We start from the raw sequence: 57,671 nt of genomic DNA, 5'->3' as shown, positions 1-57,671 counted from the left end.
GCTGGGAGTTAAATGATTTTATTATTTCTAGTTTTAATTGGGATGAATTAATCCTAATGCGAGAAGTAAATAATGATATTGCTGTTGCAGTTTTAATTGAAGATGAGAACCCGTTAGAAGCTATTCCATTGGCCAAAAAATTACATGCGGTTGCAATTAACCCTGATGCCGATAAATTGACTTTAGAAATTGCAAACAAAATTAGAGAAGCAGGATTTAAAATCTATCCTTGGACAGTAAATGATCCGCAAAAAATAATAGAAATGAAAAGAATTGGTGTAGATGGAATGTTTACCAATTACCCTGAAAGAGTAAAATAATGTTTGATGTATTAATTGTTGGTGGTGGTGCGGCTGGTTATTTTACAGCAATTACGATTGCAGAAAAAAATCCTGAATTAAAAGTGGCTATTCTCGAGCGAGGAAAAGAAGTTTTAACTAAAGTAAAAGTTTCTGGTGGTGGTCGGTGTAATGTGACTCATGCAGAGTTTGACCCTAATGAGTTAGTAAAATACTATCCAAGAGGAGAAAAAGAACTTAAAGGGCCATTTCATACATTTTGTAGTGGTGACACCATTGCTTTTTTTGAAGAGAGAGGTATTGCTTTAAAAATTGAAGAAGATGGCAGAATGTTCCCGGAAAGCAACACATCACAAACTATTATAGATTGTTTTGTTAACGAAGGAGAACGTTTAGGGGTAAAAGTCTTAAAAAATAGTTCTGTTGTTGGAATAGAACCTATTGAAAAATCTGATAAAAATCCGCTTGGTGGTTATTCGGTGGAATCTATTCAGAAAAAATATCATGCTAAAAAAATAGTAGTGGCTACAGGTAGTAATCCTAAAATATGGAAACTACTTGAAAAACTAGGACACAAGATTGTACCACCAGTTCCGTCATTATTTACATTCAATATTAAAGATGAAAGAATAGAAGGTATTCCTGGTGTGAGTGCCAATGTAACTGTGGATGTTCTTGCTAAAAAAACAGGTCAAAAAGTAACTATTGATTTAAAAAGCAAAGTAGCTTCAAAAACAATTTTAGAATCTGAAGGACCATTATTAATAACGCATTGGGGCATGAGTGGGCCTGCAATTTTAAAGCTATCAGCTTGGGGTGCTCGAGTTTTAAATGAAGCAAATTATAAATTTACAATTCGTGTAAATTGGTTGCCAGAATATCATCAAGAAGCAGTATTGAAGTTGTTAATACAAGTGAAAGATGTAGAAGCTAAAAAAACGGTTCTACGTACACACGCCGTAGATTTACCCAAACGATTATGGGTTAAATTGGTAAAAGCTTCCGGTATTGCTAGTGATACAAAATGGGCTGATTGTACCAAAATACAACTTCAAAATTTAGCTAGAGAACTTACAGCAGGCGAATATGCGGTTGATGGTAAAAGTACATTTAAAGAAGAATTTGTCACTGCTGGTGGTGTAGCTTTAAAAGAAGTAAATTTTAAAACTTATGAAAGTAAATTAATACCAAACTTATATTTTGCAGGTGAGGTTATTAATGTTGATGCTATAACTGGCGGATTTAACTTTCAAAATGCATGGACAGGTGCTTTTATTGCAGGCACAGCAATTGCAAATAAATCAGAATAGATGAAAACATATATCTTACTTTTAAGAGGTGTTAATGTTGCGGGTAAAAACAAAATGCCAATGGCAAGTTTAAAACTGCTATTGGAAGGCTTAAATATATCTGAAATTCAAACGTATATACAGAGTGGAAACGTAGTTTTCAAATCAACAGAATCATTAAACACGTTGGAAGTTAAAATTAGTAAAGCTATAGGCGATATATTTAATTTTAAAGTGCCAATACTACTTATTGAAGCTTCAAAATTTAAAAGTATTATTGAAAAGGCCATTTTTTCTGAGGTTGAAAATACAAATTCATATTTTGTGTTATTAAAAAATAAAGCAGCTAAAAAACATGTAAGTGTTTTAAATTCAGAAAACTATGAAAACGAAAGTTTTATAATAACTGATAATTGTGTTTACTTGTCTTGCAAAAAAGGTTATGGGAGAGCAAAGTGCAATAATAATTTTTTCGAGAAAAAATTAAAAGTTCAAGCAACTACTCGTAATTTTAAGACTATGTACAAATTATTAGAAATGTCTAATTAATTTAATTGCCAAATGCTGAAGTTTAATACAGTTGCAAAACAAACCCAGAGTAAATAAGGGATCAGTAAATATGCAGCGGTTTTATCTACAACTTTAAACCATTTTATAGTAAGTATAATTAAAATTAGAAGAGTAATAATTACTAATAGTGCCATAAAGGGCATTTTGAGTCCAAAGAAAATTGTACTCCATAAAGCATTAAATAATAGCTGAAAAATAAAATGATATAATGCTGTTTTTACCCAAACATGATGGAACCCTTTAGCCCATACAATTCCAGCAGAAATACCCATCATTGTATATAAAACAAGCCATACCGGAGCAAAAATTCCATTTGGCGGATTAAAGGAAGGTTTATTTAATGTAGGATACCAATCAATTATTGAAGCTTTTGTTGCAAAACCAGATAAAAATCCTAAAACCAAACAAATAGCAATAGAAATAGCGATGTAATATAATTTTTTATTCAAAATAGTTGTTGTATTGCTACTAAATTAATGATTTAATTTAATTGACAATACACTAAAAACTATCTTTGTAAAAAATATTTTTTTATGACCGAAACTGACTTTTTACCTTCTGACTATATAAATGATGTTAAAGAAGGTTCTGTAAGCTACAAATCACCTAGTAACATTGCTTTAGTCAAATATTGGGGAAAAAAAGAAAATCAGTTACCGCAAAACCCATCAATAAGTTTTACACTTGATGCTTGTGCTACCACTACTAAAGTTACTTTTAATAAACTTGAAAAATTAGACGAAAACTTTTCATTTGATTTATGGTTTGAAGGTAAAGAGAAAGAAGATTTTAAGCCTAAAATAAATACATTTTTGTCAAGAATAGAAATATATATTCCATTTTTAAAGTCATACCATTTTAAAATTGAAACCTCAAACTCTTTTCCGCATAGTAGTGGTATAGCTTCGTCAGCTAGTGGTATGTCTGCGCTAGCACTTTGTTTTATGGATATTGAGAAACAATTAAACCCAGAAATAACTGCAGATTTTTTCAATAAAAAAGCATCTTTTTTAGCGCGTTTAGGTTCAGGTAGTGCTTGCAGAAGTATTGAAGGTGATTTAATACAATGGGGTGCTCACGAACAAACGGAAGGTAGTTCAGATTTATTCGGAATAAAATATCCTTACGAAGTACACGAGAATTTTAAGAACTTTCAAGATACAATTTTACTTGTTGATAAAGGTCAAAAGCAGGTGAGTAGTACGGTTGGTCATAATTTAATGCATAACCATCCTTTTGCTGCAGAACGATTTAATCAAGCTCATACAAACCTAAACAAGTTAAAATCCGTATTTAAAAGTGGAGACTTAATTGAGTTTATCAAAATTGTAGAAAGTGAGGCATTAACCTTGCATGCAATGATGATGACAAGTATGCCATATTTTATTTTAATGAAACCAAATACATTAGAAATTATTAATAAAATATGGGAATTTAGAGAAAAATCAAACTCACATATATGCTTTACTTTAGATGCAGGTGCTAATGTTCATGTATTATATTCTGAAAATGAGAAAGCTATTGTAAATCAGTTTATTAAAGATGAGTTAGTTGTTTTTTGTGAAAACCAGCAGTATATTTGTGATCAAATAGGTTTCGGGGCAAAAAAACTTTAGATAACAATCATATTATTGATTTTTTTGCGTTTAATTAGCATTAAAATTCTAGTTTAGAAATTATTAACCAACAATTTTAGAACAGTGAAAGGACCATTATTTTACTCAAAAATTCTACTTTTCGGAGAATATGGAATTATAAAAGATTCTAAGGGGCTTTCTATACCTTATAATTTTTTTAAAGGAGCATTAAAACCAAATGCAACTTCTTTAGAAGCAAAAAAATCCAATGAGAGCCTTAAAAACTATGCGCTTTATTTAGAAGAACTTTCTAATGAACAACCTGAGCTCGTTACTTTTGATATTAAAACATTGAAAATGGATGTGGCTTCGGGGATGTATTTTGACAGTTCTATTCCACAAGGTTATGGTGTTGGTAGTAGTGGTGCATTAGTAGCCGCTATTTATGATAAATATGCTTTTGATAAAATTACTGTTTTAGAGAATTTGACTAGAGAGAAATTATTAAACCTTAAATCTGTTTTTGGTGCTATGGAATCTTTTTTTCATGGTAAATCTTCTGGTTTAGATCCATTAAATAGTTATTTAAGTTTGCCAATTCTTATAAATTCGAAAGATAATATAGAATCAACTAGTATACCTTCTCAAAATCCAGCAGGTAAAGGCGCTGTTTTTTTATTAGATAGTGGTATTATCGGCGAAACAGCACCGATGGTTCAAATTTTTATGGAACAAATGAAAAACAACGGCTTCCGTAAAATGTTAAAAGATCAATTTATAAAACATACTGATGCCTGTGTTGAAGATTTTGTTAGTGGTGATGTAAAATCATTATTTAGCAATATAAAACAATTGTCACACGTTGTTTTAGATAATTTCAAACCTATGATTCCAGCACAATTTCACAAATTATGGAAACATGGGATTGATACGAATGATTATTATTTAAAATTATGTGGCTCAGGTGGTGGTGGTTACATTTTAGGTTTTACTGAAGACCTTGAAAAAGCAAAAAATTCATTAAAAGGTCATAAATTAGAAGTGGTTTATAACTTCTAAACTTCATTATCATATGATTAATAGGAAAAACAAGCTCTTGCTATTGAAGTTATTGAGTCTTTTTTCTGTTGTTCGAGGTTATAATATTTTGATTATTATAATTGCCCAATATTTGGCATCAATATATATATTAGCACCAGAACTTCCTTTGCGTAAAGTAGTTTTTGATGTTAATTTATTTTTAATAGTACTTTCTTCAGCAATGGTAATTGCCGCAGGCTATATAATTAATAATTTTTATGATGCAGAGAAAGACATAATTAATAAACCTAATAAAACAAAATTAGATAGGTATGTAAGCCAGCCATTTAAGTTAACAACCTATTTTATTTTAAACTTTTTAGCGGTATTTGTTGCGAGTTCTGTATCATTCAAAGCGGTATTATTCTTTTCATCATATATATTCGGAATATGGATTTATTCTCATAAACTAAAAAAAATACCTTTTGTTGGTAATTTTGTTTCAGCAACTTTAGCAATAGCACCTTTCTTTATTGTTTTCGTTTATTATAAAAACTTCGAACGGGTAATTTTCGTTCACGCGCTTTTTTTATTTTTACTAATTCTCGCTCGTGAGATGATTAAAGATTTAGAGAATATAGCTGGTGATATTGCCCAGAATTATAAAACGATTCCTGTTTTATACGGTGAAAAAACTTCAAAATTCTTAATTGGGTTTTTAATTTTACTAACCCTAGTTCCGTCATTATTATTAATTGCAAAATTTGATGTTGGTTATATGCATTATTATTTTGTAATGTGTGTATTTCTATTCATTTCGTTCTTATTTATTCTGGTTAAATCAGGTTCTAAAAAACATTATATACTATTACACAACATATTAAAGTTTATAATAATACTAGGTGTTTTTAGTATCTTGTTGATTAATATAGATTTAGTATTAAATAGAATTTTATAAATGGATAATTTATTAAAAGTAGCACTGGCTCAAATTTCACCTGTATGGTTAAATAAAGGGGCAACCTTAGTTAAAATTAAAACTTCAATTGAAAACGCGGCAAGTGAGAAAGCAGAATTAATTGTTTTTGGAGAAGCACTTTTGCCAGGTTATCCTTTTTGGTTAGCACTAACTAATGGAGCTGCTTGGGATCTTAAAGTTAATAAAGAAATTCATGCGCATTATGTTCGTAACTCAATTCAAGTTGAAGCAGGTGAACTAGATAGTGTTTGCGCTTTAGCAAAAAAACATAATATTGCTATATATTTAGGTATTATGGAACGAGCTAAAGACAGAGGAGGTCATAGTATTTATTGTTCTTTAGTCTATATTAATGAGTTAGGAGAAATAAAATCTGTACATAGGAAATTACAACCAACTTATGATGAACGTTTGACCTGGGCACCTGGTGATGGCAATGGTTTAAAAGTTCATCCGCTTAAAGAATTTACTGTCGGAGGGTTAAATTGCTGGGAAAATTGGATGCCTTTACCTAGAACAGCTTTATATGGTTTGGGTGAAAATTTACACATTGCAGTATGGCCCGGAAATGAAAATAACACAAAAGATATTACACGTTTTATAGCTAGAGAGTCACGTAGCTATGTGATTTCTGTTTCTTCATTAATGAGTAAGAAAGATTTTCCTGAAGGAACACCTCATCTTGATAAAATATTAGAAAAATCTCCAGAGGTTTTAGGTAATGGAGGCTCTTGTATAGCTGGGCCAGATGGTGAATGGTTGGTAGAACCAGTTTTATATGCAGAAGGTTTAATTTATCATACGTTAGATTTTAATCTTGTTTATGAAGAACGACAAAATTTTGATCCAGTGGGTCATTACTCAAGACCAGATGTTACAAAGTTAACCGTTAATAGAGAACGACAATCAACTGTTGAATTCAATGATTAACAATTGAATTTAAGCTTTTATAAATTAGATACTTAAATCAACACTTAGTTTGGTTATACATCCAAAATCCTTTACTACCTTTGTGCAAATTATTTTTTTATGAGTAGGTCAGATTCCAACAATGATAATAAGGCTTCAGGGAGACAGGGAGGAACATTTAGAAAGAAAAGTTATGCTAGAGGTAATTCTCCAGTAAAGAAAAACGTCGCTCCAAAGAAACCTTCTAACCCTAATATTTTACGATTAAATCGTTATGTAGCAAACTCTGGAGTTTGTTCACGTAGAGAAGCAGATATTTTTATTGCAGCAGGTAGTGTTACTGTAAACGGAAAAGCTGTTACTGAAATGGGATACAAAGTTAATTTAACTGACGAGGTTAAATTTGACGGTCGTTTATTAAACCCAATTAAAAAAGAATATATTATACTTAATAAACCTAAAGATTTTGTTACCGTATCAAAAGATGGTAGAGGTAACCGAAGCGCAATGGGTTTAATATCAAATGCTACAAGAGCTAAACTTTTACCAGTTGGTAAAATGGATAAATCTTCAATGGGTTTAATGCTTTTTACAAACGATGGAGAGTTATCTACACGATTAAATAGCCCAAAAAACGGTTTACGTAAAATTTATCACGTTGAGCTTACAAAACCTTTTAAAAGTGCAGATCTTAAAAGAGTTCAAGATGGTTTGATGGTAGAAGAAAAGATAGTTCGTGTTCAAGATATTAGCTATATTGATAATGCCCCAAAAAATCAAGTAGGTATTGAAATATACAGTACTAGAAATAATATTGTACGTCGTCTTTTTGAAGAGTTAGACTATGAGCTTGTGAAATTAGATTTAGTTGTCTATGCAGGAATTACCAAAAAAGATTTACCAAGAGGACACTGGAGACCACTTACTGAGCAAGAGGTTATAAATTTAGGTATGATAAAATAATATTTTAGTCAATTTACTTAACTGTGCATGGATGAAACTTTTTCAATGTAATAATTGCAATAATATTGTTTTCTTCGAAAATAATTTTTGTCGTAAATGCGGTTGTAAATTAGGCTTTCTTGAAAAAGAAATGGCGCTCATTTCGTTAGACTCAAAATTAACGGAATGGGTATTGCCTAACCAGAATAATTCTGTTTATCGTTATTGTGAAAACTATAAGCATGGTGTTTGCAATTGGTTGGTTGAAGCTAATGGCTCCAAACTTTGCAAAGCATGTAGTTTAAATACTATTATCCCAAACCTACAAACGAACCAGAATAAAGAGAAGTGGAAAAAATTAGAGGTTGCAAAACATCGCTTAATTTTTCAATTACTACAATTAAAATTACCCATACAAAGTAAGATAGTTGATAAAGAATCAGGACTCAGTTTTAATTTTTTATCGAAGCAAGAAGCTACAGGTGAGAATAAAAACTTGATGACTGGCCATGCAAATGGTGTAATAACCATTTTACTTTCTGAGGCAGATTCTGTATTGCTTGAAAAAATGAAAAAGGATCTAGATGAGAAATATAGAACCTTAATTGGGCATTTTAGGCATGAAGTTGGTCATTATTATTGGGAACGTTTAATTAGAGATAATAATCAAGTATTAGAACAGTATAGAACTTATTTTGGAGATGAAAGAGTTTCTTATGCTGATGCCTTGGATAAACACTATAAGCAAGGTCCTGTGCAGAATTGGCAAAACAGTTTTATCAGTGAATATGCTTCATCACATTCTTGGGAAGATTGGGCCGAAACCTGGGCGCATTATTTACATTTAATGGATACCTTGGAAACCGCTTATTACTTCGGTTTAACTGTAGATACGAGAATTGATAATGAAAATCCTATTCAAATGGAAGCATTGTTTGATCCTTACCAAAACAATAATTTTGATAAGATTGTAGATTCTTGTATTCCTCTATATTCTGCAATTAACAGTATGAATAGATCTATGGGCATAGCTGATGTTTACCCATTCGTAATTTCAGAACCCGTAATTGAAAAAATGAAATTTATACACCAGACCCTAAAAAAATGGGCTTGTTAAGTGTTTAAAAATAGATTTGAATTACTCAAACAACAGCCAATAATTTGGGTCTAAGATCATTGAATCTGGTTTTGATTTTAAATTAATCTCAAAAGTTTCAGATTGTTTATCTACTTCTATAGTTTCAATTTTTATTTTATCACCTTGTACAATTCCAATTTCTAATGGGAAATTGTAAACATGATGCGTTTGTAATTGATTAATAGTTATTTGAAGCTTTTTCTTTTTGTAATTCCATTCATGTTTTAACTTTGGGTGTCCTTTAATAAATAACCATTGTTTAAAAAATGCTTCTAAGTTTTCACCAGATGCTTTTTCCATACATTTAATAAAATCATCAGTTAAAACATTTGAATTTCGGTAAGTTTTATAATAGTCTCGTATCCCTTTCCAAAATACTTCATCTCCCAATTTATGACGTAACATATTTAGTACCCAACCCCCTTTTTGGTAACTGTTTACACTCAACACTTTCATTGGGTCTGTTATTGTAAGATCTACAATTGGTGCCGGATTTTTTTTGTAGTACTCGATTACTTCTTTTCGGTCAATAGCTAACTCTTTTTTTCGCGCTTTATCACCGTGGGCATGTTCTAAATATAAGATTGAAAAATAGGTGGCAAAACTTTCACTCAGCCAAACGTGATTCCAAGTTTTTTCTGTTGCAGAATTACCAAACCATTGGTGTGCAATTTCATGAGCTATTAAATCTTCAACATTATTTTTACCATTCACTGAATTTTCAAAATAAGAAATAGTTCCAGCATTTTCTAGTCCGCCCCATTGTGTTTTAGCTTGCATGTTAGCTAATTTAGCATAAGAATAAGGACCAATATTGTCAATAAAATATTCGAGTACATTTGATGCTACTTTGTAATCAGAAAAGCCATCAAGTCTGTTTTCAGGATATACCCAAGCAGTCACAGGAATATTATGAATTATGTCTAATAATTTACTGGCAAATTTAGTAACACCAATAGTGACAACTTTCATTGCAACAGGTGAAGGTTCTTTGTAAGTAGTAAGTTTAAAACCATTATCTAAACTGCTCTCTTCAATCTTTTTTCCTGTGGCAACTACATCATAATATTCAGGTGCAGTAACTCTAAACTCAATCGTAGCTTTGTCATATGGGTGATCAACAGATGGCAACCAATGTCTCGCTAAATTAGGCCAGTTATCTCCAAAAAAAGAACGCTCCCCAAACTTAGTAGTTGAAATTACTAAACCTCTTTCAGGTATTCCGTTATAAATGATCTTAAAAGTTTTTAACCCTTTTGTAGCTTCAGTTGGTGTAATACTAATTTTATTATTCTTATGAATAAAATTTACAGGTGTATCACCTTCAAAAACATTGGTGACTTCCATACCAAAGGTTTCTGACTTTCCAATTAGGTCTAAATCAAAAGAACCTTCAATATTTTTAAACAACACATTAATTATTGCCTCACCTTTAATTTGATTGTTCTCATCATTAAGAGTAAGACTAAAAATATAGTCTTGAATATCAATATTTTCATTTTTTTGATAGGTGTCTTGAGCAAAAACACTAGGAACACTTATTAGGAATAAAACAATACTGATACTTTTTTTAAGACTAGATAATGTCAATTTCATTTATGTTTTTTAAAAGGGTTATAATGATGAAATTAAAATATTTTTTTCATTTTCTCGCGAATATCATTTAAGCATAAGTTACCCAAACTACCTTCGTGTGTGTGTTTAATATCTCTTTTTGGTGAAAATGTACCTTCGTTAATTTCTTTACCCATTTTCTTGTATGCATCTCTAAACGGAATACCGCTAAGTACCAATTCGTTTAATGTATCAACACTAAATAAATAATCATATTTAGTATCCCCAAGGATGTTTTCATTAACTCTGACTTCTTTTAAGCTAAAAGTCAAAATCTCAATACAAGCTCTCAAATCTTGTATGGCAGGTACTATCACTTCTTTCACCAATTGTAAGTCTCTGTGGTATCCACTTGGTAAATTATTCAAAATCATAGTTAACTGTGTAGGTACTGCTTGCAAACGGTTACATTTACCTCTAATAAGTTCAAAAACATCAGGGTTTTTCTTGTGTGGCATAATACTAGAACCAGTTGTTAATTCATCAGGGAAAGAGATGAAATTAAAATTCTGACTCATATACAAACAAATATCCATTCCCATTTTTGATAGGGTAGCGGCAACGCTACTGATACCAAAAGCAGTAGCTTTTTCAACTTTACCACGGCCCATTTGAGCGGCAACAACATTATATTTTAAACTAGCAAACCCCATTTCTTTAGTGGTGAAAATACGGTCAATAGGAAAAGAGCTTCCGTAACCAGCAGCACTACCTAATGGGTTTTGATCAGCAACTTTGTAGGCAGCATCAATAAAATATAGATCATCAATTAAACTCTCTGCATATGCAGAAAACCACAAACCAAATGATGATGGCATTGCAATTTGTAAATGTGTATAACCAGGTATTAAAACCGATTTATATTTATCAGCAAGGTTTAATAAAAGATCAAAAAGAACTTTAGTTTCTGATTTGATTTCAGTCAATTCATTTTTTAAATACAAATGCATGGCAACCAAAACTTGATCGTTTCTTGAACGTGCAGTGTGTATTTTTTTACCAGTATCTCCTAGTTTTTCAATTAAAAGAAACTCAATTTTAGAGTGCATATCCTCAAATGAATCTTCAATAGTAAAAGTTCCATTTTCTATAGTAGCACCAATATTATCAAGCTCTTTTACTAAGTTTTCAGTTTCTTCTGCAGTTAATAAGCCAATTTCACCTAACATTTTAGCATGTGCTTTTGATGCTATTACGTCATATTTAGCTAATTGTAAATCTAATTCTCTATCGTTACCAACCGTAAAATGGTCTATTTTTTTATCAGTACTAAATCCTTTATCCCAAAGTTTCATAATCCTAATTATTAAGTAGTTTGTATTAAGTATTTAGTACTTAATTCTGTTTAATAAATCCGTTTAATATTTTAATGTATAAATCGATACCCTCTTCAATTTCGTTTACGTAAATAAACTCATCAGCAGAATGCGATCTTGTACTATCACCAGGTCCTAATTTTAAAGACTGACACGTAAGTGCTGCTTGATCAGACAGGGTAGGAGAGCCGTAAGTTTCTCTTCCTAGTGCTATGCCTGATTGTACTAACGGATGATCTTTATCAATTTTTGATGAATTAAGTTTTAATCCGCGTTCTTTAATTTCACAAGGCGCTTTAGCTTTTAGCAAATTGGCTATTTCTAAATTAGAGTAGCTGTCATTAACACGAACATCAATGACTAAATCTACTTGTGAAGGAACTACATTATGTTGTGTTCCTGCATTTATTTGCGTTACCGTAAGTTTTACATCGCCTAAAGCTTCGGATGACTTCTCAAATTTATAATTTTTAAACCAATCAAGTACTTCTATTGTATTGTAAATTGAATTGTCGTTATTTGGATGAGCTGCATGTGAAGGAGTCCCTTTTACAACAGCATCAAATACCACCAAACCTTTTTCTGCAATAGCTAAATTCATTAGTGTAGGTTCACCAACAATAGCAACATCAATATGTGGTAATGAAGGAAGCAAACCTCTTAAACTATTAACTCCTGCATTTTCTTCTTCTGCGGAAGCAACCATTAATATGTTGTGGTTTAAATCTTCTGCGATATAAAAATAAGAAAAGGTCGCGAGCAATGAAACCAAACAGCCACCTGCATCATTACTTCCTAAACCGTATAATTTACCATCTTCAATATGAGGTAAAAAAGGATCTTTTGTGTATGCTTGATTAGGTTTTACTGTATCGTGGTGAGAGTTTAACAAAAGCGTTGGTTTTGTATCATCCCAATGCTTGTTTTTAGCATACACATTATTATTATCTCTCGTAAACGGAATTTCAAAAAAGTTGAACCAATCTTGAATTGCTTCAGCAGTTTTATCCTCTTCTTTTGAGAATGATTGAATACTAATCAACTGTTTTAATAGCGCAATAGCTTTTTCTGTAAGTTGTTTTTGATTCATAATTATATTGTAATTGTTGTAAATAAAGTAGCATCAGTTTTTATCATTTCGATATCACCTAAACAAACTTTAGTTACTTTATGATGTAAAGCATGATAGCAATTCTCTAATTTAGGAAGCATACCATCTGCAATAATTTTTTGATCTAGTAATTCTTGGTATTTATTTGAATTGATATGTTTTACTACAGATTCTTCATTTTTAATATCTAATAAAACACCTTTTTTTTCAAAGCAATAATATAAGGTGGTGTCAAAATTTTTACTCATGCCTATAGCTATTTCTGAAGCTATTGTATCGGCATTGGTATTTAAAATTTGTCCGTTACCATCATGTGAAAGTGCACAAAAAACAGGTGTTAAGTCTGCATTTAATAACGTAGTTATTAAATTGGTGTTTACACCATCAATATCACCTACAAAACCATAATCGATATTTTTTACAGGTCTTTTGTGAGCTTGAATAGCATCGCCATCTGCTCCACTTAAACCTATAGCGTTACAATTATTGGCTTGTAATTTACCTACAATCTTCTTGTTGGTTAACCCACCGTAAACCATTGTGATTATGTCAATACTATCAGCATCAGTAATACGGCGGCCATTTACTAATTTAGATGCAATGCCTAATTTACTTGCTAATTGTGTAGCTAATTTTCCGCCACCATGCACTAATATTTTAGGACCTTCAATTTTGGAAAATAGCGTTAAGAATTTATCTAATTCAGTAGTGTTTTCAATTACATTGCCGCCAATTTTAACTACTGATAATTTTTTCTTATCCATAAGAATTATTTTAATCTGCCTTTTTGTTTAAGACAGATTTTCTAATATTTTTTTTAATACGATTTGTGCTGCATATGTTCTGTTGTTGGCTTGTTCAATAACAATACTTTGATTGCTGTCTAAAACAGCATCTTCAACCACAACGTTTCTTCTAACAGGTAAACAATGCATAAATTTAGCAGCGCCTAATTTTTCTTTAGTCATCATCCAGTTTTTGTCATTGTTCAGTACTTGACCGTAATTTTTATAATTACTCCAGTTTTTTACGTAAACAAAATCAGCATTCTCTAAAGCTTTTTCTTGATCATGCTCAATCATAGCATCTTTTGTAATGTTAGGGTCTAGCTCATACCCTTCAGGGTGTGTAATTATAAAATCTGCATTTTGCTTTAACATCATTTCAGTAAATGAATTGGCTACAGCGTGTGGTAATGCTTTTGGGTGTGGAGCCCAAGAAAGTACAATTTTCGGCTTGTCTTTCGTATTATTTTCAGCAATAGTAATTGCATCAGCTAAAGCTTGTAATGGGTGGCCAACAGAACTTTCCATATTTACTACAGGAATTGTTGTGTGCTTTTTAAAACCATTTAAAACAACTTCTGCTTCGTCTTTTTCTTTGTCTGTTAATGAAGCAAAAGCTCTAATAGCAACTATATCACAGAATTGAGAAACCACTTGAGCGGCTTCTTTAATGTGCTCAGAAGTACCTTGATCCATAACTGTTCCGTCTCCATATTCTAAAGCCCAACCTTCACTGCCAAAGTTCATTACCATAACTTCAAGACCTAAATTCATTGCTGCTTTTTGAGTGCTTAAGCGTGTTCTAAGACTGTTGTTAAAAAATAATAAACAGATAGTTTTGTTCTCTCCTAAGTTTTTAAAAGCTTTAGAATTTGCCTTTAACTCTTTTGCATCAGCTACCCATTTTGGTAGTGAATCTATATCTTGTATGCTTGTGTAATGTTTCATTTGTAATTTGTTTCTAGTAAAGCAACTAGTTGTTTTACTATCTTATTTTTGTAAAGTTACTTTTACCGTTTATAGCATCAGTAATAAAATTTTCTCTTAATCCGTTTACAATCCAAGTTTCTATATTAGATGCATGTGCAATTGTTGCGGCTTCAACCTTAGATTGCATACCACCTGTTCCATGTGTTGATTTACTGTTGCCAACCTCATTTAGTAATTCGTTTAAGTTAATTACTTCTTCAATAGTTTCAGGCATATCAACTTCAAATGATTTTTTAGTGTAAACACCATCAGTATTAGTAGCAATTATCAGCAAATCTACTTTTAATAAAGAAGCCGTAAGTGCGGCTAATTTATCATTGTCACCAAATTTAATTTCGTCCGTAGCAACAGTATCGTTCTCATTTATAATAGGAATAAAATTATTTGCAACCAGAACATCAATGGTGTTTTTAATATTTGATTTAGCTTTTTGGTTCTCAAAATCTGAATAGGATAACAAACATTGTGATGTAAATAAACCAAGTTCTCTAAAATTTTCTTGAAAAATACGCATCAAGTGAGGTTGTCCTATTGAGGCTAAAGCCTGTTTTATGTTAATATCTTCACCATTATGTTCTAATTTAACAAATTGCTTTGCCGCTGCTATTGCACCAGAACTAACGATGATAAATTCATACTCATCTTTAAGACTTTCTATTTGGCGACCAATATCTTCTATTTTTCCACGAGAAATATGATTCGTTTCTTTTGTTAAGGTATTGGAACCTACTTTTAATAAGATGCGTTTCTTTTTCATTTTCAATTTCGTGTTTTAAAACATTTATGGTCTTATTTGCCCTTCACCTAATACATACCATTTATTGGTAACCAAGTGTTGCAATCCAATAGGGCCTCTTTGGTGTAATTTATCAGTACTAATTGCTAATTCGCCACCCAGACCAAATTGAAACCCATCAGTAAAACGTGTTGATGCATTATGATATACTGCTGCAGCATCAACAGATTGTAAAAATGTTTCTGCTTTTTCAGTATTTGAAGTAATGATAACAGCCGAATGTCCGCCACCATAGGTGTTTATTTTTTCAATAGCATCTTCAACATTGGCTACTTGACCAATTACTATTTTATAATCTAAAAACTCTTTATACCAAACATCGTCGTTTTCAATTTCTTTAACACCTTCAATTTCTGAAAATATAGTATCTGTTAAAATTTCAACATCACTCTTTTTAAGTTCGTTGATTAAGTGTTGTAAAAACTCATGCTTACGAGGCATATCGGCAGCAATTAAAACTTTATCTAAAGCATTACATGCAGATATTTTTGTTGTTTTAGCATTGATAATGATATCAATAGCCATTTGTAAATCTGCTTCTGAAGAAACGTATGCAAAATTATTACCACGACCACTAATTATTACTGGGCAATTAGCGTGTTTTTTTACAAAAGAAATTAGTTTTTCACCTCCACGAGGAACAATTAAATCCATCTTTTGAGTAGGATTTTCTAAAAATGCTTGTGTTTGTTCTCGGTTAAATTGTAAATAAGTAACCCAGTCAGTATTACAGTCATTTTCTTCTAAAGCTTTATGCCATAAATCAACCAAAGCTAAATTACTATTTAGTGATTCTTTACCACCCTTTAATAATATTTTATTTCCAGATTTAAATGCAATTCCTGCTGCTTCAATTGTAACATCAGGTCTAGATTCATAAATGATACAAACGGTGCCAAATGGTGCTGTTTTATTACTTACTTTAATACCGTTGTCATGTTCAAAAGCAAAACGTTCAACACCTAAAGGATCTGTTTGACTAGCTAGTTGCTGTAATGATAAAATCATTCCTTTAATTTTATCATCATCAACTTTTAATCGATCGGCCATGGCTAAATCATCACCAGAATACGCTTCTAAATCTATTTTATTAGCGGCTAAAATGGTTGATTTTTTTGATGCTACTAAGGCAGCCATAGTATTTAAAACCTTATTACGTTGTTCTATGTTTAATATTAAGCTCACTTTAGTTCCTCTTTAAGTGCGTTGAAAAATGTATCTATATCTTGTTTTGTAATATTTAAAGCAGGTAAAATTCTCAATAAGTTTTTGTTCATTGCACCACCTGTAAACATGTGTTGAGTATGAATAAGTTTTTTGCGTAAGGCAGCTACTTCAAAATCAAATTCTAAACCAAGCATTAGACCTCTACCTTTTACTTTTTTAACTTCAGGAATTTCTGTGGCACAAGTTTTGAAATACTCACCTAATGTAGCGGCATTTTCAATCAAATTATCTTTTTCAATAACCTCTAAAACTGCCATTGATGCAGCACATGCTAAATGATTACCACCAAAAGTTGTACCTAACATTCCGTATTTAGCTTCAATACTTTCATGAATAAGTACACCACCTACAGGAAAACCATTCCCCATACCTTTAGCGATACTTACAATGTCAGGTTGTATGTTGTGATGTTGAAAACCGAAAAATTTTCCACTTCTACCAAAACCACACTGTACTTCGTCAGCAATAAGTTTTACATTGTTAGCTTTACAAAGTTTTGCAACGCTTTGATAAAAATCAGTTGAAGGCTCATCTAAACCACCAACACCTTGTATTGCTTCTAAAATTACTGCACAAACATCACCTTTTTCAATTTCAGTAGTGAATGAAGCTAGATCATTAAAAGCTAAAAAAGTAACCTTTTGTTGCTTATTAATTGGCGCATTTATCTTTTGGTTATCAGTAGCAGCTACTGCTGCAGACGTTCTACCGTGAAAACCATTATTAAATGCTAATACTCTAGATTTTCCTGTTTCAAATGAAGCTAATTTTAGCGCATTTTCATTTGCCTCAGCACCAGAACTACATAAAAACAAATTGTAATTATTGCAATTTGATAATGTACCTAATTTTGTAGAAAGCTCAACCTGTAATGGGTTTTGTACAGCATTGCTATAAAAACCTATTTTGTGTAATTGATCTTCTAATCTTTTTACATAGTGTGGGTGAGAATGCCCGATTGAAATTACAGCATGTCCACCATAAAAATCTAAATATTCTTGTCCTTTGTCATCTGTAACAACTATTCCTTTTGCACTTACAGGTGTTACATCATAAAGTGGATAAACATCAAATAGTTTCATAATTCCCCTTTTTTTATTTCACTTATTTTTTCATAAGATGCTACAATACCTTGTATTAATGACGAACTTAAACCTTGATGTTCCATTTCGTTTAAACCCTGTATTGTACACCCTTTTGGAGTCGTAACTCTATCAATTTCTGCCTCCGGATGATTGCCAGATTCTATTAACAAGTTTGCAGCACCATCGCAAGTGTGCATTGCTAATTCTTGAGCTTCTTTAGCATCAAAACCAAGTTGAATAGCACCTTGAGTTGTAGCGCGTATTAATCGCATCCAAAAGGCAACACCACTAGCACAAATTACTGTAGCTGCTTGCATCTGACTTTCAGGAATTTCCATAGAATGGCCCATCCGGTTGAAAATAGCTTTAGCAAGCTCAATTCGTTTTTTACCTTGTTCATTACTACAAATGCAAGTCATAGATTTACCTACAGATATTGCTGTATTTGGCATACTACGGATGATGTTATGATCAGTACCAATAATTGCTTCAATTTGAGAAATAACCACACCTGTAATGGTTGAAATTACCACGTGTTTTTCATTTAACAAATCTTTTACATCAGTAAGAATTTGCTCAAATTGTGCTGGTTGAACAGCAAATATTAAAATATCAGACTTTTCAACTGCTTCTCTATTATCAGAAGTAACAGTTACGTTTCCGTATTTTTCATATTTAGAAATTTCTTCTGTATTTCGTTTCGTTAAATACATACTAGTAGCACCATTAGAATTTAATATTCCTTTGGCGATAGCTAATCCTAAATTTCCTGCTCCTATTATGGCTACTTTCATTTTTTTAATTTTACTGCTTTTTAATTTAGATTACGCTCAATCAATATTTGTTCGCTGAGTGAAATCGATGCTAAAAAACTCCTGCTTTTAAATTCAGTCCTATATTTTCCTCAAAACCAAACATTAAATTCATGTTTTGTACTGCCTGACCAGATGCTCCTTTTAATAAATTATCTATAGCTGAAGTAATTAGAAGACGATCATTAAACTTATGTAAATGAATATGACAGTGATTAGTATTTACTACTTGCTTTAAATTTATTTCTTGTTCTGAAATATGTGTAAACAAAGCATCTTTATAAAAATCTTTATAGAGAGCTATTGCATCTTCTATACTACCTTCAAACTTAGTATAAGCTGTAGCTAAAATTCCTCTTGTAAAATTCCCTCTGTTAGGTAAGAAAAATAATTCTCCTACTTCATTGTTATAAGAAGCTAAACTTTCACCTATTTCGCCTAAATGTTGGTGAGTAAAAGGTTTATACCACGATACATTGTTATTTCTCCAACTAAAATGTGAAGTAGCTGATGGACTAACGCCTGCACCAGTACTACCTGTCACAGCATTTATATGAATTTCGTTATTTAAAAGTCCTGCTTTTGCTAATGGTAATAAACCAAGTTGAATAGCTGTCGCAAAACAACCAGGATTAGCAATATAATTTGCTTTTTTAATTGCAGGCTTATTTGTTTCGGGTAAACCGTAAACAAATTTTTTGCCATTTAAAATAGCATCAGCATCTAACCTAAAATCATTACTCAAATCAATGATTTTTGTGTTAGCAGAAAAATCATTTGCATTTAAAAATGTTGTTGAATTTCCGTGACCTAAGCATAAGAAAACAACATCTACATTTAAGTTTACATCACCTGTAAAAGCAATATCAGTAACCCCTAATAAATCAGGGTGTGCTGTTGTAATTTTTTTTCCAGCTCTTGTGGTACTGTACACAAAATCTATAGTTACTTCTGGGTGGTTTAAAAGTATTCTGATAAGTTCACCTCCAGTATATCCAGAACCACCTATTATTCCAGCTTTAATCATATATTATTACTTAATTCGATTAATTTCGTAACAAATGTTCCTACTTTAACTATATTATCAGTTAGTTCAAAAAATTTTGAAATTTTTGGAGATAAATTTTCGTTTAATTTTTGTTGATCCTCTTTACTTAAGTTTTCAAATTCTTTTATCCAATTTTCAAAATATGCTCTACCTTTAACTGTTAGCCCCATAAATGAATTCTCTACCAAATTTTCTGAAATTAAATATTGAGTAGCTGTTAGATAGTCTTGATAGCTATAATCACCATCAAATATTTCTTTAATCTCATTTTTTAAATCACTTTCATTTATTGGAATTTTTGTTCTTCCACTTGTTTGAAGATAGATTTTAAACAATATCAGATGGATATAAAGATCTCTTGTTTCAAGTAATTTTAAAATACTATTCATTACTATTGTTTACGTAGTTGTATATTCTACCTGAGTTTGAGAGCATTTTAATAAAGCCTTTAGCATCAGTTGCAGACCAACCCTTATTAACTTCACCGTAACTTCCAAAAGCATCCGTCATTAAATCATGTTCAGATGAAATTCCGTTTAATCTAAATTGGAAAGGGTATAAGCTTAAGAAAACATCTCCAGAAACAGTCTTTTGTGTATCTGTCAAGAAAGTTTCAATATTTCTCATTACAGCATCTAAATAATTGCCTTCATGTAATAACATTCCGTAAAAATTACCTTGTTGCTCTTTTTGGTATTGTTGCCATTTAGTTAGTGTATGTTTCTCTAATAAATGGTGTGCTTTTATGATAATTAAAGCGGCAGCTGCTTCAAAACCAACTCTACCTTTTGTACCTATAATAGTATCACCAACATGAATATCTCTGCCAATTGCATATTTAGAAGCCATAGTTTCTAATTTTTCAATATTTGCAACAGGATTATCTTTAGTGCCATTAACTGCAATTAACTCACCTTTTTCGAAAGTTAGTTTTACATCACTAGGTTCTTTATCTTGTAATTGACTTGGGTATGCACTATCTGGTAAAGCATTTTGAGATGTCAATGTTTCTTCACCACCAACTGATGTCCCCCAAAGCCCTCTGTTGATTGAGTATTTTGCTTTTTCCCAAGGGTAATCAATGCCATTCTCTTGTAAATAAGCAATCTCAGCCTCTCTTGAAAGTTTATTATCTCTTATTGGTGTAATGATTTCTATTTCAGGAGCTATAATTTGAAAAATCATATCAAAACGAACCTGATCGTTACCAGCACCAGTACTACCATGAGCAATATGTGAAGCCCCCACTTTTTTAGCGTAGTTTACAATTTCAATAGCCTGTACAATACGCTCAGCACTTACTGAAAGTGGGTAAGTATTGTTTTTAAGCACGTTCCCGAAAATTAAAAACTTAACTACTTTATCGTAAAAAGTTTGAACAGCATCAATTGATTTATATGATGTTGCACCTAATTCAATAGCTTTTTTTTCTATTTCACTGATTTCTTCTTTTGAAAAACCACCTGTGTTTACACTTACAGCATGAACTTCAAATCCTTCATCTTTTGATAAATGTTTTGCACAGTATGATGTGTCCAAACCACCGCTATAGGCTAATACTAATTTTTTCATTATTCTTTCTTTTTTATGAAAAGGGATTCTTTTATACTTTTTAATTTTTTGAAAGCTTTAGGGTTTGCTTTTTCATGGCCCTTAGTTACTTCGTTTTCTGCTTTCTTTTTATTGTCAGTTGCAGGGTCATACAACATGCCGGTGCACAAACACATTTTTCGTTCTGTACGTGTAAGAATGTCAAAGTTTTTACAAGTTTGACAACCTTTCCAGAATTCAGGATCATCCGTAAGTTCTGAGAATGTTGTTGGTTTGTAGCCTAATTCGTAATTAATTTTCATTACTGCTAAACCAGTAGTGATTCCAAAAATTTTAGCATCAGGAAATTTTTCCTTTGATAGCTCAAAAGTTTTTTCTTTTATTTTTTTAGCAAGTCCTTGTGACCTGTAATCAGGGTGAACGATAAGGCCAGAATTGGCAACAAATTTCTCATGCCCCCAGACTTCTATATAACAAAAACCTGCAAACTTACCGTTGTCTAATGCAATAATAGCATTACCATTACCTAGCCTTTTACAAATATATTCCGGAGTTCTTTTTGCGATTCCTGTTCCTCTGACTTTGGCAGATTCCGCTATTGTATCGCAAATAGCTTCAGCGTATTTAAAATGTGACTCGTTAGCAATTTGTATTTCCATTGCCAATTAGGATTAAGAGTAAAAAATTAATTGAAATATTGTTTTGTCTTTCTGCGGAAATGGACTCACCTATTTCCATAATATATCACACCCTTACGGGCGACGGCGTGTAGGTGTAAATGAACGCACAGGAGCTATTGCCCTGTCTGTAGAAACTAATATGTGTGCGTTTTTATTCATTATCGAGTCAAATGTACAAATTAAATTGACTTTTCAATACTTGTTGTCTAATTTTTACAAAAATTTCACTTTTTGTTACGAACGATACTTAATTCGTAAACCATGTACCCTATTACTAAAATATATTCAAGAGCTAAAATGCCTAAATGTTCTATGTAGTTGGCATTGGCATAAGCGTAATAACTTAAAATGATTACTCCTGACCAAATTAGTGCAAACCTATACTTTGTAAAGACAGTTAAGAACACTAGGAATACTACATACCAAGGATGTACAGTGGTTGATATAAAATAATAAATGCTGAGCACCCAAAGCATTGAGGTAATTAAGACCGGTAATTTCTCATTTTTTCTCAAAAAAGTAAATAGGAGAACAATTCCGATTGTCAATAACGGAGTTACTTTACCATATACTTTTACGATTTCCCAAGGTTTGCCATCAAAATAAGTTATTGAGATGGTTTTTATAATGTTGTACACACTTGCATTAAATTCAAAATTTGAAAACCATAAGCCAACAGTATCAGAATAATTACTAATGAATTCTGATGTGTAAAATGGAGCTAGTAATAGGATTGAGGTAACACCAACAATACTATAAAATTGAATACTTTTTTTAAAACTAAAATATTTAAAGAATAGTGGTAGAAAAAGTAATGGCACTAATTTTATTGAAATAGCACATGCATAGATTATACCTGCTAATTGCCATTTATTTTTCGATAGCAAGTATAATGACCAGGCAAAGAAAAAAAGCATGACACCTTCAAAATGAAGATTGCCTGTAAGTTCTACAATAATTAATGGATTTAAGAAATACCAAAATATTAAATGTGGTGATAAATTGAGATTTTTTAATAGTTTCTGACCGAAATAAACGATACCTATATCTGCAAGAATAATTATAATTCGCATTACAATTACAGAACCTAAAATTGATTTACAACCTAAAACCGAAGCAATAGAGAATATAATCTGATTTAACGGTGGATAATTACTATGAAATTTAGGGCTCAAGTCTCCCATTCCTGTTAATAATTCTTGGGCATTATCAATAACTAAGTTTGGCTGCTTAATTAGTTCATTTGGGACTTGTAAATATGGGTTTTGTAAGTTGCTCACCAACTCCCCATCCCATATAAAACGATAAAAATCTTGAGAAAAATTAGGCAGAATACAGATGAATATGATTCTGAAAATTATACCTGAAGCGAGTAAGAATTTTAAATTCCATTTTTCAAACTGAATGAGTTTAAAACAAAAAACTAATAACGCAAAAAATAGCGTTATTAGTTTTATAAATTCTGTTCGTTCAAAATGGTATGCGAATGTATAATACAAGATGCTACTAAAAAGCACCAATAAGATTGGAAGTTTATGAAGTTTCCAATACGAATACATACTTATGCTCTTGAAGTAAGAGATTTAAAGAATACAAATCCAAAACCTAAAAATAGCATGAAATGAAAAGGGAATAATCCGAAATCATTTAAAGGTATAGCACTATACATTCCAAAAAGGAAATAAATCATAAGCGCCGCTTCTAATATCATGTTTGGTGATAATTTTTTAGCTAAATATTTGTTGCCTTTCCAGCTGTCTTTAATATTGTTTAAGTTGAATTTTGGTGTACGTACAAATTCACTTCTTTTGCCCATATGACCTTCTAATACCGCAATTGAATTGTGTAAAGAGAAACCAAGTGCAACAGAGAAAAATGTAAAGAATATTTTTATGTAATCAACAAAGTTATTGATACTGCTACCTTGTATGCTTTTGTAAGTAAACCAATAACAGACAAATAGAATTATAGTACTAACTATGAAGAAACTAGTTACTTCAAATATCCAACCTAAATGTCCGTAGCTGTTTTTAATATATAACATAGGTATGCTTAAAAGAGCAACTATAAAAACACATAAGAACATTGAGCTGTTTAGTAAGTGCATTACCCCATGAAATTTTGTTTTAAAAGGGATGTTTTTAGCTGTTACAACACTAGTAACGGTTTTTCTGAAATTTTCAGCACCACCTTTATTCCATCTAAATTGTTGTGAACGCGCAGCGCTAATAACTACAGGTAATTCAGCAGGTGTTTCAACATCTTCTAAATATTTAAACTTCCAATTTTTAAGTTGTGCTCTGTAGCTCAAATCTAAATCTTCAGTAAGAGTATCACCTTCCCAGTTACCAGCGTCAAGAATACAATCTTTACGCCAAATACCAGCAGTACCATTAAAGTTGATAAAATGCCCTTTTGAGTTACGGCCAACTTGTTCTAAAGTAAAATGCGCATCTAAAGCAAAAGCTTGTATTTTAGTTAATGTTGAGTAGTCACGGTTAATGTGTCCCCAACGTGTTTGTACAACACCTATTTCAGTATCTTTAAAGTAGATAACAGTTTTCTTTAACCAATCAGATGATGGTAAAAAGTCAGCATCAAAAATGGCAATAAAATCACCTTTGGCAATTTCTAAACCTTCTTTTAATGCTCCGGCTTTAAAACCTTGTCTGTTAGTTCTACAAATATGCTTAATATCTAAACCAGTCTCTTGTAATTTTTTTACGTGAGCTGCAGTGTCAATTACTGTATCATCAGTTGAGTCATCCAATACTTGAATTTCTAACTTATTGGTTGGATATTCTATTTTAGCTATATTTTCAAGCAATCTATCCATTACATATTCCTCATTATAAACAGGAAGTTGAATGGTCACAAAAGGAATTTCTTTTGGGTCTAAAAGATTGAATTTTGGCGCTGTTTTATCTCTTCTTTTGTTTCCTAAGTAGTTGACTAGTAAGTTAAGTTGAGCAAGGCTGTAGAAAAATATTAATAGTAATGAGATACTATATACGGTAATGATAACGTAAGAAATTACTAATTCCATATTATTTTAAACTGTATTTAAAAATCCAAGTTAAGATTTTAATGCCAGCAAATATACTACCTTTTACGGTACCAGACACTTTTGACACTCCAATTCTTTTTTTATAACGCACTGGTACTTCGGTATATGAAAATTTGTTTTTTAATACTTTTAATTGCATCTCAACCGTCCAGCCATAAGTTTTATCTTGCATGTTAAGTGCTAGTAACTTATCGTATTTTATTGCTCTAAATGGTCCTAAATCTGTAAAATTAGCACCAAAAAATATTTTCATTAATACAGTTGCAAGCCAATTACCAAAAACCTGTTGTGGAGTCATAGAACCCTCTTCTCTTAAAGCTTTATCTCTTGCGCCTATAACCATATCAATATTATTATTAATAATTGGGGCAACTAATTTTGTTAGTTCTTCAGGGTAATCAGAATAATCACCATCTAAAAAAACAATAATATCTGGTTGTTTAGCTTGTTCTTCAATATAATGTAAACCTTTTAAACAAGCGTAACCATAGCCTTTTCTGTCTTCTGTTAAAACAGTTGCACCAGCATTTTCAGCTTTTAAAACGGTTTCATCGGTTGAATTATTGTTTACTACAATTGTTTCAGTAACAGTAGCAGGTAATTCATTAATCACATGAGCGATAGAGTCTGCTTCGTTAAAAGCAGGTATTATAACTTTAATTATACTCATTTATCTTAAGTCAGATAGTTTGTTTTCACTTCTAAAGCTTGAAAAACTAAACCATTCTTTAATTTTTTGTCCATCTTTATATTTTTCTGCAGAAGTCAATTTTTGATTGATATATTTTAAGCAATATCCATTTTTAATTCCCATACTTAATTGGCATTTATGATTTATAAAACCTTTTGAATCATAAAATAACCACCATTTTGACTTTTTTCCCTTTATATAGTTACCTGCTTTTGTAGGTTTTCCATGTTTAGAAAAATAATGCCAATACGCATCTTTTTTATTGTTTTTATAATGTCCTTGTTCAGAAACTTTTCCGTTTTTGTAATAGAATAACCAATACCCACTTTTAGAGTTATCATCTATCCAACCTTCTGATTTTAATTCGCCAGAATCGTAATAATTCTTGGTATATGTTTTTGCTAAAATTGTATTAAAAGCGAATATACAGAAGCAAACATAAAGAAAAGCTTTGAAATGCATGGTTCTTATTTTTTGTTTACAAGCTCCATTAAATCAACATCGTTTCCTAAAAGAACTTCAGTTGGGTTAATACGACCTTCTTCTGGTCCGTTTTCTAATTTTAATACACCACGTGGGCATACAGCAGAACAAACACCACAACCAACACAACTTGAACGTACAATGTTTTCACCTTTTTGGGCATAAGCTCTAACATCAATACCTTGCTCACAATACGTAGAACAGTTACCACAAGAAATACATTGGCCACCATTAGTTGTTATTCTAAAACGAGATTTGAAACGTTGTACAAATCCTAAATAAGCAGCTAATGGGCAACCGAATCTACACCAAACTCTATTTCCGAAAATTGGATAAAATCCAGTACCAATAACTCCAGCGAATATAGAACCAATTACTAAACTATATATGTTTTGTATGCTTGAAGTTTTTATGCCTAAAACGGTACCTGTTTCAGCAAAAAAGCTATACAATGTTAAACCCGTCATTACTACAGCAAATAAAAGTACACTGTGTATTAACCAACGTTCAACTTTCCACGAAAATAGTGATTTACTTGAGTGTTGCCTGTACGGGTCACCTAATGTTTCGGCTAAACCACCGCAACCACAAACCCATGAACAATACCATCTTTTACCAAAGAAATAAACCATAACGGGTACAATTACTAAGGTTAAAACAACACCCCAAACTAAGATGAATAAACCAATTCCACCACTATTTAATAGTGATTTTAAATTCCATTGAAAAAAGAAGTCATAATCTAAAGGAAAAGCATTTTTAAAATCATAATAAGGCATTTGTAAGCGCACCATTATTTCAGGAATAAGAAAGGCGAATACAATTTGAAAAAATAATACCGATGTTGTACGAACAACTTGATACATATTATGACGGTATTTAATGTACATACGCACAGCCATAACAGTCATTATTACGCAATACATAAAACCGTATACAAACCAATGGCCTGCAGGGTTACCACTTAAACTCTCACTTATAGGATCAACAACCAACGTCCAGTTTGTTGCATATTGTGATGCAAAATAAAGTACCAAGTAAAAAGATACTAAAAATACAAATACCATCCAGGCAATCCAACCTCTATTAGTCGCTGAATGAAGGTAAATACCATCGTTTTTAATTCCTTTTTTACCCAATAAAATAGCATTTGGTAAAATGAACATAAGTGCGCCAATAATACCTAACCCGAAGGTTAAAAACCACATTAGCCCCTTGTTTTCGGCAATAAAACCTGCGGCAGAAGTTTTACCAATAGCAGTGGCCATATCTTTTGCACTGGTGTATATTTTTTTTCCGTATTCTTTATTTTTAACGTGAACTTGGTTTGCGTTTTCTAATGCATCACTTACTAATGGAGATAAAGATTGCATACCGCTAAATTCCCTACCAACAATAGTTTTTTCTACATTCTGAATAAATACTTCACTCTTTATTTTTTTTTCGGACACAAAAGTGTCAAAATCTTTTTGTGTTAATTTGAATGAACCTGATAATGGTAATGCTGTAAATATTGCTAAGCCAATTAAGAATATTACAAGGCCTATGTTTTGAATTGTTTTCATGATGTTTATTTTTTCCTTGTAATTAATTATGCTTTGCTAAAAATTCGTTTCCAGCTTTTCTTTTTAGGAGTAATGTTTGAATTAAATTCTGAATTAAATTTTGAGACAATCTGCTGTTCGTAATTCTTAAAAAATTCAGGGTCAAAATTGGCGTCTTTTAAATATTCTAGTACAAAATAAATGTCTTTTTTCTCAGTGAGCCAACGGTCAAAAATTTCATGACGCATTCTAATTCCAAAAGTATTTATGCCCAAGAATTCTTTAGTGTCCTTTTCATAAGAAATGGTAATGCAGGTATTTTCAGTACTATGTCGCCAATGAAAATGTTCTTCGTAATCAGGTTTGTTACGCATACTATTTACCCAACCATAAGTTTGATATTCAATATCTAAAAATTTTGCAGAATTAAACCAATGTCCTGGGCTATATTTTGTTTTGTTGTCACAAATAGTTTGTGCTAAAGTTTCACCCATCATGCGGCCCGTATACCATACAGCTTCAATAGGTCTTCGTTTTCCAATACCTTCATGTTGCTCAGCACAATCACCAATAGCATAAATATCTTGTATATTAGTTTCTAAATAACGATTCACTTTTACACCTCTTCCTATTTCAATCCCAGATTCTTTTAAAAAATCTATATTGGGGGTAACGCCAGCAGTTAAACCAACTAAATTACAATCAATAATATCACCTTTGTCTGTTCTTACTGCTTTAGCATAACCTTTTTCATCGGCGATTATTTCTTCTAAATTCGTATCTAATCGTAAATCTATATGATGATCTAAAATATGTTCGTTTATAAGTTGCGATTCTCCATCAGGCAAAACTCCATTCCAAAAACTTTTTTCACGGACTAAAAAAGTAACAGGTATTTTTCTAGACCTGAGCATTTCTGCCATTTCAATACCTATTAATCCGCCACCAACAATTACGGCGCGTTTGCATTGCTCGTTATCAGGCGCATTTTTTTCTATGCCTAATAAATCTTGTTTAGAGTACATACCGTAAACGCCATCTAAATCTTGACCTGGCCATCCAAATTTATTTGGTTTAGAACCTGTGGCGATAACTAATTTATCATATGACATTGAGCCACCTTTTTTTAAAACTAGTTCTTTGCTTTCGTGATTTATTGCAGTAACAAAATCATTAACCAAATCAATTCTATTTTTTTTCCAAAACCAGTTTTCATAAGGTTGTGTATGTTCAAATTTCATATGACCCATGTACACATACATTAATGCTGTTCTAGAAAAAAAATAATCTGTTTCAGCAGAAATAATGGTAATTTTTTTATCAGATAATTTTCGAATATGACGAGCGGTTGTAATACCTGAAATTCCGTTACCAATAATGACAATATTTTCCATAAGGTTTGATTTGTTGTTTTGGTTGAGTCGAAACAAAATAACATAACTTAACAAAAAAAATTAATTTTTTCTGTTATAACTATGTGATACTTTTTACAGTTATTTGGTTCAACTTAAAAATTAACCGCATTATATTTAATTAATTTCCTAATTTTATATTGTAAGTAAATAACTACAAAATATGAAAAATATTTTAAAACCTTTATTTGTCACAACATTGTTTTTATATTATTCAAATTCGTTTTCTCAGCAAGAAATAATTGAGAATAAGAAAGAAAAGAGTAACATACAACAGTATACGCCCTCTAAGTTAATAGGAAAAGGACAGATTGACTTAAAATGGTTTAATAATTTATATACACAAACAGAAAGCACCTTTTCTGAAGGGTCCGAAGATCGTCAGACCTTTTTTACATCTACCTTAGAACTATATACAGGTGTTGGTGAAAATAAGCGATGGAATGTTGGTGCTATTTTAGAATTTAGATCTAATGTTATAGCTGATAGAAATGCTTTAGAAGTGTTCAAATTTGATGGTGAATCTGGTACAGCACGTTCTGGTTTAACATCAATTGCACCTTCTGTTAAGTTTGTTCCTTTTGCAAAAATCAGTAATTTCAGTATACAAAGTTCATTCTATATTCCTTTAATAGATAATGAAGTTGAAGAAGGTGTTTTTTTAGATCAAAAAGGATATACTTGGCAAAACAGATTTTTTTATGATTATACTTTTCCGGGTGATAAATGGCAATTGTTTTCTGAGTTAAATTCTGAATTCCATTTTGGTAAAAATGCTGTTTATGATGAGCAGGGAGACTCTATTGAGGGTAGTTTTGCGAATAACAGTTTAAACTTAACTCCGGGGTTATTTTTAAGTTATTTTCCATCTTCAAAGTTCACAGTTTTAGCATTGGCACAACATTCACAGCGTTTAGATTTAGGTAACAATTTTACACAAGATTTTACGGCACTTGGTGGTGGATTAAAATACCAGTTAACCGACGCTTTAAATATAGAAACTTTGTATACAAACTTTGTGAGAGGTAATAATACAGGTTTGGGTGAAACATTTAATGTCGGGCTTAGGGCTATTTTCTAATTCTAAGCTATTAAAACCCTATTTTTGATTTGATAATAATAGATAATGAAAAAAATAGGATTTCTTTTTTTGTGCATATTACAATTTTCATGTACAAGTCAATCTCAAACGAAAATTAACGGAATCAGTTTTGTTTCGTCAAGAGAAGGTGTTGCACAGGATCATGTAGAAAAAGTGGTCAATTTAAATGCCAATCATGCGGCAGTAATGCCTTTTGGTTTTGTGCAAAATATAAATTCACCTAAAGTTAATTTTAATACAGACAGGCAATGGTATGGTGAAACAAAAAAAGGAGTAAGCCAATACATTGATATTTTGCATAAAAATGGAATAGCCGTAATGATGAAGCCTCAAATATGGATTAGAGGAGGTGAGTTTACAGGAACTTTAGAAATGCATACGGAAGAAGATTGGAAAATATTAGAAGACACGTATAGAGATTTTATTACCATGTATGCAAAAGTAGCCGCAGATGCTAAAGTTGATATGTTTTGCATAGGTACTGAGCTTGAAAAGTTTGTGGAAAATAGACCAAATTATTGGTTGAAGTTAATAGTTGAAATAAAAGAAATTTACAAGGGTAAATTAACCTATGCTTCTAACTGGGATGAATTTAAAAAAACACCTTTTTGGGAAGAATTAGATTATGTAGGTGTTGATGCCTATTTTCCACTTTCTGAGGCTAAATCACCTACAGTAGAAAATTTGAAAGCTGGTTGGAGGTATTGGAAAGATGAATTGGCTACTTTTTCTGAAGAAAAAAGTAAACCTATTTTATTTACAGAGTATGGTTATAGAAGTATGGATTATACTGCAAAAAAACCATGGCTTGTAGATAGAAATGAAGAGAAAGTTAATTTAGAAGCTCAAGTAAATGCAACACATGCCATAATTGAAGAGTTTTGGCCAGAAAAATGGTTTGCCGGTGGTTATGTTTGGAAGTGGTTTATTAATCACAAACGATCAGGTGGTATTGAAGATAACCGGTTTACCCCACAAAATAAACCAGCAGAAAATACGATTAGAGAATTATATAAAAAATACCAATAAGTACCACCAAATGCCATAAACCATGAAAAACCAATTTTTACTATTTTTTGTCTTCATAAGTTTTACTTTATTTAGTAATGCTCAAGAACAAATAGTCTTGCAAGTTGATTTTTATGGTTTAAAAAGAAATAAAGAATCTTTTTTAAAGTCATTGTTATTGGTAAAAGCACAAACTGCTTTAGATTCTACACTAATAGAAACTGATATAAATAGGCTTAAGCGTTTACCTTCAATTGCACATGCTTATTATAAAGTAGAATTAATTTCAAAAAAAAACTATAAAGTAACCTATGGTGTAGAAGAGAATTTTACGTTAATACCTTTTGCTAATGTTTTTTCTTCTTCAAATGATGATTTGGCTTTTAGGCTTGGTTTACAAGAATTTAATGCTTTTGGTAAAAACGTAACCTTAGGAGGTTTTTACCAATATGATATTTTTAATTCATTTGGTTTATTAGTTAGAGCGCCTAACTTATTTAGTAGTAAACTGGGGTTGGCAGTAAATTATAATGATTTTATTACACGTGAACCTGCTTTTTTTGATGCAGGTACCGTTGATTATAGGTATAGAAACAAAGGAATTGAAATTTTAGGTCTATATGAGTTTAATGCCAGGCATAAGGCTGAATTTGGGGTTAGCTTTTTTACAGAATATTATGATTATTTAGAAGGTTTTTTGAATGACGATGTGCCAGAGAGTTTAAGTACAAATAAAAAGCTACTTAAGCTATTGTACAATTATGAGAATATTACCTATTATTATCAATATTTAGATGGTTTTAAAAGTGCTTTAAATTTGCAATATGTGAATAGTACCGATGCATCACTGCCAGATTTTTTAATCGGGTTTAATGACTTTTTATATTACAAGCGTGTTGGTAAATTAGGCAATTGGACAAATAGAGTAAGGCTTGGTTTGGCAAGTAATACAAGCAGTCCGTTTGCGCCTTTTACGGTAGATAATAATTTGAATATTAGAGGTGTTGGCAACACTATTGATCGTGGCACTGCGGCCATTGTTATAAATACAGAATACAGACATTCGATAATTGATAAAAAATGGTTTGTACTACAAGGCAATGTGTTTGTTGATGGAGGTACATGGCGAAACCCAGGTGGAGATTTTAATGATTTTGTTGATGAAAATAATATTAGAATATATCCTGGTGCAGGAGTAAGGTTTATACATAAAAAAATATTTAATGCCGTTTTTAGAATTGATTATGGTTATGGTATTACTAAAAACGGAACAAAAGGTTTAGTGTTTGGAATTGGTCAGTATTTTTAGTAATATTTGTAAATCAATCCCTTAGCTATGAATTTATCGAAATTTATTACATCGGTTTTTTGTTTTATTTCAACGCTTTTTATTTTAAATTCTCAAGAGAGTAAACCTACTTTTGTTGCTAAAAATGGCGATGGAATTGTGCAAATATTATATAGGGAAGGTTTAGATAAAAATGAATATTATCAAGAATTTTTAAGCTTAAATGAGGGTAAAATAAGCAAGGGCAGTATGCTTCGTATTGGTGAGGAGTATAAAATACCAAAAGCAGCTGTTTCTTATAGAAGCTTGGGGAGGAAAATAAACTTAACTACTGGCGTAGAAACTTCAATTTTTAACCCGACTAAAGCGGGGTTAAAAAAGAGAGATACTATTTTAAATAACTCGGTGTATTATTTGCTATTTGATAAGTTTAATAATCATGATTTATCCGTAGTAAATTCTGATTCAGAAAATAAAAAAACCTTAGCATTTGCTGTAGCTAAAGAACTTTTAGAAAAAGGAGCTAGAGTTTTTCTTTTTGAATATGACTCTATAGAAAATACAGGTTTAGGTGATTTTGTTGCAAAAATAAATCAACAATATTTAAAGCATCAAGAAGAGTATCAACGCTTATTAGTTGTTGATGTAGAAAATGGTTTCAATTCATCTGCTATAATTGATATTGCTCACCACCAAAAGAGTGAAAAAGGTAAAAAGTTATCTGATAATTTAGAGCGTGTTTTTAAATCTAACAGAATAAAATTATATGCAGATAGTAACAATGGAGCTCCTTTAACTGAAAAAACTAGCTTATATTTGGCAAACAATGCACTTCCGGCAATGACTTTTATTACTGTAAATAGTAATAAAAATAAGAGTATGGCAACAAGCAGTAAAAATAAATTTATTGATGTTATCTCTACTGGCATACAAGTTGATTATTCTAATATTGAAATGGAAGATTAGTAATAGTTCATACAAATAATAGATAATTTTAATGTCAGTTTTTAAGTTCAGAAAATCATTTTTTTTTGCAGTTGTAGTTACCGTAGTTTTTAATGGTATAGCACAAGAGACTCTGCAAACTGTTGTTGCAGAAAAAGGTGACGGCATATTGTCTTTATTAAGAAAACAAGGTGTAAACCCTTATGAAGGCTATGATGAATTTATTTCATTAAATATTGATAACCTCAGAGATAGTACTCATTTATACGAAGGTAGGGTTTATAAGATTCCCACAGTTCTTAATACAAAAGTGGAAACGAAAACTAAAGATGTTACAGGTATATCATATGCTATTTTTGGAGATAAATATGCAGAGGTTATATCACAAAGTACAAGGTTAGAAGGTGCTGTTTATTATTTAGTTTCAGGTCACGGTGGTCCTGATCCTGGGGCAATGACCACGTATAGAGGTAAAGCTATTGCTGAAGATGAATATGCTTATGATGTGACATTAAGGCTTGCAAAAGAATTGTTATCTCATGGAGCGATGGTGTATATCATAGTTCGTGATCCAGATGATGGTATTCGAGATGACCGTATTTTAGAGATTGATAGAGATGAGGTTGTTTACCCTGATAAAATAATACCACTCAACCAAGTCGCTAGATTAAAACAACGAGTTGAAGTAGTAAATGAACTTTACAGAAAAAATAAAGGTAAGTACCAACGTTTAATTGTTACACATGTTGATAGCAGGAGTAAGGGTCAAAATATTGATGTTTTCTTCTATCATCATGAAAAAAGTACAAACGGAAAAAAATTAGCAGAGAGTATTCATAAAACTTTTCAAGCAAAATATAAGAAATACCAACCCAATCGTACTTATGAGGGTACTTTTGAAGATAGAAGTTCGCTTTATTTGGTAAAAAAAACGCACCCAGCAATGACTTTTATTGAAATTGGAAATATTACCAATAAAAAAGATCAGCGCCGTATTTTAGATTATGAAAATAGACAAGCTTTAGCAAAATGGATTAGTGAAGGTGTTCTATTGGATTATGAAAAAAAATAAAAATTACTGAATAGCAATATTTCTCTTGTAATAATCGTGTAGTTCATCGGGGCCAGCGCCAAGTATATTTTTTAAGTGGATAACTCCAAAATGATATTGTAGCTTAACATTGCCATGGTTTCTGTGTTTTCTAGCAGAAGTTTTTACATGATCTGGTAGAATTGTAAATTTTGTCGCTTTATAGGTGCGAGCAATAAACTCGTTATCTTCATAGATAATGTAGCTCTCGTTAAAGCCATTCATCTCGATAAAAAAATCTTTAGTAATAAAAAGTGATTGATCGCCCCCTCTACAAATTGTATGGTTAATTTTTGTGAGCAGTGCGAAAAAGTTTAAGAATTTTGAGTCGGAATCAAAACGCATTTCAAAACACCCAACTTTATTTCCTTGCGCTACAGTGTTAATAATACTTTCGTCAAAGTTTTTAGGAGGAAATGTATCTGCATGTAAAAAATAAATAATTTCACTTGTTGCACGTTGAGCTCCAAAGTTTAATTGTTTTGCTCTACCTTTATTAGAATGTATAACTGTTGCACGATTATTGAGTAATGCTAAATTTACCGTGTTATCAGTACTGCCGCCATCAACCACAATAATTTCTTTAATGTGGTTGGGTGAGCTGTTTTCTATAAGGTGTTTTAGTATTCTTGATATATTTTTTTCTTCATTATATACAGGAATAACAACACTTATTTGTGGCTTACTTACTTTCATTTAAACTCCAGTCGTAAGTTAAATAGCTAATTTTTACTTTAGATTCAATTTTTGTTTTAGCATAAGGTTTTATAAAGTCAATTACAGAACCGTTTTTGGTAAAATCGTCTTTAAACCATTTGAAAATAGCAGATAACTGCACTTTATTAGGTGTTATAATATTGCGTTTTTTATCATTCACAAAATCAATCGTTGCTTGCTTAAGTTTGGCTTGTGTGTTTGTAGCGGTATAAGCTTCATTTGATAATTTAGGACAAGAATAAGAAGCACAGTTAATAGCAAAGTGAATACGTGGTTCATTCATTTTTCTAAGAACTTCATGCTCAATTTGACCCAATGAAAACGTTTTGTTACCAACTTTAAGCCATTCTTTATCCCAAGGCTTACTAATATCTTTAATGCTTTTTACAGGATAGTTTTTTAATATTAGTTTAACCGTACCTGCATTATATAAATTAATATAATAGGCTAACTTTTCATTTTTAGACCAGTCTTTAGAAGGTGCATTGCTAGCTAAATATTGTAAATAAGCATCTAGTTTTGCTTCATCTTTTTTAAATGCTTTGTAATTAACATCACCATTTTGATTGATGTATTTTTTTGATAAAGTATTCCAAGATGTATGGTCTGGCTTAGAAAAAATTACAGTTTCACTGCTGTGATTAGCATACGTGTTTACTGAGAAAAAAGTTATAAGAGCTAGAAATATTGTTTTCATTTGACTAATTTTTTATTTTTTAAATTAGTAGTCGCTCTTTTTGTAACCTTACAAAGTTTACAACTGTTTTATCAATTCTTTAAACAAAGTCACCATTTTTGGTTCCGTATCTTCAGCAGTTGCGATAATGTCATTTATATCGGCAGCTTCTAAATTTTCAGGATCGCATTCATCAGTAATTACTGATATGGCGATAACAGGCAAGCTTAAGTGATTTGCAACAATAACTTCTGGCACTGTACTCATACCAACAGCATCCGCTCCAATGATCTTTAGCATTCGATATTCGGCTCTTGTTTCTAGCTGAGGGCCCACAACCGAGGCGTAAACACCTTCTTTTAGTGTGATGTTTTCTTTTTTTGCAATGTTCAGTAGTTTTTCACGCATTTCAGCATCATATGGTGCACTCATGTCAGTAAAACGACTACCAAATTCAGAAACATTCTTAAATGCTAATGGAGAATCTCCTTGAAGATTGATATGGTCTTCAATTAACATCATATCTCCTTTTTTAAAGCCTGTGGTAATACCTCCAGAGGCATTAGAAATAAACAATTTTTTAATACCTAATTCATGTATAATTCGAATCGGATAAGTCACGTCAATTAAATCGTAGCCTTCGTACCTATGAAACCTACCTTGCATAACAACAACTTTTTTGCCTTCTAAAGTTCCGTATATTAATTTGCCTCTATGAAACTCTACTGTAGCTAACGGAAAAAAAGGAATATGATTGTAATGCGCCTCAATAGAATCTTCTATTTGATTTGCTAATTTTCCTAATCCAGTACCTAAAACTATACCAACTTCTGGTTTGTCAAAACCTTTATTAACTAAATATTTTATAGATTCTTGTATTTCTTTTTTTATCATTCTGCTATTCTAAATTTTTTAAAAAGGGTTGAAATGCGCTAATATCTTTAATGTCTTCATATACATCAACATCATTTCGTTCCTCTAAAAGTTTTATTTTTTTATTTTTTAAATCTGATAGTGTTGCGTCTAATACACTCTCAGTTCCCCAATCTTTGTTTTCAAAAACTGAAGTTTCTAAGTGTTTCATCCCTAATAAATAGTAACCACCATCTTCAGCAGGCCCTATGACAAAATCATTATCATTTAATTGGGTAAAAGCATTTTCTATATCTGCTTGGCTAAGGTCAAACATATCACTACCAATAATTATAATTTTTTCAAAGCCAGTTTCAAAACCATCTTTAAAAGCATTAATCATTCTTTTGCCTAAATTTTCACCACACTGTACTCTTTTCTGGTAAATAGAATTTTCCCAAATGTCATTATCCCAAATTGTTTCAGAATAATAGACTTGTTTTGTTAGGTCTAAGTTCTCAGTAATTTCAACAGTACGTGCAAGTAGAAATTTATATATTTCTAATGCTGTTTCTTTACCTACAGTTGCAGCTAATCTTGTTTTACCTTTCCCTAGTTCAGGGTTTCTTGTAAAAATTAAAAGAAGGTTTTTTGTATTCAATTATGAAGTGGATTTATGATCTATAAAAATAGTTAGATTTTTGTAATTACAGAAAAGTAAAAATCTCTTATTCATAAACTTTTTTACCTTTTTTTAAAAGTTTACCCCATTCTTTGTCGTAGGCGTGAACTTTTTTGGTTTCGTTGTTTTTGGTGTCGTAAATAGGAAAATCATTTTCTATCCATTTAAATATGCCACCATATAAATTCTGAACATTTGTAAAGCCATTCTTGGTTAATTGCTCTCCAATATCTTCAGATCGCACACCAATAGAGCAATAAACAACCACATTCGCATTTTTTTCAACTTGTATATTGTTAATATCAAAACTTTTGTAGCCAACCCAAATAGCATCTTTGAGGTGACTAACATTAAACTCTTCTTTTTCTCGAGTATCTAAAACAATTACGTTTTTAGTTTCTTGTAATTTTTTAGTTGTAATGTAAGGGATGCTATTGTCGTTAAACTTTTCTAGAGCTTTATCAATGCTTTTTTGAGCTATTAAAAAACTACAGCTAGAAAAAAAATATAGTAAGAGTAAAGTCTTTTTAAACAAAATACAAATGTGTTATGTTTCAAAAGTAATGATATGTAGGCTGTGTTTCAAATTTGCATGGTTAGTGTTTTGTAAATTTATAGTGTAGAAAAACCTTTTAAAACAATAAAACCCGATTCGTTAGAATCGGGTTTTTTGTGGTGCCTCCAGGAATCGAACCAGGGACACATGGATTTTCAGTCCATTGCTCTACCAACTGAGCTAAGGCACCAAAGCCGTTAAGCGGGTGCAAATATAATTTCAATTTTCCGATATCCAAATAAAAAACGAAAAAAATATTAAATCTTTTTTTAGAATTTCGGAACTTTACATCATGAACCTAGTAATAGACGCAGGAAACAGCCTAATTAAGATTTCAATTTTTAAACAAAAAAATGAAATATTCAGTGAGCAAATTGAATATTCGTTGTTTGTTTCGAAGATAAAAGCAGTATTTGCACAATTTCCGAATATAAATAATGCAATAATTTCATCAGTTGGAGCATTAGAAAAAAAAGATATTGTGGTTGTAGAGCTTTTTTGCAAAACAATATTGTTATCTCATCAAACTAAAACGCCTTTTAAAAATTCATATGCATCACCAGAAACTTTAGGAGTAGATCGTATTGCATTAGCGACTGCTGCTTTTTATGAGAATCCGAAAGGGAACACTCTGGTTATTGATGCTGGTACGTGTATTACATATGATATGGTTAATGATTATGGAGAGTATTTAGGTGGTTCTATTTCACCCGGATTAAAAATGAGGTTTAAAGCATTACATGATCAAACTTCAAAATTACCATTACTTGAGGCTGGTAATATTTTAGATTTTATAGGGAATACAACCGAAACAAGTATTCAAAGTGGTGTAATTAACGGAATTGTTGCTGAAATTGATGGGATTGTTTCGAAATATGAATCTAGGTTTAAAAATTTAACAGTTATTTTGACCGGTGGTGATGCGTTATTTTTGTCTAAAAGAACAAAAAATAGCATATTTGCCAATCAAAAATTTCTCCTAATGGGCTTGAATTATTTATTGGAATACAATAAGTAATAAAAGTTCTGAAATTTTTTAAGTGTTAAATGTATTTTGATTTTGTTAAACTTAGTATCTAAAAATTTTAAGTTGTAACTAAAATAGTGCGATTACAACATCTTTTAGTTGATTTGTATAATGTATTATTTTTTAGATTTTTAATTAGCTGAATTTTAATGAATTATAATTCAATTAAAAGCTTTTTTAGTTCAATTTTTATTGTTCTGAAATTAGAATAAATTGTTTTTGGCACAACTTTTGGAAGTAAGTTACTGTTGTTCTTAATTATTGATGTTTGTTTTTAAATTGATTAATTAAGAGTAAGTATAAATATTAAAACAAGAAATTTATTAAATAATACAAGCTGGAATACCATTGAAAGTGGTAAATTGTCCCAAAAAATTAAAATAACTAATAAACGCTATATACAAATATCTCACAACTATGAAAAAGAAGTTTTATATCGTTGCCATTGCAACATTAGGTTTTTTAGGTTTTGCGAATGCTCAGAATCCTGAGTGTAATACAAACCTATCTGTTTACGCAGAGCACGTAAAAGTTAAAAATTACGAAGCAGCTTATACACCATGGAAAATGGTTTATGATAACTGTCCTGCATTAAATAAGGCTAACTTTGTTTACGGAGAAAAAATCTTAAAATACAAAATAGGGAAAGCTACTGGAGCAGATAAAACTGCATTTACTAATGATTTGATGGCATTGTATGATGCAAGTAGAGTTCATTTTCCTACTAAATTTGATGAAGCTGATGTTCTTATAGATAAAGCTCTATTGATGAATAAGGAAAAATTAGGTTCTGATCAAGAAATTTATGATATCCTTCATAAAGCTTTTACTGAAGATAAAGAGAACTTTAGTAACCCACAAGCATTATACCTTTACTTTTCTTTATTAGTAGATTTGCATAAAGCAGGTGCTAAAGACTTACAAGAAGTTTTCGATACATATGATGATGTAATTGAGAAGATTGGTGTTGAAAACAAGAAATTAACAGATAGAATTACTCAGTTAATTCCTAAAGAAGACAACGGTACAATTACTTCTAAAGAAAAAAGAAATTTAAAAGCATATACTCAAAACTCTGAAAACTACGGTAAAATTGAAGGTAGTATCGATGCTAAATTAGGAGCTTTAGCAGATTGTTCAAACTTAATTCCTTTATATGAAAAGAGTTTTGAAGCTAAAAAGGGTGATATTACTTGGGTAAAAAGAGCTGTAAATAGAATATATAACAAAGAGTGTACTGATGATCCAATGTTTAAAAAATTATTAGATGCACAATTAGCTATTGAGCCAACTGCAGATTTATATGTGTACTTAGGTTTATTAGAAAACAAAGCAGGTAATAAAAATGAAGCTTTATCTAACTTTAATAAAGCGATTGATTTAGAATCAGACAGTACTAAAAAATCTGATTTACTTTACAAAGTAGCATCTATTTACTCAAGAACAAGTAGATCTTCTGCTAGAAGTTATGCTCAAAAAGCAATTGATGCTAACTCATCAAACGGTAAAGCATATTTATTAATTGCTAGTTTATATGCACGTAGTGCTAACGATTGTGGTACTTCTGCTTTTGAAAAAAGAGCTATTTACTGGAAAGCTGCAGATGTTGCACGTCAAGCTGGTAGAGTAGATCCATCATTAAGTGGTAAGTCTAGTGGAGCTGTAAATAGCTACATGGCTAAAGCACCATCAAAAGAAATGATATTTAGCTCAGGTATGGCTGGTAAAACAGTTACCTTTAATTGCTGGGTAGGTGGTAGCGTAAAAGTGCCTAACTTATAAGATGACTAAAAAATCTTTATATAACATAAAAAGCATTGTCGTAGTATGTACTATGACGATGCTTTTTTTTGCTTGTTCTAGCGATTACAAACGAGTAGGTGCTGATGCGAAGAAAAATTTATACCCACAAGGTATTGCCGAAGATTATAAATTGGTGTATACTGAAACACTTGATCCATTACGGAGTACTTCAACTGGCGATTCAAAAAAAATTGCTATTTTAACTGGTGCGGTTAGTGAAGATTATGAAAACCTGGAATTTCCATATAGAACTTTTCCAAAAGGATTAAAAGTTGAATTTTTTGATAAAGAAGGAAATAAAAGCATAATTTTGGCAGATTATGGCATTATATATTCTGGCACAAATCTTATAGATTTGCAGGGCAATGTGGTTATAGAAATGCAAGACGGTAAAACTTTGGAAACTACCCAATTGTATTATGATCAGGCAACGCAGTGGATATTTACCCAAGAAAAATTTAAATTTTCTGATGATATTGATGGGACTTTAATTTATGGTAAGGGAATGGACTTTAATAGAGATTTTACCATATTAAATGCTCATAAAACAGGAGATGGTTATAAAATAATTAATGATAAATTAGATGACTAAGATATTAAAGTATACCGAATATTTATATTTAATAGTAGCTGTAATTGCAATCTATCGCGTTTTTGTAGATTGGAATATTAACCGTCAAATGGCTTATCTCTTTATGGGTTTTACTGTGATGTCATTGGCTATGTATGCATTTAGAAGAACATACAGACGAAAATTTGAAAAACGTCAACAAAATAATAAAGATTAATTGGGAACTTCTATAGTAATCATTGTTTGTAGTTTGTTATTATCTGCTTTTTTTTCAGGAATGGAAATAGCATTTATATCTGCGAATAAAATTCATATAGAAATTGAAAAAAAACAAGATGGTTTTTTAGCTAAAATACTAACTAGGCTAACAAAAAAACCCTCTAAATTTATTGCCACAATGTTAATTGGCAATAATATCGCCTTAGTTGTGTATGGTTTATACATGGGTGATTTATTAATGGATTGGTTTTCTGCTTTTCAATTTTCAGAGAATCAAATTGTAAAGTATCTTTTGGTTGACTTTAACCTGTTAAGTCAGACAGTTATATCTACGTTAGTAATTTTGCTTACAGCGGAATTTTTACCTAAAGTATTGTTTCAAATATACTCCAATGTACTTTTAAAAGTATTAGCATTTCCTGCGTATATATTCTATATTTTATTCTCGTTTATATCGGAATTTGTAATAAAAATATCTGATGTAATTCTTAAAGTTTTTTTTAAAACTGATGGTGATGAAGTGCAATTGGCCTTCAGTAAAATAGAGTTAGGTGATTACATTACAGAGCAAATGGAAACTGTTGAAGAAGAAGATGAAATAGATTCTGAAATTCAAATTTTTCAGAATGCTTTAGAATTTTCTGCAGTAAAAGCGCGTGATGTAATGGTGCCAAGAACAGAAATTGAAGCTGTAGAAATTCAAGAAAATCCTAAGAATTTAACCAAAAGGTTTTCAGAAACAGGTTATTCTAAAATTTTGATTTACAAAGAAACTATTGATGATATAATTGGGTATGTGCATTCTTATGAACTATTTAAAAAACCCAAAACCATCAACAGTATTTTAATGCCAGTAGAGTTTGTGCCAGAAACAATGCTTATAAATGATATCTTAGGGAGTCTTACAAAAAAAAGAAAAAGTATTGCTGTTGTTTTAGATGAGTACGGTGGTACTTCTGGTATTATGACTGTTGAAGATATTGTTGAAGAGTTGGTTGGTGAAATTGAAGATGAGCATGATACTACTGACTTAATTGAGGAACAAATAAGTGAAAAGATATATAAGTTTTCTGCACGACTTGAAGTTGATCATTTAAATGAGAATTACAAATTAGAGCTACCAGAAAGTGATGAATACGGAACTTTAGGAGGTTTAATTGTTCATGAAACTACTGAAATTCCTGAGCAGAATTCTCAAATACAAATTCAAAACTTCTTATTTACAATTATTGAGGTTTCAAACACCAAAATTGATTTGGTATCCCTTGAAGTACTTGAAAAAGAGTAACTTTTGGCAACCGAATTATTATATTTTTTCTTTTTAGTATTTAAAAGAAAAATGGTATTTTCGTCGCCTGATATAAAATAGTAAAAAAATAATGGCAATTTTAGATAAAATTAGAAAGAAAACAACCATATTGATTTTAATTATTGGTTTGGCGCTATTTGCATTCGTAATATCTGGTATATTTAGTGCAAATGCATTTTCTGGAGCTAAAGTAGGTTCAGCTGTTGCTGAAGTTAATGGTAAAGAAATTTCTATTGACGGATTTAGAGGTAAGGTAGATGCTGCTACACAACAATATGGCGCAAATGCTTCTGCTATGCAAATTGTAAATAATGTTTACGAGCAAGAAGTTAGAAATTCAATTCTAGAAGAACAATTTGATAAATTAGGCATTTCTGTTGAGCAAGACCAAATAGTTGATTTTTTAAGAACGAATCCTAGCTATTCTCAGTTGCCACAATTCTTAAATGAAAATGGTGTTTTTGATGAAAATAAATTTATCGAGTTTGTTGCCGATTTAAGAGATAACAACCCAGCAGGTTACCAACAGTGGTTACAGACTGAAAAAACTATTATTTTTGCAGCTAAAGAGCAAATTTATAATAACCTGATAAAATCTGGTATTAGTACAACGTTAAAAGAGGGTGAGCTAGATTATAAGTTAGCTAATGATAAAATTGATATTAAATACGTAAGAGTACCTTATACTTCTATTCCTGATAGTACTGTATCAGTAAGTAAAAGTGAGATTTCTGATTATGTTAAACAACATCAAGATGAATTTGAGCAAGAAGATAGTAGAGATATTCAATTTGTTTATTTCGAAGAAAAACCTTCTTTAAATGATGAGAATTCTGTAAAAGAAAGTGTTGTTGCTTTATTAAATGACAAAGAAGAGTTTAATGCTACAACAAACAAAACAGATATAATTAAAGGTTTTGCTAATACAAGTGATAATATTGCATTTTTAGATCTAAATTCAGATGTTAAGTTTGATACTATCTATAAACCAAAAAGTGCTTTACCTGCAAAATTTGCAGATACAATTACTTCTTTAAATATTGGTGGTATTTACGGTCCATACCGTGATGGTAATTTTTACAAAGTGTCTAAACTTACAGGTAAAAAATCTGGAGGTAATGTAAAAGCTAGTCATATTCTTGTTTCTTACGCAGGTGCTCAAAGTGCAAGTGCTGATATTACAAGAACAAAAGAAGAAGCTGAAGAAAAAGCAAAAGAGGTTTTAGCTGACGCTAAAAAGTCAGATGCAGTATTTGCTGATTTAGCAAGAGAAAATTCTGATGGACCTTCTGCACCAAGAGGTGGAGATTTAGGTTTTTTCCAAGAAGGAACTATGGTTCCTAAATTTAACGACTTCGCTTTTGGTAATAAAGTTGGTACTGTAGGAATGGTTGAGACTGATTTTGGTTTTCATATTGTGAAAATTATAGAGAAGCAAGATATTTATCAAGTCGCAAACTTAGTTAGAGAAATTGAAGCTTCTGAAGAAACAATTGATATGTTGTTCCAAGATGCTACTAAATTTGAAATGGAAACACTTGACGGTAAATCATCATATACTGATATTGCTAAAACTAGTAACTATGTAGTTAGACCTGTTAATAAGGTAAAAGCAATGGATGAAAATCTACCAGGTTTAGGAGCGCAACGTGCAATCGTACAATGGGCATTTAATTCTGAATCTGAAATAGGTGATATCAAGCGTTTTGATTTAAATGATGGTTACGCGGTAGTTCAATTGACTGCAGCTTACGAAAAAGGCTTAATGAGTGCTGAAGATGCTTCTGCACAAGTGTTACCAATTTTACGTAAAAAGAAAAAAGCAGCACAAATTATTAGTGCAAATAAAGGTAAATCAATGGATGCTTTTGCAACAAGCAATAATTCTCGTGAAGCAACTGCTAGTGCATTGACAGTTAAATCACCAACAATTCCTGGTGCAGGTAGAGAACTTGCAGTTGTTGCTACAGCTTATGCTTTAGGTGAAGGTAAAAATTCAGGTCTTATTGAAGGTGAAACAGGTGTTTTTATGGTTAGTGTTACTAAGAAAACTGATGCTACTAAACTTGACAATTATAGTACTTTTGCAAATACTTTAAAGAAGTCTAAAGCAAACAGAGTAAGTTCTTCAGTATACCAAGCTTTAAAAGAAGGTTCTGAAATTGAAGATAATAGATCAATGTTCTACTAATAAATAGGACAATATACTTTATAAAAAAAGCCTCTTTTTGATAAAAAAGAGGCTTTTTTTTATGCTTTAGTTTTTTGTTTAAAGCAACATATCATTATAACTTAAAATAGTGTTATATCCCTTATTTCTAAAGTAATCTGGTGTGTTCGTATTGCCAACTGCCATTATAAAATCGCCACCCCATGCGCCTAAACTTTTTACGGCACCATCATAATCAGAAAATAAAAGTTCTTTTACAGGTGTTTGTTTAGTTATTGATGCTACTAAAGCTTCGTGATTAATAATTAGATTTTTAAAAGTTTCAACATCTTTACAAGCTATAAATTGTTGCGTTAACTCTGATAATTCACTTGTGAACTGATTTTTATCAAAATCAGCCTTTCTATATGTAGCAATACCTTCACGACTATTTTGTTTTTTATTCAAATGAATAAAATAGATAGCTTCTTTAAAAGTTGGATTAAAAACTACCTCTTGAACTTTCGGTTTTTTATTTTTTACTGAATAAATAATGGGTGTATCGTGTTTTGCACATGCAATATCATAGCCACTTCCAGAAAAAGAATTCCAGAGTAAAGTGTATGGATTTACATTTGCCCATTCTGCAATATTATTTAATAAAGTAGAAGAAGAGCCCAGTCCCCAATCTCTAGGAAAATCTAGAGTTGTTGTTGCATTTATCCCTTTGTAGTCAGATAAAAATTTAGGATTTAATGCTCGAGCTTCATTAAGCATTTTTGATAATGCTGTAGCTGTATCATTGTCCGATGAACTTAATTCTTGTAAAGTCTCTAATTCAAAAACTCCTTCAAACCAAACCTCATTCTTGTTGGTATAACTTTTCCATGTTAAATTATCACTTTCGTTTGAGCTAATATGTAATGCTTGTCCGTATTTACTAGGTATAGCAAGACTAAGAGCTCCATCAAGAACCCCATATTCTCCAGTAATTAATAATTTGCCGTTACTATAAAAGTTGTTAGTCATTACTTTTAAAGTTTGTTATAGGCTTCGATAACAGCGCTATGTGTAATAGTATTTGTTTTAAAATGCTCAACCAATGTTACTTTTTGTTCTTCACTAGCTCCTAGTTGATTTAAAATATTCATCAGGTGCATTTTCATATGTCCTTTTTGTATTCCAGTGGTAACTAAAGAACGCACAGCACCAAAATTCTGAGCTAAACCGGCAACGGCAACTATTTGCATTAATTCTTTAGCTGAAGGTTTTTGAAGTATTTCTAAGGCTAATTTTACTAAAGGATGTAATGAAGTTAAACCACCAACAGTTCCCAAAGCAAGAGGAATTTCAATCCAGAATTTAAAAATATTGTTTTCTACAGTTGCATGTGTTAAACTACTATATTGTCCATCTTTGGCAGCATAGGCATGAACACCAGCCTCTATAGCTCTAAAGTCGTTACCAGTAGCTAAAACCACAGCATCAATACCGTTCATTATACCTTTGTTATGTGTTACAGCTCGGTAAGGTTCCGCTTTAGCGATAGCAATGGCCCTAATCATTTTCTGAGCAAAATCTTCTGGAGAAATATTCTTATCGTCATTAAGTTCTTCTACAGGACAAGAAACTTCAGCTTTTACAATACAATTTGGTACATAATTACTTAAAATGCTCATCACAATTTCTAATTCTTCATATGAATTTGAAAAAAGTAAACTGTTTGTAAACTCTCTTTTAAGAGTTTGAGCAAACTGCTCTAAGCAAGTATTTATAAAATTCGCACCCATTGCATCTAAAGTTTCAAAAGTGCAATGTAACTGGTAGTAATCTTTTAAGTCTTCGGTTTTATCTTTTAAGGTTATAGCGGTTATGCCACCACCTCTTTTTTTCATGTTTTTGGTAATGTCGCTTGCATCATTTTTTAAAACAGATTCAAGGCCCGTAAAAAACTCATTTAACTTGGTAAAGTCTCCAGTGTACATAAAATGTACTTGTCCTACTTTTTCAGTACCAATAATTGAAGTTTTAAATCCACCTCTTTTAAGCCAAAATTTTGCGGCTTTACTTGCTGCGGCTACTACGGAACTTTCTTCAATAGCCATAGGAATGGCGTAAAGCTTGTCATTTATTAAAAAATTAGGAGCAATACCTAGAGGTAAATAGTAGTTACTTACAGTGTTTTCAATAAACTCATCATGTAATTTTTGTAAATCAGAGTCGGCATTCCAATAGCGCTTTAAAATTTTAATGGCTTCATCACTATTTTGAGTGTAGTTTTCCGCTATCCAAGCTATTTTTTGATTTTTAGTAAGTTTGGAAAATCCTTCTATAGGAGTAATCATAAATTGTCTGGTTTCTGAGTTCAAAGATAGTAATTACCAAATATTTATTTGATGAGAAACTTTAGTCATAAGTAAAGCCTCGTGTTTGTTATATTTATTGTTAAATGTTTATTTTTATGTGAAATTATTATTAAACTTGGGCTACCAAACAAAACGGAAACATTTCATGAAAAAAATAGTACTTCTATTTTTATTTATTTGCAGTACAAATATTGTAATAAATGCACAGAAAAAACAAGTCACTTTAGAAGAAATATGGAAAGAAGGAGCATTTAATACTGAAAGGTTAGATGTATTACGGTCCTTAAATAACGGAACACAATACACAGTATTAAATTTTGACAGAAACTCAAGAACTACAAGTGTTGATACATATGATTATGAGACTTTAAATAAAGTTGGTACAGTTGTTAACTCAAAAGATTTAAGTGGTATTCAATTTTTTACTTCATACGAGTTTAGTGCTGATGAAAGTAAAGTTCTATTAGCAACAGAAAGTGAAGCAATTTTTAGAAGATCATCAGTAGGTATTTATTATGTCTATGATGTGAAATCAAAATCAGTTGTAAAAATATCTGAAAATAAAATTCAAGAGCCAACCTTATCACCTGATAACAAAAAGGTTGCTTATGTTTTTGAAAATAATATTTACATATTAGATTTAGAAAAAAACACCACAACTCAGATTACTACAGATGGTGTTAAAAACAAAATTATTAATGGGGTTACGGATTGGGTTTACGAAGAAGAGTTTACTTTTGTTCGTGCATTTGACTGGAATTCTGACGGAAGTAAAATTGCTTTTTTACGTTTTGATGAAACTGAGGTTCCTGAATTTTCGATGGATATGTACGGTACAGGATTATACCAAACACAAGAGGTTTTTAAATATCCAAAAGCTGGTGAGAATAATGCCATAGTTACTTTGCATATGCTAGATGTAAAATCTAAAGTAATATCAAAAATCGATATAAACAGTCCTTATTATATTCCACGCATCAAGTGGATGAATAATAAAAACATGTTAAGTGTTCAAACTATAAATAGGCATCAAGATAATTTAAAACTGTATGCTGTCAATGCTAAAAATAATAAGGTCTCTCTATTATTAGAAGAAAAAGATAAGGCTTATGTTGATGTTACAGATAACTTGACTTTTTTAGAAAATGATAGTTTTATCTGGACGAGCGAGAAAGACGGTTACAATCATATTTATTTATATAATGAAGATGGTGATTTAATGAACCAGATTACAAAAGGTGATTGGGAAGTAACAAGCTATTATGGTTACGATCAAAATGAAGATAAAATATATTATCAATCTACCGAAAATGGCTCAATTAACAGAGCAATATACAGTATAAGTAGTGGTGGCGATGATAAGCTACTACTAACAAAAAAAGAAGGACAGAATAGTGCGGATTTCAGTACAAACTTTACGTATTTTATAAACACATTTTCTAGTGCAACTACACCGCCAGAATATACTTTACACAAAGCCTTAACGGGTGAAAAAGTAAAAACTATTTTAAATAATAGTGTTTTGACTAAGAAATTAGAAAGCTATGACATTAGTCCTAAAGAGTTTTCTACAATAGCAATAAATGGTAACGACTTAAATATGTGGATGATTAAGCCATCAGACTTTGATGCTTCAAAAAAATATCCATTATTCATGTTTCAATATAGTGGCCCAGGTTCACAACAAGTAGCGAATAAATGGATGGCTTCAAATGATTATTGGTATCAAATGTTGGCATCAGAAGGGTATATTGTGGTTTGTGTTGATGGTAGAGGAACTGGTTTTAAAGGTCGTGACTTTAAAAAAGTGACTCAAAAAGAATTAGGGAAATACGAAGTTGAAGATCAAATTGCAGTAGCAGAAGAACTAAGCAAATTACCGTTCATTGACGAAGATAGAACTGGTATTTGGGGTTGGAGCTTCGGAGGTTTTATGTCCACAAACTGTATTTTAAAAGGGAATGATACTTTTGAAATGGCAATTGCTGTTGCGCCAGTAACTTCATGGCGTTTTTATGATACAATTTATACAGAACGTTACATGCAAACACCACAAGAGAATGCTAGTGGTTATGATGAAAATTCTCCTTTTAATTATCCAGAATTATTAAAAGGGAGGTATTTATTAGTTCACGGTACAGGTGATGATAATGTACATGTGCAAAATACCATGCGAATGGTTGAAGCTTTAGTGCAAGCAAACAAACCGTTTGATTGGGCGCTTTATCCTGATAAAAATCATGGTATTTATGGTGGAAATACAAGACTTCACTTATATACTAAAATGACCAATTTTATCAAAGAAAACCTATAGGTTAACTATTTAAAAAGAATACAACTAATAAATATTATATGAATAATACGGTTAAGCTTGACCACGAGAAAGAATTATTTGGTCATCCAGTAGGGTTATATGTTTTGTTTTTTACAGAAATGTGGGAACGATTCTCTTATTATGGAATGCGCGCACTTTTTGTGCTTTTTTTAGTGTCTGAGACTACATCAAAAAACCCCGGCTTTGGTTGGACAAATAAAGAGGCTTTGGCTATGTACGGAACATATACAATGTTAGTGTATGTATCATCAATACCAGGTGGTTGGATTGCAGATAAATTACTAGGTCAGAAAAAAACAGTAATGCTTGGTGGAGCTTTACTGTGTATAGGTCATGCAGTTTTAGCATTTAATTCAGTAGCTTCGTTTTACGTAGGTTGTCTGTTTATTATTTTAGGTGTTGGCTGCTTAAAACCAAACATTAGTTCAATGGTTGGTGGTTTGTATAAGCCAAAAGATGAAAGAAGAGATTTAGGTTTTTACATATTTTATATGGGTATTAATATCGGGGGTTTTTTAGCACCAATATTGTGTGGGTATATAGGTGAAAATATTAACTGGCACTACGGTTTTGGTTTAGCGGCAATTGGAATGTTTTTAGGTCAAGCAGTATATATATGGGGACAAAAATATTTAACTCATGTTGGTAATCTTATCTCTAGAAAAAATGAAGTTGATAAAGCTATTTTAGATAAGCCTTTAACTTCAATTGAAAAAGATAGAATTAAGGTTCTTTTAATATCATTTTTATTAATCATTTTATTTTGGGCTGCTTTTGAACAAGCAGGAGGATTGATGAATTTATACGCAGAACAAAAAACAGATAGAAACTTTTTTGGTATGTTCGAAATTCCAGCATCTGTATTTCAATCGGTAAATTCATTCTTCATTATCACATTGGCTACTGCAGTTGGTGGTTTTTGGTTAAAATGGAGGAAGAAAGGTAAAGAATCTTCTTCTTTATTTAAGATTGCTGTTGGTATGATTATCATGGCACTTGGTTTTGGCTTTATGAGTGCTGCATCAATTGAATATGCTAATAATGGTTCATCTGCCATGTATTGGATTATATTGGCTTATTTATTACATACTATTGGTGAATTATGTGCATCGCCTGTTTCGTTATCATTTATTACAAAGCTAGCTCCTTTAAAATATGCCTCAATTATTATGGGTCTTTATTGGGCGGCTACTGGTTTTGGAAATAAAATTGCAGGTATTATAGGTGAAGCTTCTCAAAATTTAGGAGAGTTTGAAGTGTTTACGGGTATTGCTGTTGTGTGGACAATTATTGGTATTTTGGTAATCGCGTTATTGAAACCATTAAAAAGATTAACTCATGGTGCAGAAGATGGTGAAGTTAAAATAGTTAGCTAATCTTTTAAACTATTAAGATATAAAGCTCCCTTTTCACCTGTGTAGTGAAAAGGGAGTTTCTTTTTTATGCATGTTTTTCTCCACAATTGAATATCAGATTTATAATTACTCCCATCGGCTATTACAAAATTAGGCTGTAAAGAATCGATCCATCTTTCTAAATTAATATTAGGTGATTGTGTTAGCAATAAATATTCTGTGTTTTTAGTATTTGGATTTAATATAGCGAGACTGTCCACTATAAATAAATTTCGATGATGTAGTTTATAACTGTTTTGTAACGAATCCGTATTGATAGAAACAATACGCTCTCCAATATCGTAATTAGTAATTATGTTTTGTAAACGATCCGGATTATTACTGAAAATTGTAGCTGTAGTTCCATTTTGATATAGTAATGCAGTGTTTTTAGATTGGTGTAATATGGTTACAGATTCGTTATTTTTTACTTGGTAAGTATTGTAAATTATCCAAATTTGAAAAAGTATTATAGTAGATAATAATACTACAATTCGTTTAAAAGTAGCTTTGATAAAAATTAAGATGAGTGAAACTATAATGATATAAGCTAAAATTAATTGAATACTATCAAAAGAGATGTTTTTAAAAATAAAAGCTTCTTGCTGGGCTATCCATTCAATAATTGTGTTCATGAATTTGATAAGCTCATTATAGCCATAGGCTATAAAATTTGGAAGTATATTTAATAATGAAAGTAGAATAACGATAATACCGCCAGCTAAGATAAATCCTAAGCAGGGTACAATTAATAAATTAGATATAAAAAATAAACCAGGAAATTGATGGAAGTAAAATACACTAATAGGTAACACTCCTAATTGTGCAGCAATACTTACACTTAACAATTGCCAAAGTTTATTTAAAATATAATTTTTAGGGAACCATAACTTTTGTAATATTGGATATACCCATAAAATTGCAAAAACTGCCAAATAGCTCATTTGAAAACCGACTTGAAATAAGTATGTAGGTTTTACCAGTAGAATAAAAAACATGGATAATGCTAAAATATTGAACTTGTTTGCTGGTCTATTTAAGTAGTCTGCATAAGCCAAAAACGAAAACATTGTTACGGCTCTAACTATAGATGCTGATAAACCCGCTAAAAATGCAAAAGCCCAAAGTAATATTACAATTAAGATTAATTTTATTTTTCTTCCGTAGGCAAGGCGTGTAATTGGTTGTAGTAAAAACTGAAGGATTAAAAGTAACACACCAATATGTAAACCAGAAACTGCTAGAATGTGAATGGCACCAGCATTTTTGTAATTATTATAAGTTTCTTTGGCTATATCATTTCGTTCCCCCAACAGTAAGGCTTGAATGATGCCTAATTCATCTGATCCAAAATTTTCACCCCTTAAGTTTTCAATTATATGATTTCTCCAAGATGCTGCTATTCCGTAAATGGTTTTTCTTTCGTTTTGAATGGGTATAAAGCTGTGAGGTTTTAAGTATAACTGTTTTTCAATTCCCAACTCATTCAAATACGTTTTGTAATTAAACTCATGAGGATTTAAAGGTTTACCTATATTCGATAATTTTTCATAAACAATAATCTCATCATCAATATGTAAATAATTATTTATTGAATCTTTTGATACAGAAAGTAAAACTTCACCTGAGCTTGCTTTTTCTTCAACGTAAATTAATTCAGTAATATACCTGTTTGAATAGCGGTTTGGTTTAAGTACTTCGGTAATTTTTAGATGTAATTCTTGAGGATTTTCAGAGGTGTAGTTTGAGTAGTGGTTTATGTGATTTTTAGGCTTGCTTAATGCAGTTGTGAATACTCCAATGCAAGTTGTAAGTAATATGGAACTATAGCCAAAAATATATTTGTGTTGCGGTTTTTTAGATTCGTATAAAAACCCTAAAATAATTAGTAGTGTAAAAACAAAACAAGATGAAAGAATAAAACTAACATTAATATACGAGCCAATAATAATACCTAAAACTAAAAAGAGTGTCAATTTTATAGGCACAAATTTTAGTAATTGCATGGTTTATTAGTATTTATAGCACTCGAGTAGCTTTTACAAAAGCATTATTCCAGTACCCTTCTTTTAATGAAGATACAATAACACCACGTGATGTGGTAGCATGTATAAATTTAATTTCTGATTTTTTTACGGAAACAACAAGTCCTACATGATTAATTCGTCTAGATTTTCTACTTGTTTTAAAAAAAAGTAAATCCCCTTCTGCAACATTTTTAAGATTAATATTTTTGCCTTCTTCGGCCATAACATAAGAGACCCTAGGTAATGAAACATTGTTATTATTAAATGCTACATAGAGCAAACCAGAACAGTCCATTCCTTTTTTTGTAGTACCACCGTATTTATATTTTGTTCCAGAAAAAGCAATAGCATCATTAATAATGTCAGAAGCTTTATTGTCAGTTTTTCTTGATTTTTCTAATTTAATTTCAGGTAGCTTAGTATCAATCTCTTTATTGCTATCACCACTGACTGTAATTGTCTTTTCGTAATTTTTGCTACGATAATTTTTCCTTTTTTTGGAAGATCCACAGCTGATTATTAAAAATGAAGAGAGAATGTAAATATACTTGCGAGTCATTAAATAGAATTTGGGGAATCTAAATTCAAATTTAAAAAATTATTTGTTACAGAATTTTTCTTGAGCAAGGTAAATATGTTAAAATAAGAAAGTTACTATTTTAAACTATCAATCATTAAAGTCGCAGTATTTTCACTAGCACCTTTACCACCAAGCTTTTGCTCTAGTTTATTATATTCGCTAAGTAATAGAGCTCTTTTTTCTGGGTTTAGAATCTTGTCAAGCTCTATAGATAAATTATTTTTGTTTAAATCATCTTGTATCAATTCTTTAACTACCTCTTTATCCATAATAAGGTTTACAAGTGAAATGTATTTTAAAGTAATTATGCGTTTCGCAATTTGATACGAAATCCAATTTCCTTTGTAGCAAACCACTTGTGGTACTTTAAATAAGGCAGTTTCTAAAGTTGCTGTGCCACTAGTAACTAAAGCGGCATGTGAAACTTGTAGTAAGTCATATGTTTTATTAGCTATAAGTGTAACGCCAGATTGTTTTAAAAATGGAGTGTAAAATTCTAAGTCTAAACTCGGAGCACCGGCAATAACAAATTGATATTCTGTGTAATTTTTAGCCACTGATAACATCACAGTAAGCATTTTTGCAACTTCTTGTTTCCTACTGCCAGGTAGTAAAGCTATAATCGGTTTGTTTTGATTTAAGTTATGTTCCTTTTTAAAGCCTTCAATATCTACTTTTGGGTAATTATCAATAGCATCAATTAAGGGGTGACCCACAAAGTTTACAGGAAAATTATGTTTGTTTTTGTAAAAGTTTTTTTCAAAAGGCAATGTCACATACATTGCATCAATAGTGTTTTTTATTTTTTGGATTCTACCTTCTCTTGAGGCCCATATTTGGGGAGCAATGTAGTAGCTTGTTTTAAAGTTTTCAGCTTTAGCCCATTTTGCTATACGTAAATTAAAACCAGAATAATCTATAAAAACTAATAAGTCTGGATTATAAGCTTTAATGTCTTCTTTGCAATAACTAATGTTTTTAAAAATAGTACTAATGTTTGTTAGCACTTCTAAGAAGCCCATAAAAGCAAGCTCTTTGTAGTGCTTAGCTAGTGTGCCGCCAGCGTTTCGCATTAAATCGCCACCCCAACAACGTATATCCGCTTGTGGATCATTTTTTTTAAGCGCTTTAATTAGGTTTGAGCCATGCAAATCACCTGAAGCTTCACCTGCAATTATGTAATATTTCATTATTTTAATTCACAATTAGTACGAACGATGTATGCCAGGTTTGATTAAAAAACTTTATAATACATGATAAGTAATGCTGTCATTAAGGTTGCAATTAATACACCTTTAGCTCTTAAATCACGTTTGATTTTTAAAAACCCAAAAAATGCTGCTAAATTAAGTATAGCTCCTAAGGCTAATAAACTGCCAACATGACCCTCAGATACTGCTACTTTGTAAGTTTCAATAATACTTAATTTAGAAAATATGATAATGTAAAGCAATGTTCCTGTAGTATTGGCTATAAGTCCAATAATAAAACCTATAAGTACTTCTTTTTTATTCATTATAAATCCCAGTTATTAATTTTTTGAATGGCGTGGTGTGCAGTAAGGTCAAATTTGGTTGGCACAACGGATATATAATCATTTGCTAACGCCCACTCATCAGTATCCTCACCTTTATCTAAAAGTTCAAACTCACCAGTTAACCAATAATATTCTTTGCCCATTGGGCTTGTGCGCTTATCAAACTTTTCTTTCCAGTTGGCTTTTGCCTGTCGGCAAACTTTAATACCTTTTATAGCCTCTTTTTCTAATTTAGGAATATTTACATTTAAAACTACGCCTTGCGGAATTCCGTTTGTCAATGCTTCCTTTACAATGGTTTGAATTGCATCTTTTGCATGGTCAAAATTAGCTTCCCAATTAAAATCGCACAATGAAAAACCTATAGCAGGTATTCCCTCAATTCCAGCTTCAATAGCAGCGCTCATAGTTCCAGAATAAATTACATTTATAGATGAATTTGAGCCGTGATTTATGCCGCTTACTACAATATCTGGTTTTTTTTTCAGTATTTCTTGTAGTCCAAGTTTTACACAATCCGCAGGTGTTCCACTACAACTATATTCAAGTGTTTTGTCATCGTCTAAGTCAATCATAACTTTTTTGGAATACAGCGTATTGTCAATGGTTATCGCATGTCCCATGCCAGATTGAGGACTATCAGGTGCAACAACAACTACTTCACCTATCTCTTTCATATAACTGACTAATGCACGTAAGCCTGGAGCGGTAATACCGTCATCATTAGTAACTAAAATCAAAGGTTTTTTCATTCTGGATAATTTATATTGTAAAAATACGTTTTTCATAAAGAATTGCTGAATAAACTGTTTAACAAAATTTTGTTATGCCTCTTTTTATAGTGGCATGGTTTTTTCAGTATCTTAGAGAATTATATAGGTATTAGCACATTTTATTGAAATTGTTTAGACCTAAAATAAAAATAAGTACATGAAAAATAAATTAGCCTACGCTCTCTTAATGATGCTCTTTGCGGTAGCGTCATGTAGTTTTACAAATAAGTCTTTTGAAAATGATGATAAGGATAAGCTTTTGCTTGATCTGATTACTTATGTATTAGAAAAAGGCCATTACCATCCTAAAGATATAAATGATGATTTTTCAGTAAATCTCTTTGAAGATTTTATTGATGGGTTAGATCCTACAAAACGTTATTTCTTAGAAGGAGATATTAAAGAGTTTGAACAGTATAAGTATCAGATTGATGATCAAATTAAGAATACGGATATTTCATTTTTCAATCTTGTATATAGCAGATTAATAATTCGTATGAAAGATGCTCAAGAAATATATAAAGATGTACTTTCTGAGCCTTTTGATTATAATGATGAAGAAATTATTGATATAGATTATGATAATCAATCTTTTGTAAGCTCTAAAAAAGAACTAAAAGAGCGTTGGAGAAAACAGTTAAAATATGCTACCTTAGGGAATTACGATTCAAAAATAACAAAAAGTGAAGAAGGAGAAGATGATAAAAAATCGTTATCTCCTAAAGAAGCAGAAGAAGAAGCTCGTAAAGATACTGGTAAAACTCTAGATGAGTTTTTTAGTTTTGTAGATGACTTAGATCGTAAAGATTGGTTCGTACAATATATCAATACAATTGTAGAAGAATTTGATCCGCACACATTTTACTTTGCACCAGAAGAAAAGGAAAAATTTGACACTAGAATGTCTGGTAAGTTTGAAGGTATTGGTGCTAGATTACAAAAACGTACTGAAGGTATTAAAATAGTTGAAATTATTTCTGGTGGTCCTGTTTGGAGAGATCAACAAATTGAAGTTGGTGACGAGATATTAAAAGTTGGTCAGCATGATGGTGAACCACCTGTGAGTATTGTAGGGATGCGTTTAGACGATGCTATAAAATTAATAAAAGGTGCTAAGGGTACTATTGTTGATTTGACTATGAGAAAAGTTGATGGTTCTATTCAGGTTATTTCTATTACACGTGATGTTGTTGAATTAGAAGAAACTTTTGCTAAGTCTGCTAATGTTATAAAAGACAATCAAAAATTTGGGATTATCAATTTACCTCAGTTTTACGTAAGTTTTGATGATTATGAAGGCGAAAGAAATGCAGCTTCTGATGTGGCAAAAGAGGTTGAGCGTTTAAAAGAAGAAGGTGTAGAGGGTCTTATTTTAGATTTACGTGATAATGGCGGAGGTTCTTTAAAAACTGTTGTCGAAATGGCAGGTTTATTTATTAAAGAAGGACCAATTGTTCAGGTGCGTTCTAGCAATAATGAAAAAGAAGTTCATGATGATACTGATGATCGTATACAATGGGATGGACCTTTAGTTATTTTGGTAAACGAGTTATCTGCTTCTGCTTCTGAAATTATGGCGGCTGCAATGCAAGATTACAAAAGAGCAGTAGTGATAGGGAGTAAGCAAACTTTTGGTAAAGGAACAGTACAAAATGTAATTCCGTTAGATAGAATTGTGCGTAGTAATGATCAAGGAGATCTAGGAGCTATTAAGTTGACTACGCAAAAGT

Annotated in this window: 55 protein-coding genes and 1 tRNA gene (2 of these 56 only partly in view); 23 read left to right on the top strand and 33 right to left on the bottom strand. The window is 31.3% G+C overall.

The window, feature by feature from the left end; all coding sequences use genetic code 11:
- The 3 genes in view from KO500_RS03685 to KO500_RS03675 are tightly spaced (each overlapping or abutting the next) and all read left to right on the top strand, a layout consistent with a single transcriptional unit that may run on beyond the window.
- On the top strand, nucleotides 1-320 hold the end of the coding sequence (locus KO500_RS03685) for a glycerophosphodiester phosphodiesterase (RefSeq protein ID WP_215955150.1). 427 nt of this gene lie to the left of the window's left edge; the window shows 320 of its 747 coding nt (coding positions 428-747); its start codon lies beyond the left edge, outside the window; it ends in the stop codon at nucleotides 318-320.
- Complete coding sequence (locus KO500_RS03680) at nucleotides 320-1,609, top strand: NAD(P)/FAD-dependent oxidoreductase (RefSeq protein ID WP_215955149.1); 1,290 nt, start codon at nucleotides 320-322, stop codon at nucleotides 1,607-1,609. The genes KO500_RS03685 and KO500_RS03680 overlap by 1 nt, the downstream gene beginning before the upstream one ends.
- Nucleotides 1,610-2,137, top strand: coding sequence for a DUF1697 domain-containing protein (locus KO500_RS03675; RefSeq protein ID WP_215955148.1), 528 nt, complete (start codon nucleotides 1,610-1,612; stop codon nucleotides 2,135-2,137).
- Here KO500_RS03675 and KO500_RS03670 read toward each other — a convergent pair.
- Nucleotides 2,134-2,607 carry a TspO/MBR family protein gene (locus tag KO500_RS03670; protein WP_215955147.1) on the bottom strand — a complete coding sequence of 158 codons (474 nt, stop codon included), beginning with the start codon at nucleotides 2,605-2,607 and terminating at the stop codon, nucleotides 2,134-2,136. The two genes, KO500_RS03675 and KO500_RS03670, sit on opposite strands and share 4 nt — an antisense overlap.
- Nucleotides 2,608-2,691: 84 nt before the next feature.
- On the opposite strand from KO500_RS03670, the gene mvaD reads away from it, so the two are divergent.
- The 6 genes from mvaD to KO500_RS03640 all read left to right on the top strand — a co-directional run bounded on the left by mvaD (nucleotide 2,692) and on the right by KO500_RS03640 (nucleotide 8,702).
- Entirely contained in the window at nucleotides 2,692-3,774 is a 1,083-nt protein-coding gene (gene mvaD / locus KO500_RS03665; protein ID WP_215955146.1) for a diphosphomevalonate decarboxylase, read from the top strand.
- An 84-nt stretch (nucleotides 3,775-3,858) separates the two neighbouring features.
- Entirely contained in the window at nucleotides 3,859-4,794 is a 936-nt protein-coding gene (locus tag KO500_RS03660; protein WP_215955145.1) for a mevalonate kinase family protein, read from the top strand.
- Nucleotides 4,795-4,807: 13 nt separating this feature from the next.
- Nucleotides 4,808-5,713 (top strand): geranylgeranylglycerol-phosphate geranylgeranyltransferase, encoded by a 906-nt coding sequence (locus KO500_RS03655; protein WP_215955144.1) that lies wholly within the window; start codon nucleotides 4,808-4,810, stop codon nucleotides 5,711-5,713.
- Nucleotides 5,714-6,664, top strand: coding sequence for a carbon-nitrogen hydrolase family protein (locus KO500_RS03650; RefSeq protein WP_215955143.1), 951 nt, complete (start codon nucleotides 5,714-5,716; stop codon nucleotides 6,662-6,664). It begins immediately after the preceding gene.
- A 99-nt stretch (nucleotides 6,665-6,763) separates the two neighbouring features.
- Nucleotides 6,764-7,606 (top strand): pseudouridine synthase, encoded by an 843-nt coding sequence (locus tag KO500_RS03645; protein WP_215955142.1) that lies wholly within the window; start codon nucleotides 6,764-6,766, stop codon nucleotides 7,604-7,606.
- A gap of 31 nt (nucleotides 7,607-7,637) precedes the next feature.
- Nucleotides 7,638-8,702, top strand: a complete 1,065-nt coding sequence (locus KO500_RS03640) for a zinc-binding metallopeptidase family protein (protein WP_215955141.1) — start codon at nucleotides 7,638-7,640, stop codon at nucleotides 8,700-8,702.
- Nucleotides 8,703-8,723: 21 nt separating this feature from the next.
- Here the strand turns inward: KO500_RS03640 and KO500_RS03635 are convergent, their stop codons facing one another.
- The 19 genes from KO500_RS03635 to KO500_RS03545 all read right to left on the bottom strand — a co-directional run bounded on the left by KO500_RS03635 (nucleotide 8,724) and on the right by KO500_RS03545 (nucleotide 28,917).
- Nucleotides 8,724-10,319 carry a M1 family metallopeptidase gene (locus tag KO500_RS03635; RefSeq protein ID WP_215955140.1) on the bottom strand — a complete coding sequence of 532 codons (1,596 nt, stop codon included), beginning with the start codon at nucleotides 10,317-10,319 and terminating at the stop codon, nucleotides 8,724-8,726.
- 32 nt (nucleotides 10,320-10,351) lie between these two features.
- Nucleotides 10,352-11,632, bottom strand: a complete 1,281-nt coding sequence (argH, locus tag KO500_RS03630; RefSeq protein ID WP_215955139.1) for an argininosuccinate lyase — start codon at nucleotides 11,630-11,632, stop codon at nucleotides 10,352-10,354.
- A gap of 40 nt (nucleotides 11,633-11,672) precedes the next feature.
- Entirely contained in the window at nucleotides 11,673-12,743 is a 1,071-nt protein-coding gene (locus tag KO500_RS03625) for a M20 family metallo-hydrolase (protein ID WP_215955138.1), read from the bottom strand.
- Nucleotides 12,744-12,745: 2 nt separating this feature from the next.
- Nucleotides 12,746-13,528, bottom strand: coding sequence for an acetylglutamate kinase (gene argB, locus KO500_RS03620; protein WP_215955137.1), 783 nt, complete (start codon nucleotides 13,526-13,528; stop codon nucleotides 12,746-12,748).
- Nucleotides 13,529-13,555: 27 nt separating this feature from the next.
- Nucleotides 13,556-14,497, bottom strand: coding sequence for an acetylornithine carbamoyltransferase (locus KO500_RS03615; protein WP_215955136.1), 942 nt, complete (start codon nucleotides 14,495-14,497; stop codon nucleotides 13,556-13,558).
- Nucleotides 14,498-14,534: 37 nt separating this feature from the next.
- The gene (gene proB / locus KO500_RS03610; RefSeq protein WP_215955135.1) at nucleotides 14,535-15,296 is read right to left on the bottom strand and encodes a glutamate 5-kinase; all 762 of its coding nucleotides are present in this window, start codon (nucleotides 15,294-15,296) and stop codon (nucleotides 14,535-14,537) included.
- Between the two features lie 24 nt (nucleotides 15,297-15,320).
- Complete coding sequence (locus KO500_RS03605; RefSeq protein ID WP_215955134.1) at nucleotides 15,321-16,520, bottom strand: glutamate-5-semialdehyde dehydrogenase; 1,200 nt, start codon at nucleotides 16,518-16,520, stop codon at nucleotides 15,321-15,323.
- Nucleotides 16,517-17,644, bottom strand: a complete 1,128-nt coding sequence (locus KO500_RS03600; protein WP_215955133.1) for an aspartate aminotransferase family protein — start codon at nucleotides 17,642-17,644, stop codon at nucleotides 16,517-16,519. Before KO500_RS03600 ends, KO500_RS03605 begins: the two co-directional genes overlap by 4 nt.
- Nucleotides 17,641-18,441 (bottom strand): pyrroline-5-carboxylate reductase, encoded by an 801-nt coding sequence (gene proC, locus KO500_RS03595; RefSeq protein ID WP_215955132.1) that lies wholly within the window; start codon nucleotides 18,439-18,441, stop codon nucleotides 17,641-17,643. The genes KO500_RS03600 and proC overlap by 4 nt, the downstream gene beginning before the upstream one ends.
- Before the next feature lie 70 nt (nucleotides 18,442-18,511).
- Nucleotides 18,512-19,486, bottom strand: coding sequence for an N-acetyl-gamma-glutamyl-phosphate reductase (gene argC, locus KO500_RS03590; protein ID WP_215955131.1), 975 nt, complete (start codon nucleotides 19,484-19,486; stop codon nucleotides 18,512-18,514).
- Nucleotides 19,483-19,896 (bottom strand): hypothetical protein, encoded by a 414-nt coding sequence (locus tag KO500_RS03585; protein WP_215955130.1) that lies wholly within the window; start codon nucleotides 19,894-19,896, stop codon nucleotides 19,483-19,485. The genes argC and KO500_RS03585 overlap by 4 nt, the downstream gene beginning before the upstream one ends.
- On the bottom strand, nucleotides 19,889-21,079 hold the full coding sequence (argG, locus tag KO500_RS03580) for an argininosuccinate synthase (RefSeq protein ID WP_215955129.1): 1,191 nt from the start codon (nucleotides 21,077-21,079) through the stop codon (nucleotides 19,889-19,891). Before argG ends, KO500_RS03585 begins: the two co-directional genes overlap by 8 nt.
- Nucleotides 21,079-21,717 carry a GNAT family N-acetyltransferase gene (locus KO500_RS03575; RefSeq protein WP_215955128.1) on the bottom strand — a complete coding sequence of 213 codons (639 nt, stop codon included), beginning with the start codon at nucleotides 21,715-21,717 and terminating at the stop codon, nucleotides 21,079-21,081. The genes argG and KO500_RS03575 overlap by 1 nt, the downstream gene beginning before the upstream one ends.
- Before the next feature lie 245 nt (nucleotides 21,718-21,962).
- The gene (locus tag KO500_RS03570) at nucleotides 21,963-23,297 is read right to left on the bottom strand and encodes a glycosyltransferase 87 family protein (RefSeq protein ID WP_215955127.1); all 1,335 of its coding nucleotides are present in this window, start codon (nucleotides 23,295-23,297) and stop codon (nucleotides 21,963-21,965) included.
- Nucleotides 23,298-23,299: 2 nt separating this feature from the next.
- Nucleotides 23,300-24,784, bottom strand: coding sequence for a cellulose synthase family protein (locus KO500_RS03565; RefSeq protein WP_215955126.1), 1,485 nt, complete (start codon nucleotides 24,782-24,784; stop codon nucleotides 23,300-23,302).
- A gap of 1 nt (nucleotide 24,785) precedes the next feature.
- The gene (locus KO500_RS03560; RefSeq protein ID WP_215955125.1) at nucleotides 24,786-25,475 is read right to left on the bottom strand and encodes a glycosyltransferase family 2 protein; all 690 of its coding nucleotides are present in this window, start codon (nucleotides 25,473-25,475) and stop codon (nucleotides 24,786-24,788) included.
- Nucleotides 25,476-25,958: a toxin-antitoxin system YwqK family antitoxin gene (locus tag KO500_RS03555; protein WP_215955124.1), complete on the bottom strand. Its 483-nt coding sequence runs from the start codon at nucleotides 25,956-25,958 to the stop codon at nucleotides 25,476-25,478. It abuts the gene before it with no gap.
- A gap of 5 nt (nucleotides 25,959-25,963) precedes the next feature.
- Nucleotides 25,964-27,544: a 4Fe-4S binding protein gene (locus tag KO500_RS03550; RefSeq protein ID WP_215955123.1), complete on the bottom strand. Its 1,581-nt coding sequence runs from the start codon at nucleotides 27,542-27,544 to the stop codon at nucleotides 25,964-25,966.
- A gap of 26 nt (nucleotides 27,545-27,570) precedes the next feature.
- Nucleotides 27,571-28,917 (bottom strand): NAD(P)/FAD-dependent oxidoreductase, encoded by a 1,347-nt coding sequence (locus KO500_RS03545; RefSeq protein ID WP_215955122.1) that lies wholly within the window; start codon nucleotides 28,915-28,917, stop codon nucleotides 27,571-27,573.
- A gap of 181 nt (nucleotides 28,918-29,098) precedes the next feature.
- On the opposite strand from KO500_RS03545, the gene KO500_RS03540 reads away from it, so the two are divergent.
- From KO500_RS03540 to KO500_RS03520, 5 genes are read left to right on the top strand one after another with little or no spacing between them, the layout of a single operon-like run.
- Nucleotides 29,099-30,016 (top strand): transporter, encoded by a 918-nt coding sequence (locus tag KO500_RS03540; protein WP_215955121.1) that lies wholly within the window; start codon nucleotides 29,099-29,101, stop codon nucleotides 30,014-30,016.
- A gap of 45 nt (nucleotides 30,017-30,061) precedes the next feature.
- A complete protein-coding gene (locus KO500_RS03535; protein WP_215955120.1) occupies nucleotides 30,062-31,066 on the top strand; it encodes a glycoside hydrolase family 113 in 1,005 nt (334 codons plus the stop codon).
- Between the two features lie 22 nt (nucleotides 31,067-31,088).
- Nucleotides 31,089-32,354 carry an outer membrane protein assembly factor gene (locus KO500_RS03530; protein WP_215955119.1) on the top strand — a complete coding sequence of 422 codons (1,266 nt, stop codon included), beginning with the start codon at nucleotides 31,089-31,091 and terminating at the stop codon, nucleotides 32,352-32,354.
- 27 nt (nucleotides 32,355-32,381) lie between these two features.
- Nucleotides 32,382-33,299, top strand: a complete 918-nt coding sequence (locus tag KO500_RS03525; RefSeq protein ID WP_215955118.1) for a hypothetical protein — start codon at nucleotides 32,382-32,384, stop codon at nucleotides 33,297-33,299.
- Nucleotides 33,300-33,330: 31 nt separating this feature from the next.
- Entirely contained in the window at nucleotides 33,331-34,350 is a 1,020-nt protein-coding gene (locus KO500_RS03520) for an N-acetylmuramoyl-L-alanine amidase family protein (protein WP_215955117.1), read from the top strand.
- A 3-nt stretch (nucleotides 34,351-34,353) separates the two neighbouring features.
- Here KO500_RS03520 and KO500_RS03515 read toward each other — a convergent pair whose 3' ends face one another.
- The 6 genes from KO500_RS03515 to KO500_RS03490 all read right to left on the bottom strand — a co-directional run bounded on the left by KO500_RS03515 (nucleotide 34,354) and on the right by KO500_RS03490 (nucleotide 38,041).
- Entirely contained in the window at nucleotides 34,354-35,064 is a 711-nt protein-coding gene (locus KO500_RS03515) for a TIGR04283 family arsenosugar biosynthesis glycosyltransferase (RefSeq protein ID WP_215955116.1), read from the bottom strand.
- Entirely contained in the window at nucleotides 35,051-35,782 is a 732-nt protein-coding gene (locus KO500_RS03510; RefSeq protein ID WP_215955115.1) for a DUF547 domain-containing protein, read from the bottom strand. The genes KO500_RS03515 and KO500_RS03510 overlap by 14 nt, the downstream gene beginning before the upstream one ends.
- A 57-nt stretch (nucleotides 35,783-35,839) precedes the next feature.
- Nucleotides 35,840-36,655 (bottom strand): purine-nucleoside phosphorylase, encoded by an 816-nt coding sequence (locus tag KO500_RS03505; RefSeq protein ID WP_215955114.1) that lies wholly within the window; start codon nucleotides 36,653-36,655, stop codon nucleotides 35,840-35,842.
- A 4-nt stretch (nucleotides 36,656-36,659) separates the two neighbouring features.
- On the bottom strand, nucleotides 36,660-37,274 hold the full coding sequence (locus KO500_RS03500) for a TIGR04282 family arsenosugar biosynthesis glycosyltransferase (RefSeq protein WP_215955113.1): 615 nt from the start codon (nucleotides 37,272-37,274) through the stop codon (nucleotides 36,660-36,662).
- A 67-nt stretch (nucleotides 37,275-37,341) separates the two neighbouring features.
- The gene (locus tag KO500_RS03495) at nucleotides 37,342-37,830 is read right to left on the bottom strand and encodes a rhodanese-like domain-containing protein (RefSeq protein WP_215955112.1); all 489 of its coding nucleotides are present in this window, start codon (nucleotides 37,828-37,830) and stop codon (nucleotides 37,342-37,344) included.
- A 138-nt stretch (nucleotides 37,831-37,968) separates the two neighbouring features.
- Nucleotides 37,969-38,041, bottom strand: a tRNA-Phe gene (locus tag KO500_RS03490).
- A gap of 102 nt (nucleotides 38,042-38,143) precedes the next feature.
- Between KO500_RS03490 and KO500_RS03485 the strand changes: the two genes are divergently transcribed.
- The 6 genes from KO500_RS03485 to KO500_RS03460 all read left to right on the top strand — a co-directional run bounded on the left by KO500_RS03485 (nucleotide 38,144) and on the right by KO500_RS03460 (nucleotide 44,971).
- The gene (locus KO500_RS03485) at nucleotides 38,144-38,869 is read left to right on the top strand and encodes a type III pantothenate kinase (protein WP_215955111.1); all 726 of its coding nucleotides are present in this window, start codon (nucleotides 38,144-38,146) and stop codon (nucleotides 38,867-38,869) included.
- 426 nt (nucleotides 38,870-39,295) lie between these two features.
- On the top strand, nucleotides 39,296-40,660 hold the full coding sequence (locus KO500_RS03480) for a hypothetical protein (protein WP_215955110.1): 1,365 nt from the start codon (nucleotides 39,296-39,298) through the stop codon (nucleotides 40,658-40,660).
- A gap of 1 nt (nucleotide 40,661) precedes the next feature.
- A complete protein-coding gene (gene lptC / locus KO500_RS03475) occupies nucleotides 40,662-41,273 on the top strand; it encodes an LPS export ABC transporter periplasmic protein LptC (protein ID WP_215955109.1) in 612 nt (203 codons plus the stop codon).
- On the top strand, nucleotides 41,266-41,469 hold the full coding sequence (locus KO500_RS03470) for a hypothetical protein (protein ID WP_215955108.1): 204 nt from the start codon (nucleotides 41,266-41,268) through the stop codon (nucleotides 41,467-41,469). The genes lptC and KO500_RS03470 overlap by 8 nt, the downstream gene beginning before the upstream one ends.
- A complete protein-coding gene (locus tag KO500_RS03465) occupies nucleotides 41,470-42,759 on the top strand; it encodes a hemolysin family protein (RefSeq protein ID WP_215955107.1) in 1,290 nt (429 codons plus the stop codon).
- Nucleotides 42,760-42,850: 91 nt separating this feature from the next.
- Complete coding sequence (locus tag KO500_RS03460) at nucleotides 42,851-44,971, top strand: peptidylprolyl isomerase (protein WP_215955106.1); 2,121 nt, start codon at nucleotides 42,851-42,853, stop codon at nucleotides 44,969-44,971.
- 78 nt (nucleotides 44,972-45,049) lie between these two features.
- On the opposite strand, the gene KO500_RS03455 is transcribed toward KO500_RS03460, so the two are convergent.
- Both KO500_RS03455 and KO500_RS03450 read right to left on the bottom strand, forming a co-directional pair.
- Nucleotides 45,050-45,958, bottom strand: coding sequence for a GYDIA family GHMP kinase (locus KO500_RS03455; protein WP_215955105.1), 909 nt, complete (start codon nucleotides 45,956-45,958; stop codon nucleotides 45,050-45,052).
- A 5-nt stretch (nucleotides 45,959-45,963) separates the two neighbouring features.
- Nucleotides 45,964-47,298, bottom strand: a complete 1,335-nt coding sequence (locus KO500_RS03450; protein ID WP_289847640.1) for a hydroxymethylglutaryl-CoA reductase, degradative — start codon at nucleotides 47,296-47,298, stop codon at nucleotides 45,964-45,966.
- A gap of 142 nt (nucleotides 47,299-47,440) precedes the next feature.
- On the opposite strand from KO500_RS03450, the gene KO500_RS03445 reads away from it, so the two are divergent.
- Together KO500_RS03445 and KO500_RS03440 are read left to right on the top strand one after the other, a co-directional pair.
- Nucleotides 47,441-49,609 carry a S9 family peptidase gene (locus tag KO500_RS03445; RefSeq protein WP_215955103.1) on the top strand — a complete coding sequence of 723 codons (2,169 nt, stop codon included), beginning with the start codon at nucleotides 47,441-47,443 and terminating at the stop codon, nucleotides 49,607-49,609.
- 38 nt (nucleotides 49,610-49,647) lie between these two features.
- Nucleotides 49,648-51,006 (top strand): peptide MFS transporter, encoded by a 1,359-nt coding sequence (locus KO500_RS03440; RefSeq protein ID WP_215955102.1) that lies wholly within the window; start codon nucleotides 49,648-49,650, stop codon nucleotides 51,004-51,006.
- On the opposite strand, the gene KO500_RS03435 is transcribed toward KO500_RS03440, so the two are convergent.
- The 5 genes from KO500_RS03435 to surE form a co-directional block, all read right to left on the bottom strand.
- Nucleotides 51,003-53,030, bottom strand: a complete 2,028-nt coding sequence (locus KO500_RS03435) for a ComEC/Rec2 family competence protein (RefSeq protein WP_215955101.1) — start codon at nucleotides 53,028-53,030, stop codon at nucleotides 51,003-51,005. The genes KO500_RS03440 and KO500_RS03435 overlap by 4 nt on opposite strands.
- A 13-nt stretch (nucleotides 53,031-53,043) precedes the next feature.
- Nucleotides 53,044-53,610, bottom strand: coding sequence for a C40 family peptidase (locus KO500_RS03430; protein ID WP_215955100.1), 567 nt, complete (start codon nucleotides 53,608-53,610; stop codon nucleotides 53,044-53,046).
- 95 nt (nucleotides 53,611-53,705) lie between these two features.
- Nucleotides 53,706-54,821, bottom strand: coding sequence for a lipid-A-disaccharide synthase (lpxB, locus tag KO500_RS03425; RefSeq protein ID WP_215955099.1), 1,116 nt, complete (start codon nucleotides 54,819-54,821; stop codon nucleotides 53,706-53,708).
- A 44-nt stretch (nucleotides 54,822-54,865) separates the two neighbouring features.
- Entirely contained in the window at nucleotides 54,866-55,147 is a 282-nt protein-coding gene (locus tag KO500_RS03420) for a hypothetical protein (protein ID WP_215955098.1), read from the bottom strand.
- The gene (gene surE / locus KO500_RS03415; RefSeq protein WP_215955097.1) at nucleotides 55,147-55,920 is read right to left on the bottom strand and encodes a 5'/3'-nucleotidase SurE; all 774 of its coding nucleotides are present in this window, start codon (nucleotides 55,918-55,920) and stop codon (nucleotides 55,147-55,149) included. The genes KO500_RS03420 and surE overlap by 1 nt, the downstream gene beginning before the upstream one ends.
- 178 nt (nucleotides 55,921-56,098) lie before the next feature.
- Between surE and KO500_RS03410 the strand changes: the two genes are divergently transcribed.
- Nucleotides 56,099-57,671: the 5' portion of a carboxy terminal-processing peptidase gene (locus KO500_RS03410; protein WP_215955096.1), read on the top strand. The gene runs 554 nt beyond the window's last position; 1,573 of the gene's 2,127 nt are visible here — the first part of the coding sequence; it begins with the start codon at nucleotides 56,099-56,101; the stop codon falls past the right edge of the window.

The organism is Cellulophaga baltica, assembly GCF_018861125.1.
GTDB lineage: Bacteria > Bacteroidota > Bacteroidia > Flavobacteriales > Flavobacteriaceae > Cellulophaga > Cellulophaga baltica_A.
The sequence above is the reverse complement of the archived record's forward strand: the minus strand, read 5'-3'. Positions and strand labels throughout refer to the sequence as shown.

Coding starts and splice junctions, on each gene's coding strand:
- KO500_RS03680 (WP_215955149.1), top strand. CDS start 320: ATGTTTGATGTATTAATTGTTGGTGGTGGTGCGGCTGGTTATTTTACA.
- KO500_RS03675 (WP_215955148.1), top strand. CDS start 1,610: ATGAAAACATATATCTTACTTTTAAGAGGTGTTAATGTTGCGGGTAAA.
- mvaD (WP_215955146.1), top strand. CDS start 2,692: ATGACCGAAACTGACTTTTTACCTTCTGACTATATAAATGATGTTAAA.
- KO500_RS03655 (WP_215955144.1), top strand. CDS start 4,808: ATGATTAATAGGAAAAACAAGCTCTTGCTATTGAAGTTATTGAGTCTT.
- KO500_RS03650 (WP_215955143.1), top strand. CDS start 5,714: ATGGATAATTTATTAAAAGTAGCACTGGCTCAAATTTCACCTGTATGG.
- KO500_RS03645 (WP_215955142.1), top strand. CDS start 6,764: ATGAGTAGGTCAGATTCCAACAATGATAATAAGGCTTCAGGGAGACAG.
- KO500_RS03640 (WP_215955141.1), top strand. CDS start 7,638: ATGAAACTTTTTCAATGTAATAATTGCAATAATATTGTTTTCTTCGAA.
- KO500_RS03635 (WP_215955140.1), bottom strand. CDS start 10,319: ATGAAATTGACATTATCTAGTCTTAAAAAAAGTATCAGTATTGTTTTA.
- argH (WP_215955139.1), bottom strand. CDS start 11,632: ATGAAACTTTGGGATAAAGGATTTAGTACTGATAAAAAAATAGACCAT.
- KO500_RS03625 (WP_215955138.1), bottom strand. CDS start 12,743: ATGAATCAAAAACAACTTACAGAAAAAGCTATTGCGCTATTAAAACAG.
- argB (WP_215955137.1), bottom strand. CDS start 13,528: ATGGATAAGAAAAAATTATCAGTAGTTAAAATTGGCGGCAATGTAATT.
- KO500_RS03615 (WP_215955136.1), bottom strand. CDS start 14,497: ATGAAACATTACACAAGCATACAAGATATAGATTCACTACCAAAATGG.
- proB (WP_215955135.1), bottom strand. CDS start 15,296: ATGAAAAAGAAACGCATCTTATTAAAAGTAGGTTCCAATACCTTAACA.
- KO500_RS03600 (WP_215955133.1), bottom strand. CDS start 17,644: ATGAAACTATTTGATGTTTATCCACTTTATGATGTAACACCTGTAAGT.
- proC (WP_215955132.1), bottom strand. CDS start 18,441: ATGAAAGTAGCCATAATAGGAGCAGGAAATTTAGGATTAGCTATCGCC.
- argC (WP_215955131.1), bottom strand. CDS start 19,486: ATGATTAAAGCTGGAATAATAGGTGGTTCTGGATATACTGGAGGTGAA.
- KO500_RS03585 (WP_215955130.1), bottom strand. CDS start 19,896: ATGAATAGTATTTTAAAATTACTTGAAACAAGAGATCTTTATATCCAT.
- argG (WP_215955129.1), bottom strand. CDS start 21,079: ATGAAAAAATTAGTATTAGCCTATAGCGGTGGTTTGGACACATCATAC.
- KO500_RS03575 (WP_215955128.1), bottom strand. CDS start 21,717: ATGGAAATACAAATTGCTAACGAGTCACATTTTAAATACGCTGAAGCT.
- KO500_RS03570 (WP_215955127.1), bottom strand. CDS start 23,297: ATGTATTCGTATTGGAAACTTCATAAACTTCCAATCTTATTGGTGCTT.
- KO500_RS03565 (WP_215955126.1), bottom strand. CDS start 24,784: ATGGAATTAGTAATTTCTTACGTTATCATTACCGTATATAGTATCTCA.
- KO500_RS03560 (WP_215955125.1), bottom strand. CDS start 25,475: ATGAGTATAATTAAAGTTATAATACCTGCTTTTAACGAAGCAGACTCT.
- KO500_RS03555 (WP_215955124.1), bottom strand. CDS start 25,958: ATGCATTTCAAAGCTTTTCTTTATGTTTGCTTCTGTATATTCGCTTTT.
- KO500_RS03550 (WP_215955123.1), bottom strand. CDS start 27,544: ATGAAAACAATTCAAAACATAGGCCTTGTAATATTCTTAATTGGCTTA.
- KO500_RS03545 (WP_215955122.1), bottom strand. CDS start 28,917: ATGGAAAATATTGTCATTATTGGTAACGGAATTTCAGGTATTACAACC.
- KO500_RS03540 (WP_215955121.1), top strand. CDS start 29,099: ATGAAAAATATTTTAAAACCTTTATTTGTCACAACATTGTTTTTATAT.
- KO500_RS03535 (WP_215955120.1), top strand. CDS start 30,062: ATGAAAAAAATAGGATTTCTTTTTTTGTGCATATTACAATTTTCATGT.
- KO500_RS03530 (WP_215955119.1), top strand. CDS start 31,089: ATGAAAAACCAATTTTTACTATTTTTTGTCTTCATAAGTTTTACTTTA.
- KO500_RS03525 (WP_215955118.1), top strand. CDS start 32,382: ATGAATTTATCGAAATTTATTACATCGGTTTTTTGTTTTATTTCAACG.
- KO500_RS03520 (WP_215955117.1), top strand. CDS start 33,331: ATGTCAGTTTTTAAGTTCAGAAAATCATTTTTTTTTGCAGTTGTAGTT.
- KO500_RS03515 (WP_215955116.1), bottom strand. CDS start 35,064: ATGAAAGTAAGTAAGCCACAAATAAGTGTTGTTATTCCTGTATATAAT.
- KO500_RS03510 (WP_215955115.1), bottom strand. CDS start 35,782: ATGAAAACAATATTTCTAGCTCTTATAACTTTTTTCTCAGTAAACACG.
- KO500_RS03505 (WP_215955114.1), bottom strand. CDS start 36,655: ATGATAAAAAAAGAAATACAAGAATCTATAAAATATTTAGTTAATAAA.
- KO500_RS03485 (WP_215955111.1), top strand. CDS start 38,144: ATGAACCTAGTAATAGACGCAGGAAACAGCCTAATTAAGATTTCAATT.
- KO500_RS03480 (WP_215955110.1), top strand. CDS start 39,296: ATGAAAAAGAAGTTTTATATCGTTGCCATTGCAACATTAGGTTTTTTA.
- lptC (WP_215955109.1), top strand. CDS start 40,662: ATGACTAAAAAATCTTTATATAACATAAAAAGCATTGTCGTAGTATGT.
- KO500_RS03470 (WP_215955108.1), top strand. CDS start 41,266: ATGACTAAGATATTAAAGTATACCGAATATTTATATTTAATAGTAGCT.
- KO500_RS03460 (WP_215955106.1), top strand. CDS start 42,851: ATGGCAATTTTAGATAAAATTAGAAAGAAAACAACCATATTGATTTTA.
- KO500_RS03455 (WP_215955105.1), bottom strand. CDS start 45,958: ATGACTAACAACTTTTATAGTAACGGCAAATTATTAATTACTGGAGAA.
- KO500_RS03445 (WP_215955103.1), top strand. CDS start 47,441: ATGAAAAAAATAGTACTTCTATTTTTATTTATTTGCAGTACAAATATT.
- KO500_RS03440 (WP_215955102.1), top strand. CDS start 49,648: ATGAATAATACGGTTAAGCTTGACCACGAGAAAGAATTATTTGGTCAT.
- KO500_RS03435 (WP_215955101.1), bottom strand. CDS start 53,030: ATGCAATTACTAAAATTTGTGCCTATAAAATTGACACTCTTTTTAGTT.
- KO500_RS03430 (WP_215955100.1), bottom strand. CDS start 53,610: ATGACTCGCAAGTATATTTACATTCTCTCTTCATTTTTAATAATCAGC.
- lpxB (WP_215955099.1), bottom strand. CDS start 54,821: ATGAAATATTACATAATTGCAGGTGAAGCTTCAGGTGATTTGCATGGC.
- KO500_RS03420 (WP_215955098.1), bottom strand. CDS start 55,147: ATGAATAAAAAAGAAGTACTTATAGGTTTTATTATTGGACTTATAGCC.
- surE (WP_215955097.1), bottom strand. CDS start 55,920: ATGAAAAAACCTTTGATTTTAGTTACTAATGATGACGGTATTACCGCT.